A 57671-nucleotide genomic window follows, 5' to 3' on the forward strand; every position below is an offset into this window, starting at 1 on the left:
AATGAGGCAAAAAATATTTTAAGTTCTGCCGGTTATCCTTGTTATGATTTTCCCGAGCCGGCTATGCGTTCGGCAAAGGCTTTGTTTGATTATAAAAAACGCAAAGAAGCCCTTCCTCCCGTTGAAGTTACTTATCGCAGAGATAAAAACAAAGCTGAAAGTGTAATTAAAAAAGCGTTAAGAGAAGGAAGTTGCGAGCTTGCGGAATTTCAGGCTCAGGGTTTACTCGAAGCTTATGAATTGCCTACTCCTACCACAAAGCTTTGTCGGACAAGCCAAGAGGCGATGGATATTGCACATAAAATAGGCTTTCCCGTCGTTATGAAAATTGCTTCACCGCATATTTTGCATAAAAGCGATGTTGGTGGTGTTGTTTTAAATATAAAAAATAAAGAAGAGGCAAAAGAAGCCTTTTTGACAATTACGTCTAAAACTCAACGTTTGAGACCTGATGCTCATATAAGTGGTTGTTTGGTTCAAGCTATGGCTCCAAGCGGTTCAAGGGAAGTTATTGTCGGGGTTAAACGAGACCCTCAATTTGGACCCTTAGTTTTGTTTGGACTGGGTGGAATTCATGTTGAAACTTTAAAAGACTTTAGTACACGTTTGGCACCGCTTACACTCAGTGATGCCCACGATATGATTAGAGAAATTAAGGCGTATCCTATTTTAGCCGGTATGCGAGGGGAAAAACCAATTAATTTTAACGCCTTGGAAGATATTCTTTTGATTATGTCTCAACTAGCGTTAGACTTTCCTCTTATTGAAGAAGCGGAGTTTAACCCTGTTTTGGTGAATGAAAAAGGGGCGTTAGTGGCTGATATAAGAATTATTTTAGCTCATAAAGAAAGTTAATTGGCAATAAAGTTAATTAGTTGATAAGAGTTAATAAAAAATAGCGTTATATTTTGTTTGTTTTGTAATAAAATAAAAATAACTTTTTTAATATTTCAGGAGAAAATATATGGTACCCGGTTTGTTTATTGGTGCTACAAGTGGTTATGCCGGTAAAAATACTATGCTGATGGGTATAGGTTTAAGGTTAATGCGTGAAAATATTAATCTTGGCTATATGAAGCCGGTTGGGCTTAATTTGGTTAAACATAACGGACAACAAGGTGATGAAGACGCTGTTTTTGTTCAAGAGGTTTTGGGCTTAAGTGAAAACCCCGAAGACGTTACGCCGATTGTTGTTACTCAAGATTTTAAAGTGCAAGCGTTTCAAAGCGGAGTTGAAGACCAACTTCCAAAGATTAAAAAATCCTATGAAAAACTGGCACAAAACAAAGAATTAATGCTCTTAGGCGGTTCCGGAAATATGTTTACCGCTCGTTATTGCAATCTTGATGCTATGCGTTTAGTAAAAGAAATGGGTTGGAAGGTGCTTGTTGTCGAACGTTTTTCCAATGCGTTAAAATATGATTTGTTGACTGTTTATAAAGATATGCTTAAAGACCAAATGTTGGGTGTAATTCTTAACGATATTCCCAATATCTTTATGTCTGAGGTAGAAGGCTTAATTAAACCTTACCTTGAACGTAGTGGTATTCCGGTTTTGGGAATAGTTCCGAAAGATCAACTGATGAGTTCTATTTCTGTAAGCGATTTAACCGAAAGTCTTTCGGCTCGTGTTATTTCCGCCCAAGAACGTTGCAGTACCATGATTGAAAACTTTTTAATCGGTTCTATGCAGGTTGAAAACTTTATGGCATATTTACGTCGTCATAAAAAAGCGGCGGTTATTGTTGGCGGAGATAGAGCAGATATTCAATTGGTCGCTCTTGAATCAGGCTGTCCTTGTTTGGTTTTAACGGGAAATATTTATCCTAACGATATTATTTTATCTAGAGCCGATGCTCTGGGTATTCCGATTTTATTGGTGCGAGAAGATACTTATTCCGTTGCGAATAAAATGGAACAGGTTTTATTTAGACATAAGCTTAGAGATCCTATAAAAGTGCGTCAAGGGGCACAGTTAGTTGCCGGCTCTCTTAACTTTATTGCAATTAAAGAGGCTCTTGGTTTAAGATAAATTATTCTATAGTGAGCCTATTACACAATGGTCTCGTAGTTTCCCAAAAACACGAATAAGGATACTAGACTATGTGCATGCAGAGCATAAAGCGATGATAAAAGCAGGTAAAACAAGTTTTGCAATGGTCTTATAGTGTTATTATTACTCAAAGTGATTGTTAAATTTGAGTTTGAGCAACTATTTAAGGAATGATGAGGTAGCTTTGTGCATGAAACTTCAATGGTTATGAGTATTTTAGACATAGTTAAAGATACCCTTAAAACCCATAATGCCTCTAGAGTTACCCAAATTACTCTTGTTCTTGGTGAATTTGTGTGTGTTGAACCAAAGGCTTTAAGCTCTTGTTTTGAAATTTTTGCTCAAGGTACTCCGGCAGAAGGGGCAAACTTAGTTTTTGAACGTATATCAACGACAAGGTCTTGCGTTAACTGTGAAAAAATATATGAAAAGTCAGATGAATACAATATTTGCCAGACCTGTGGCGGGAAAATTGCTTTTTCCGGCGGGCGAGAATTTTATCTTAAAAGTTTGGAGTTGGAATCAGAAGATTCTGAAACATAACGTTATAATTTACATGGGTTTATAATTTAATAAGATCAATATGAATAAAACAAATAATAAACAAAAGTCGCCTACTGTTACTGATTCCGATTTAAACAATTCTGTTGCTAATGATAATTTAGCAGAGAACCATATTGAGAGTGCTTTTTCTCCTGTTGACGGCGATTTTTTTGAGCCTTTTTTTCCCGCACCGGAAGATTATGGCCATACCCAAAACAGTGAAACGGCAAATCAACAGAATAGTGGCTTGGCTGATGATTATATAACATACACCAATGCACAGCCGGGCAATAGCTATGGTAATGTCGATGCTCTTTCCAAAGAAATGTTGAGCAAGATGCCACCCCATAGTTTAGAGGCGGAACAGGCGGTTTTGGGCGGAATTTTTTTACGTCCCGAGTCTTTGTTGAATATTATGGATATTTTAAACGACGATGATTTTTATATTCCGGCTCATAAATTTATTTTTAGTGCAATTGTCGCTTTGTTTGTCCAAAATGTGCCGATTGATGTTGTTACAGTCGGTGAACAGCTAAGAAAACAAGGACAACTTGAGCTTGTGGGAAACTCTGCTTATCTTGCTGAGTTGGCACACGGTGTTATTAGTGCGGCAAACGCTGAATATCTTGCTACTACTGTGCGAGATAAGGCGATGTTAAGAAATATGATTAGCTCTTGTGCTGATATTATTGGACAGTGTTATGACCCTTCTCAAGAAGTTCAAAGTATTTTAGACCAATCAGAACAATCAATTTTTTCTATTGCTCAACGTAGTAACAAAAAGAGCATGGTTCATGTTAAAGACTTAACAAAAAAGATTTTTGCCGACCTTGAAAAGCGTTTTGCCCAAAAGGAAATGGTAACCGGAGTAACAACCGGGTATGCAAGTTTAGATAACCTAACAGCGGGTTTTCAACCGTCTGATTTAATTATTTTAGCCGCACGTCCTTCTATGGGAAAAACAGCTTTGGCGATGAATATGCTAATGCGGGCGGCGGTTACACGTAGTAAAAGCGTAGCGGTTTTTTCTTTGGAAATGTCTATGGATCAGTTGATGATGCGTATGCTTTGCTCTTGGGGCAAGGTTGATTTGTCTAAGTTAAGACGTAGTTATCTTGAACCGGAAGATTGGCAAAGATTACAAACAGCGGCCGATGTTTTTTCTAAATCATCTATCTTTATTGATGATACCCCCGCTTTATCTACTTTAGAGTTGCGTACACGTGTAAGGCGGCTTAAGGCGGATAAGGGCGTTGATTTGGTGATGATTGATTACCTTCAATTGATGAGAGCGGGGCGGAGAACTGATTCTCGTGAATTGGAAATTTCTGAAATATCTCGAAGTTTAAAGGCATTGGCAAAAGAACTGAATATTCCTGTGATTGCCTTGGCACAGCTTAACCGCAAACTTGAAGATCGCCAAGATAAACGCCCAATTTTGTCAGATTTGCGAGAATCAGGAGCGATAGAACAAGATGCCGATGTCATTATGTTTATTTATCGTGATGCTGTTTATAATAAGGGAGCGAATAAGGCAGAACCCGGCCCTGCTGAAATTATTATCGGCAAACAAAGAAACGGCCCGACCGGAACCGCACACTTAACTTATTTACCTTCATTTACGGCTTTTGAAGAAGAAGAAAGACGTTACGGTGATGTTTAATAACTATTGGATTTTGCAATGCTTTTTATTTCGTTTTGATCGATAATAAACAGTGTATTTAATAATTTTATAACCTTATTTGGTTGCTTTAACCTTTGAGAACAATATGTCTAAATTTAATGATAAATATGGTAATAAATCTGCTTTTCATCAAGCCGATTCTCAATATAAACCGCTTAAAAAACGCAGTATAAAAGCTGTTGCCAGCCCACAAAACATAGAACAAGAAAAAAGTCATGGTGTTGAGGGCGAGTTTAAGAAAAAAGAAAACTTTTTTAATGTTAAATCAAAAAATATGCATGATTTAACAAAACAAAGAAAATTTTATAGCAACTCTTTATTAGAAGTTCCGAGTTCTAACTTTACCGCAGACTTAGCTCAACTTATTAATATAATTAATGAACTTTTTCCGATTAAAAGCCAACATCGTCGCTCTCTTCCTAATGATGTTCATGAATTATCTTTGATTTTAACGGAAGAAAGAGCCAGATTAAAAACGCCTTATTGGGCAGCCCCTCGTTTTTTATCAGCATATTTACGTTATTTTTTGCCTTGGAATTTAGTCCGCCTAGCTTGGCTTTTCCCTAAGCTCGACTTGAGTTTAAAAAATGGTAGTACAATTTTAGATTGTGGTAGTGGACCGTTAACCTTGCCGATTGCTCTTTGGTTGCATCGTCCTGATTTGCGTTCGCTGAAACTTAATTTTGTGTGTACAGATACGGGTAGCAGTGCCCTTGAGGCGGGTAAGCAATTATTTACCGAATATACCGGTGGAAAGAGTAGCTGGAGCTTTAAAACAATACGTTCTAATTTGGGGCAAAGCTTAGCACATTTTAGAAAACCAGAACATAAAGCTGATTTAATTATGCTTGGGAATATGTTGAATGAGCTTAGTACGGGAAACCGTGAACCTTTAGACCAACTTCTCGGTCAGCTTAGTGTAAATCTGCAAAAAGCCTTAAACCCTAAAGGGCAAGTGTTGGTGGTTGAACCGGGTACAAGGCTTGGCTCAAAACTTACAACAAACTTGCGTTTTCATGCTTTACGCACGGGTTATGAAGTGCTTAGTCCTTGTACTCATCAAGAACCTTGTCCGCTACTAGACCCTGCGGCACGTTCTTGGTGTCATTTTAGTTTCCCTGTTTTGGAAGTGCCTCGGGCGTTAAGTTCTCTTTCTGTTGCCGCGAAACTTGAAAAGCAAAGAGCCAGTTTGGCATTTTTATTTTTACAAAATAAACACATACAAGATGTTGATAGCTTAGATGATGATTATTTTGATGAAGATTGTGATCTTGAAGAGTATTCTGAAAATCTTGATTGCGAAGCCGGACAGCGTGCGAGTGCAAATCATGCTACTTTTAATCAAAAAAATACCGAAAGTTTAAAAAATAAAACTTGTGAGGCAAGAATTGTTTCAGGTAAGATTTTAATACCGGGTAATAAAGATATGGCGTTTACTCAAAACCCTAAGATGATAGATGGTCGTTATGCCTGTACTAGCCATGGTTTAGCGTTGATTTGTCCGTTTAATAAACCAGAAGGCAGTAAAGTAACAATTCGCTTTATTGGCGAGCGAGATAAAAAAAGCGGGGCTTTATTGGCTACTGAAATTATAGCTAAGGGTTAACATATTAGTTTTTTCTGAAAAAATAAAACTATTGCAACAAGTTGTGTGTGATTTTGTTGTTTTTTTCTGATAGAATAAACACCAAAGGATTTATTTATGAAAAATATTTATCTAATGGTTTTGTTATGTTTTTTTAGTTTCGGTCTAGTTGCTTGTCAAAGCGAAGAAGAGAAAAGAGCAGAAGCAGAAAAAGTTCAAAATGCAAGAGGCAATGAAGCTGCCAATGCGTTGTTTAATCAGGCATCAAAGAACGCTGATGAGGCTGCAAGAAACAGTATATCACGCTAAATGTCAATACTACCACAAGCGTGATTGAACAATCTTTATCAAAGCTCACAGGCACTAAGATAGTGTCGGTGAGAATAAACTATACGATGATCTTAATAGATGGAACGGTTGATACTGGAACATCTATGGTTGGAGGGGAATCAGTTTCAGATATTTCCGGCATTTGAACAACTTCTTCTGGGTTCTCAGATGGCACTTCTTTGCTTGACTGTCTGGTTCCTTCGTTAGGCAATATTGCTTCTCGTGCTTGTTCTTCAAGCTTTTCTTTTGATTCTTTTAGATGTGTTTTTTCTGCTGATTTACGAATTTCATCACTTTGATATAAAGCCATTCTTTTTTCCGCTCTTTTAATGGCCTTATATCTTTCTCCTGCAGTTTTAGCAGATTCATATTCTAATTTTGCGGTATTTAGAATAGACGTCAATGTACTTTGTTGTGCATCATTCGTTTTCTGATTTGCTTTCATTCCTGTTAAGGTAGCTTCAATATATTTTGACTGTTCCCGTTCAACTGAAACAAAATTATTAGACATTAAATTTGGATTGGTATGAGAAGAGTCGATTTGGTTTTCATTTATTATTGGATCCATTACAGTATTTTCGCTTAGTTGCTCTTGTTCTTTTTTTAAAGAACGGAGCATATTGTGTAAACTGTCTGCGGGATTATTAGAAATACTATTAATCATAATAAACTCTTTAATTTTATTTGAAGTTAAGTGTGTCTATTTATATTTATCGACAAAAATTTATTTATCTTTAAAAAATATATTTATGAAAAATATTTCTCTAATAGTTTTGTTATGTTTTTTTAGTTTCGGTCTAGTTGCTTGTCAAAGCGAAGAAGAGAAAAGAGCAGAAGCAGAAAAAGTTCAAAATGCAAGAGGCAATGAAGCTGCCAATGCGTTGTTTAATCAGGCATCAAAGAACGCTGATGAGGCTGCAAGAAACAGTATATCACGTTAATAGTCTTATACTTTCTTTCATGCTAAAAATGGTATTGTTTTTCTTATTAAATTTATTTTCCTAAAAATATTTCTTGATAAAATTCATAGAAGAAGTAGCCCCTGTATATAGATAAGAGTAAAAACACAAAACCATGTAAGCCTTGAAATTACAAGGAGTTACATGGTTTTTCTTGTGCTGATTATGACTGTGCTAGCAACTGAATTTGAAGGTTTTTTGTACTGATGAGAGTCGTATACAACACCGATTGAGGAGCGTTAGAAGCACCCAAAACACCTGAAAAGAATAGGGGGTTGGGCTTGTAATAACAAAATAGACTTTTGTATTGCTTGGTATTATATTGTGGTCTAGATAATTTGCCACAACTAAAAAATCTATTAAGTTATTGTTATGGAAGTAAAAAATAACTTTCAGTAAATTTTTATTGCATTTAAAAGAAACGGAGTATAGATTTAGCTCTAAAGTGTGGGGTTTATCCACCTTATTATTTAAACTTTCAACGAGGAGATACCCTCTTATTAAATGTACAACATTATTATTTAATTACCTTTTATTAGCCTAAACAGGAGTCGAATGATGAAAGCTTTAGCAGCGGTTCTTTACGAACAAGGTGGTAAATTTGTTTTTGACGAAGTCGATTTGGCTGATCCAAAAGAAAATGAGGTATTGGTTAAAATCATTGCTGTTGGTGTTTGTCATACCGATGAGGGTGGCCGACAGTGGATGATAGAACCACCTGTAGTACTTGGACACGAAGGTTCTGGAATAGTGGAAAAAGTTGGATCTGGGGTGAAAGATTTTAAACCTGGTGACCATGTTGTAATTACGGTTGCATCTTGTGGTAGCTGTGAGTTTTGTTTGAAAGGCATGCCTTTTGCCTGTCCACACATGGGAGAGCTGAACATCGGGGGCAAAATGCTCGACGGTAGTAGCCGTATTTCAAAAAATGGAAAAGAGATCAAAAACTTTTTTGGGCAATCTTCTTTTGCCCAGTATTCAGTCGTAAACGCACATAGTTTGGTCAAAGTTGATAAAAGCGTTGACCTTGCCCTCCTAGGACCCCTGGGTTGTGGCTTTCAAACAGGTGCCGGAACAGTATTAGGCTGTCTTAATGCAAAAGCAAGTGATTCTATAGTCATTTTCGGCTGTGGATCACTGGGTTTGAGTGGTGTTATGGGTGCAAAAATTGCAAAATGTAAAAATATAATTGCGGTTGGTGGAACTCCTGACAAACTAAAATTAGCCATGGAACTTGGAGCAACACATACTATTAATCGAAAAGAAATTAAAGATGTGGCTGCTGAAATTATTAAAATTACCAATGGCGGAGCTAATCTTGCGTTTGAAACCACTGGTGCACCAGCCATTTTTGACATTGCACTAGCTTCTCTTGCTACACTTGGCAAACTTGCTCTTTGTGGTGTGGGCAATAAATTTACTTTTGACCCTATGAATTTGATTATTGGCAGTAAAACCATTGTTGGTAGTAATGAAGGCAACCTATCATATCATAAGTTTATTCCTCAAATGATTGAATATTATAAAAAAGGCGAGTTTCCTTTTGATAAATTGATTACTTTCTATGATTTTAAAGAGATAGAGAAATCCTTTGAAGATTCTCACAAAGGTATAGTAGTAAAACCAGTTCTGCGTATTTCACACTAAACACTGGTGGCGATTATTGAATTTTCTTGAGATATATTCTAATTAGTCAGGCAGTAGATTCAAGGCCCTCACACTGTCAAGTTAATAAGCAAGAATGGAAACTACTGCTCTGTTAATGTATTAAATTAAAGTATTTCAACGCAGCAGATAATCATACTTTGTATTCAAAACTAAGGGCTAGAATTGTTTTTTATTGCTAAATTTTAATTAGTACCAGTTATAATTTTATTTTAATCTTTTATTAATATCAGAGGAGAAAAATTATGTTTGCAGGTGGATACTGGGGAAAGATTTTACGTGTTAATCTTACAACAAAGACTTTTACAATAGAAGATTTACCAGAGCAAGTTGCGTTGGATTTTCTTGGCGGAATGGGCTTTGCCGTTAATATCCTATATAATGAGTTAAAGCCAAAAATAGATCCACTCTCTCCTGAGAATAAACTAGTGGTTTTTCCTGGGCCTTTTACTGGCACCAATATTCCATGTTCTAGCAGGATTGCGTTTGGTGCTAAATCTCCTCAAACAGGCACACTCGGCGTTGCGTTATCTGGTGGGCATTTTCCAGCGGAGTTTAAATTTACGGGTTTTGACGGTCTGATTGTTGAGGGGAAATCAGAAAAACCCTGCTATATTTTGATTCGCGACGGCAAAGTCACTTTCCGTTCAGCCAAGCGAATGTGGGGTAGCACAACTTCTGATTGTCAGATTATGATTAAAAATGATCTTAATGATCATAACGTGCGTATTGCTTGTATTGGACCTGCCGGTGAAAATATGAGTCGCATGGCTGCCATCATTAATGAACGTCGTGCTGCGGGGCGTAAAGGTCTTGGTGCTGTAATGGGTTCTAAAAACCTTAAAGCCATTGTAGTGCGAGGCAACCAAGAAGTGCCAGTTGCTAATAAAGATAGTTTGAAAACAGCACGTTTATCAATGGCAAAGTCCATGAAAGATAGTCCAGTGTTGTATCCTCAGTTTTCCAAACTTGGCACAGCCATGGTTGTTGATCACCTAAGTGCCATGGGCATGTTTCCTAGCAATAACTGGAAAGATACTGGTACAAATTCTTTTGAAGATTACATCGGTGTCGCCAAACAAGAAGAACTTAACGTGGGCAAGGAGCATTGTTATGGCTGCCCAGTGGGTTGTACTCAACAGATTAGAGTAAACAAAGGTCCTCGTACTGGCGTGATCGGAGAACCAGAATATGAATCTTTTTATTCTTTGGGTAGCACTACTGGTATAAAAGATGTTGGTGAAATTGCTGCATCAGATAGACTTTGTGATGAACTTGGCTTAGACACCATCAGTGCTGGTGTCTGTGTTGGTTTTGCTATGGAGCTTGCAGAAAAAGGTTTGCTCGATCCAAAACTGATAGAAGGGCTAGACCTGCGTTTTGGTAATGCTGATGCCCAATATGAATTAATCCGCCGTATGGCCTTTCGTGAAGGCATTGGCGACCTGTTTGCTGATGGTACAAAAGAAGCTGCTCGCCGTCTAGGTGGAGATGCTTGGAAATATGCCATTCATGTTAAAGGGCTAGAACTACCTGCTTACGATGGACGTGGTGCCATGGCTCATGCCTTGAACTACGCCACAGCCTTTACTGGTGCTGACCATAACCGTGGGTATGCTATTCAGGAAATATTTGGTGTGCCAGTCCCTTATCCTGTGGATAGAGACACGATAGAAGGAAAAGGCAAACTCACTAAATGGAACCAAGATATTGGTACAGGGGCTTGTGATTGTCCAACTACTTGTGCATTTATGTTGACCATTGCCATGCCTGGTACAATAACAGAAAGTACGGCGGCCTTGGCTTCTGCCCTAACTGGTTTAAAATTCACGAGCAATGACATCTGGACCATTGGAGAAAGAGTTAATAACCTAGCTAAGGCGTTTAATTCTCGTGAAGGTTTTGGGCGTGAAGATGATACCTTACCATGGCGTTTGATGAATGAAGCGCTACAGGCTGGTCTTTCTAAGGGTGGAATTATCACTCAAAAAATGCTTGATGCCATGTTAGATGAATATTATACAGAACGAGGCTGGGATTTGAAAACTTCACGTCCTACTAAAGAAAAATTACAAGCTTTAGGTCTAGATAAGGCGGCGAAAGAACTTTGGTCTTAGTTTGTGAGGCTTCTGGTTTGTAAAAATATAAGGTTAAATAATTTGATGCAGTAACAGGACTAACTGGGTTAAAACATGGTAACTATTACTTTTCAAACAACACTGCGTCGAACTTTAGGGCTTTCCAAAGTACAGGTGGAGATTGAACACCCCTGTACTTTGGATAAGCTGTTTTCTATATGTGAATCACAGATTGGACAAAAATTTTATTCACAGCTCTTAGATAAAGATGGGCGACTTTCTCACGGCATGGTACTTTTAAACGGTCGTAATGTTTTGATGTTGCAAAATATAGAGACTATAATCAACTCAGGTGATGAGTTAATCATCTTTCCTCTGGCGGGTGGTGGGTGATTGCTAAACAGACTATAACTCAAAGACAGGCTCTGGTTTGGGGCGAAGAAAAACTAGAAGTACTAGCTAACGCTCATGTTGTAATAGCAGGTTTAGGCGGTTTGGGCTGTGTTGTGGCTGAACAGCTGGCACGCTCTGGTATTGGTACTCTTACGCTCATTGATTACGGGATTGTAGATCTACCAGATTTGGGCAGACAAGTGTTGTATTCTCTCGATGATATCGGAGAAACAAAAGTATTGGTCGCAAGCAAACGTTTAGGCAGGCTTACTCCAGACCTTAAAATTAACACAATTCATAAGAAAATACATGACATTGATGTTTTTTTATCTGAATATCCAACGTTGGCATTCGCTGATTGTCTAGACAACTATGCGTCTCGTTTTGCCTTGGAAGCACAGTTACCAAATGGTGCCTTCTTGGTGCATGGCGGGGTAGAAGGAGAAATAGGACAAATCACCACTTTCATTGTAGATGGTAAACACAGATTGCAACAGATTTTTTACGGTTTGGCACAACCAACTTCCCCGATTCCTATTATTCCACAATGCTGTGCCATTGTCGGAGCATATCAAGCTTTAACAGTCTTGAACAATGTATGGTGGGAAGCAGGACTTTTATCACAAGATGACTTTGATTCCACTTTACGCGGAGATATGCTTCTTTTTGACCTTGTTAGTGCTAGCTCTGAACGCATCAAGTTCAAACATTTGGAATAGACACAATGAGTGGTATCGCCAATAACCTATGATCTTGATATAGCTTCTGATATTAATGAGTCTTTTTCAGATCCTGATAATGACGATGAAATAATAATAGAAATGGACGAAACTGTTGCAAATATTTCTACAAATAAGTTTTTTGTTTATGCTGATATGCTACAAAACAGACTTATGACGCTCGTATGTGGCAAACTATCGAATATAAAGTGGCTGCAATTGAGCAATTTCGTAAAGGCGATTTGCTTCAAAGAGTTATTGATGATTTAAATTCAGGGGCTGCTAATGCGGCTGAAATGAAAGCGGCTGCATCTGGTAATCCTTTAATTTTAATGCAAGTTCAACTGGTGAGTGAATTGCGAAAATTAGAGGGTTTGTTTGCCTGGCATCAAAAAACGCAACATAGATTACGAGATCGCTTAAAGTACCTTAACGGAACGGAGGAGCGTTTTGTCAAAACCAAAGCGACACATCAAGGAAATATCAAGCATAGAGATGAAAACACCCATTATTTATTACAGACAAAATTATAAAATATTGAAAAAATTATGAAATTTCTGATTGAACCCTCTTTACATAAAAAATAATATTTTTAATTTATGTTCAACTAGTCAAGATTTGTATTATTCATATCATATTTACAATAAGATATATAAAGATTTACCTAAACTTAAGACTGTTGTTTTGTTTTACTCTGTTTTTTCAAAAGGTTTTTGCGTACGAAAAAGCCCATCGTTACAAGGATTATGTTTGGGGTTTAAATATTGCTATGATATTGATTGGGGAGAAGATAGTTGTAATATTTCTAAAACCATGTTTGATAATCACAAAAGACAATATGCAAAGAGACAAATTCGCCCGAGCGATACTTTTGGTTATTTATCTCCTGAGATTTTTTTTGGACAAGAGCTGTCTGTTGGTGATAGAGTTAAACAACACTTGTTGGCATACAACAGACCGAAAAATGAATTAGAGTATTTATATAAAATAATAGAACTTTCTCAACAAATTAAGCATGAGTTAATAATAGTTATTCCACCCGCGAGAGAAGACTATAAGAAATTTATCCCTGACAACATTTTTTGTGATTTGTTTTTAGCAGTAAAAAATAAAAATATAAAAATTGTTGATTTATTTTCTCCAAACAACCTTGAATCAGAAGACTTTGGAGATACAGACCATTTGACTCCGAAAGGAGCCATAAAGGCGAGTAAGTGGCTTAATTCTTTGATTTAAAATACTTTCAATATGTTTTAAAATACTTTTTGTTTTAATATGATAACATACTGGTAAAGATTTATATATTGGCGAGTGTTTCTAACTATAAAGCGGAATGCCGATTGCACCGTCAAGTTCTAGCCAACTTAGGCATAACAATTTACGCAGTCTTACGCTAAAGTGTTTGGCTCCGTGTTTTAACTCGAGGCGTGGGTTACAATATACAGTAATTTCGTCTATGATGGATACATTATATTTTTCAGGGTTTTTGGGTTGCCCTATGCTGACATATGGTACATAGCTCCCGGCGATGTTTTTATCGGAACAAGCTCAACCGCCGATAGCGGGTTCAAGTTTTAACCCAATAGTTAAAACGCCTGAGCGTTTTTTTATATATGAGATTGCCTGAGCGTCTATTTCTATCATAGTTTCTATCATATTAAATACCATAAGCGAGCCGAAATTTTCCGACTCGCTTTCTTGTTTTAAGAAAAGTTAAAGACCAATGTTTAACGATAAACATTTATCTCAATAATAGCATTATAAAACACGTTTGTAAATTGCTTCTGCATCTTCAACACGTAATACGCGTGGGTTATTTGCCAAAAGACGAGTTACTTTCATAACTCCTTTGGCAAGTTCGGGTATGTCGGATGCTTTTACTCCAAAAGAACTAAGCTTGTTAGGCACATTTAGGTCTATAGTCAGAGTACGCAAGGTTTCTACGGCACGCAAGGCGGAATCTCTAAGCGAGAGTCCTTGAGTTTTTTCACCGAGAATTTCAGCTAAACGTGCAAACTTTTCAAGGTTTCCAAGCATGTTAAATTCCATAACAGGGACAAGCATAATGCTGTTTGCTACCCCGTGAGGAATATGGAACTCTGCACCTATAGGGTAAGCAAAAGCGTGAACTGCGGTAACTCCGGCGTTGGCAAAAGCCATTCCGGCAAGCATACTGCCTTCAAGCATGCCCTCACGAGCTTCGAGGTTTTCTCCGTTGGCGTAAGCTGTACGAATGTTTTTGTTTATGAGTTTAATCGCTTGAATTGCAAGCATATCTGTCATATCAGTAGCGTTTTTGGAAGTGAATGCTTCAATAGCGTGGATCAGTGCGTCCATACCTGTTGCGGCAGTAACATGAGGAGGTAGCCCAACAGTAAGTAATGGATCAAGTAGAGCGGTAGAAGGGAAAAGGTGCATGCTCACGATACCTTTTTTCAACTTTTCTTTGTGATCTGAAAGAATAGCGATAGGGGTAACCTCGCTACCTGTTCCCGCAGTTGTTGGAATAAGAATAAGTTTCATTCCAGGGTTAGGAACTAAGTCAATTCCAAAATATTCGGAAATTGGACCTTTGTTGGTAACAAGAATTGATGAAACCTTGGCTATATCTTGAGCAGAACCGCCACCAATTCCGATTATAATATCCGCACCGTCTTTTTTAACTTGTTCGGCGGCTGTGATTGCGGTTTCATAAGATGGGTCTGCTTCTACCGAGTCAAAGCGTGAAAATCCGATATTACCTTTATTGAGCAAAGATTCAAGCTCATTAACAATTCCTGTTTTTACCAACCCGGGGTCGGTAATGATCATTGCTTTTGTTCCGCCAAGTCTTTTAGCTTCGGCAACTATATTTTTTATTGCTCCCGGACCCATAATTGTGCGGGTTGTAGTTTGAAACGTGTTAATCTTATTCATGAGTTACTCCTGTTGTTAATATGTGTATACTGCTAGTTGAAGTTGATATTGAAAATACAACATTTTTTGAGTTTTATTCTTCGCCAATTTTTGAGTTAAAAACAGGGTCTTTTTGTTTATCATAAGTTTGCCAGTTGCGGAAAAAGTCTTTTCCGTAAATCAATAAACATAAGACTATTCCAACTCCAAAGGCAGCGGCGGCTTCTCTGGTTATAAGAACTGCTGCAATGATACCGGCTATACCAAGATCATTAAAGGTTCTGGCTTTAAGAATACCAACTCGCACAGCAACATAACCTTGAACCAACATGGTAAGGGCGAGAGCTATCGGTAAAATTGGCTTAACTAAGGTAACTATCGGTAGGAAGAAATAACCGGCAAAAGTACCCCAACGGAAAGAACCCACACCACCGTATAAGCTGTCCATAGCTTCCGGTCCGTGCTTGTAGCGTTCACATTCTACGACCTGCATGGCTGCCCACATCGGACCACACATGGAAATATCAGGACCGAGCATGGACATACCGATATTTCTGATACCAACAATTTTATTGTTAAGGTTTGCGTTAAAGTGAATGTCTTCATCTCCACCACGGGCGGCACGAGATTCATCAATAAGTGCTTCTGCTTGAATTAACTCACCAAAGAGTACAATGTAAACAGCAAAAACCAAAGGAGCGGCGTGAAGATAAACGCTTAACGGAGGCCAACCAATACGCGCGGCGAAAGGAGTCCATTCCGTAAATAAAGTGGTGAATTGTGGAACTGTGAAACCCCATTGAATATCGGGGAAGGGTAGTTCTTTTACTAATGGTGCGACAATAATTGCAAGAATTAATGCCGGCATAAGTCCAAGGTCGGAAAGGTGTTTAAGTAAAGTGCTTTTTGAGCGTAATGATTTAAAGTGGTTAGAAAAGAGTACATAAAACGCAAAACCGATAGAGATAGTAATCGTCCAAGGGTAAAGGTCAAAACGTCCACCTGGCTGAAAAACAAGACGTACAGCCGCAATACCTGCACCAAGCAAGATCCCTGCTTTTATTGCATCAGGAACCATATCGACAAAACGCTTGGCAAGCCCTGTAAATCCCAAGATAAAAGCAAAAAGTCCAAGCTCAAATTCAAAGGCGATTAACGCTTGAACCCGTTCCGGTCCTTCGGGAAATTCTTTAAGCCATAAAAGTAAAAGAGGAATAGCCGGCGTAATCCAACCGGGAACTACCGGGTCGCCAAGATGTGCATGCCACAAATAAAAAAATCCGTTGATAATAACGATGGTGATTGCTACTTCAAAAGGCATTCCCAAATATTCTTGTAATAGAGGAATAACCCCAAGACATACGGCACACATGAGCAAGCCTTGAATAAAATCAGGCAACTCGAAACGATAATGAATGAATGGAAGACGAAGTTGAAACGGACCTAAAGGAATATAAGGCTGAACCTTCCCGTGTTCACGTTTAAACATTGGACCTAAAAAACTCATAAAGCCTCCTTTTGCTTAAGAAAAAATATCAAAATTGCTAAAAGTTAATTGCTAAAAGTTATAAAGGTAGCGTAGTTTTGTTTATACCTCCTTATAAATTGAAATTATTGAGAATCTGATTTCGCTGTTGCTTATTGTTATTTGTTATGCATCAGGGTTGCCGTTATTTTCACTCCAATGACGTGTTTGATAATATTCGCTAACCATGATTTTCACATCTTCTGCACTAATGGCTTGACCTGTTTCAGGTAAAGGATTTTTCGTCAGAGCAACGGGGAGAGTATCGTCATTAGGTTGTAGCCCTGCTCGTAAGTTAAATCTGCGTGTGTTATCAGTAACTTTTGATGCCATATTAATCATATCATCATTACTGAGGTGTAAACCTGTTAGAGCTTCGGTGATAATCCTGAGTTCTTCCCATTGATACATATCACGATAAAAACGGCATAAAATCAGCATATCAAAATAAGTCAAGCGATCTTCCCAAGTTTTAAATATCGCCGCTTTGCCTTCGATGCTGTTTTTATCAACCATGCCCGCAAGTTCAGGCTTGTAAAAGGTTGCTCTAAGGTGGCAAGCTCCACGGTCAGAAGTAGCGTAAGCAAGCCCCATGCCTTTTAATATCCGTGGGTCATAGCCGGCTGGCTCCAAGCCTTTAACATGAACAGCCATATGTTCCATTTTCCACTCTTTACTTGCATATTTGATCCCCTTGCTGAGGATTTCGCCGAGATTGCGACGATAGGCTATATCACGCAACAAGTTTGCCACTCCATCAGTGTCGCCATAGTCAAGTTTGAGTTCAATACGCCCGAGGCGAGAAGCTTCAATTGTTAATGCGGCAAGGTTACCCGCACTTATAGTATCCATGCCGAGGCGATCGCAAAGATCGTTAAGATAGAGTATGTCTTCAATATCTGCGATTTCACATAAACCACCAAAAGCATAAATCGTTTCATATTCAGGTCCTTCAACCGTTAAACCTGCATATTTTCCGTTTTTTATGGTTGAAAGTCTTCCGCACGACATCAGACACTTGGCGCAAGATTTTGGTACTACTTCACAGCGTTCATGCAAGGCTGTGCTGTTAATTCCGTTTCTGTGTTCTACTCGTCCTTTTTGCCAACAACGAGACGGAAACCCGCCTATTTCGTTCATTAAATCTACAAGACCGGTGGTTCCTACTTTTTTGTAAACTTGAACACCTTTGTCTTCTTTGGCACGATTTGAAATTTCTTTTACAAATTCTTTTAAGAGAGCTTGATTTGCGATTGTGCGACGTGCTTTTCCATAAAAGGCTATACCTTTGACTTGTTTTGAGCCAAGAACTGTTCCGACCCCCGTACGCCCGGCACTTCTCCAGTAATCATTTTCGATAACAGCAAAGCAAACTTTATTTTCGGCGGCCGGTCCAATAACTATCGGACCGCATTTTTCTCCGCATAATTCCATAACTTTTTGGCGTAGAGCATCTTCGGTGGCATAAGTTTCCATTCCCCAGATGTCTTTAGCCGAGTGTATTTTTACTTTAGTATCGCTGATTTCAAGCCATACAGGTTTGTCTGAGATACCTTTAACGATTATTATATCATAGCCTGCGGCGTCCATATATTCCGGAGCTTTTCCGCCACTGTATGATTCGGAATAAAATCCTGTTTGCGGAGACTTGGTAAAGACACCATAGCGAGAAGAACCCCAAACGCTTGAGGCGGTTATTGGACCGGTGGTAAAGATTATGGCGTTATCTTTCCCAAGCGGATCAACTTCGGCGATATTTTCTTGTAATAAAAAATGAGTTGCAAGTCCTTTACCACCTAGAGTGATAGACAAAAGAGCGTCAGGTATGTTAAAAACCTCATGCTGACCTGAACCAAGGTCGATGCGTAAGCCTCTGTTGTAAAAACCGTGCATGTTTTTTTCTCCTGTATAAAACTAAAAGAGAGTATTCAACGCTTTTATTTTAAGCACTGAAACAAATAGTAAGGGTTCATATACAAAAGTAGTGCCAACTTAATCTTTTTTAAAAGAATAAAATTGGCACTAAAAAAATTATATATTACAGTGTGTTAGTTTTATTTGTGTAAATTTGGAAAATTTGGAATTTTACTTGTTTGATGCTAAAATGCATCAATGGTTGTGAGTGAAAGTATTTGTTTTTAATTTGTTGTTTTGTATAGAAAAATGTTTTATCTTGCATTTATCAACGAATAAAACCTGTGAATTTGAAATGTGTAGTAGATAAAGCTGTGATGCTTTATTGCATCAATAAGATGCGTGAATGCATCAGGGCTTGAGCTTGCATTGTTTGGGCTTAACTGTTTGTGTTTAATGGAATTCCGTAATATTTAGCTTTGCGTACTACTGTTGATTGATTGATACCTAGGGCTTTTGCTGTTGCTCTTGTGTTTTTATGCGCTTGAAGTGCGTTGATAAGGGCTGTTTTTTCTGCTGTTTCTACAATTTCTTGAAGTGTTTTTGGAGTTGTAAAAGAAGCAAGTTCTTCTTTGCTTTGAGAATCGTGCATAATTTTAAGTATATCTTCTTGAGTAATAATATTGTTATTGGTCATAACAACGGCTCGTTCAATCGTATTACTTAACTGGCGAACGTTCCCCGGCCACTTGGCAGAGATTAGGGGCGATAAAGCATCAGGGTCGATGTGTTTGTTAAATCCATATTTTTTGTTATAGCGGTTTAAAAAATAATAGATAAAATCAAAAATATCTTCACGTCGTTCTCTTAAAGGCGGAATCACCAATGGTACAACATTAAGCCTATAAAAAAGATCGGTTCTGAATAATTTTGTTTTTATCATTTCTTCCAAATTTTGGTTGGTCGCCGCAATAATGCGAACATCAACAGGGACGCTGCGAACTCCGCCAAGAGGCGTAACAACTCTTTCTTGAAGCACTCTTAAAAGTTTAACTTGTAGCGTGGTGGGGAGTTCTCCAACTTCATCAAGCAATAAAGTTCCGTTGTTGGCAAGTTCAAACAACCCTTGTTTCCCGTTGCGTAACGCACCGGTAAAAGCACCAGGCATATATCCAAAAAGTTCTGATTCTAAAAGTTGTTCAGGTATGGTGGCACAACTTATTTTTATAAAAGGGGCGTTACGTCTGTGGCTGTTTTGATGAATTATGCCTGAGACAACTTCTTTTCCCACGCCTGATTCGCCCGTAATCAAAACAGAAGAGTCAACTTGAGCGAGTTGTATTGCCTGATTATATACTTCACGCATTTTAGCTGAACTTATAATTATATCAGGGGTGGCGTTCATGCTATATCTTAGTGTGTTAATTTCTTTTTGATATTGGCGTTGTACTGCCGCCATACGTTCAAGTTCTTTTTGAAGGCTACGAAGCTCGGTTACGTCTCTGACGTTGGTTAAGACTCGCCAAATATTGCCGTTATCGTCAAAAATTGGGTTTCCTGTAACAACAATAGACTTACTTCCTCGAATTTTTTGCAGTATTGTTTCTCTTTTTTTGCTTTTAAGAACTTTCATAGTTACAGATTCATCATAAGTATTGTCGCTTACGAGTTCTGACATTTTTTTTCCAAGTACGTCTGCGGCGGTTATTCCGGTAATGCGTTCATAGGCACTGTTAAGACGTAGAACACGCCCTTGGTCGTCGGTAATAAAGAGTCCGTCAAATGATGAATCGATTATGGCATCACGTTCTTTTGAGAGTATACGCCATTTATTGACTTCTTGGGTGTTAAGAATATCATATTGAACATTTCGCATAAAAATTATGTGATCTGTTTTTTGTCCGTTATTTACGGGAAGAGTAATTATTATAAAGCGTGTATCATCTCGAGAGGCAATAATGATTGCTTTTTTGTCATTTTTTTCTGTTTCAAGCGTAAAACCAGATTCTTCAAATAAAGTATATAGTGATTTTCCGATAATAAAGTCTGAGTTTCCAAAACACAAGATACCTGCCATTGCGTTAAACCATTTGATATTCCAACTATCATCAACAATAAAAGTAGCATCAGGCAAATTTTGTAAGATATGAGAAGAAATATTCTCGGGCGGTTGTTCATATGGTGTAAGTTCTTTTGTGATTGCTTTAATCGACATTAAGTCGATACCGCCGAGTATTTGTCCGTTTTCGATAACGGTTAAAAACGAACTGCCATATTTTTTTAAACTATCTATACTTGTATCCGGGTGAACGGAACAAATCATATAGCGGATATTACAGGTTATATCGTTATCTATTTCTACTCTTCCCGACGCAAGAGCGGCATATACATCATCACGAGAGAGTATTCCTAAAAAAACACCTTGTTTGTTAACAACTTGCACCCCACATACGTTTTCTTTTCTAAAAAAGGCAACGGCTTCTCGCATTGTTGTTTTTTCATTTAAGGTTTTAAGCGGTGCTTGCATAATATCACGAGCATTCATGTATACAATCCTGATTATGGTGGGAATGTTTGTTGAGCTTTTTTGCAAGTTTAGACTGTAAGGCTCAAGCGGAAGATGCTGTGATTATGGAATATGAGAACAGCCAATATTTATAATATGGGAGCGGAAGTCAAAACAAGCCTTTCCTGTTATTATCTTGAAATTTTTATTCTTTCAAGCTTTAAATAATTTGTGTTTTGGCTTATCTTATTAAAGATCATGTTATTTCATTAAAATAAAACCGCTTGTCAGACCTGTTTTTCTTTTTTAGAATGCAAGCAAGTTGGTTTTGCAATAAACTGATATAATTTTGAAATTTCATCGATTTTTAATTTAACACCAAAACAAAGAGAGTAAAAATGAAAATTTTATTGCATGTTAACAATCAGGATAATTGGGCTGCTGTTTTAGAAAATACAAGAAATACAATTAATTATAAAAAAGAATATGATTCAAATATTGAAATAGAAATAGTTGCAAATGGAAATGCCGTTTTGAAACTAAAAAATGCCGCTGATGATGATTTGTCAAAATCGTTAAACGAAATTAGAGATGATGTTAATATTGCTGCTTGTAATAATGCCTTGAAAAAGTTTAATATTTTTCCAAACGAGTTATATGACTTTGTTATCGTTGTGCCGGCGGGGATTATTGAGCTTGCCAAAAGACAAAGTGAGGGTTTTGCTTATATTAAACCGTAAATATTTTAAAATATCGGCCTGATATTTTTTGTTTGTAAAAATAAGAGCGAGTTTTATCTTTAAAAGTTAAAACTTTGTTGTGATTCCGTAATTACGCCATTGGAGTAATGAGCTTTCCGATATTTTCTCGTATCTTTTGAGAAAGAGGGCGTTTAATCCACTGTTCAAAAACAAGTTCTTTGGCGGTAGATATATCTTTAAGAAAAATCTTTTCCCCTTCTTTGGCGAGTTCGGCATCATAAATAAAAGCTTGTGATTCAAAGTTAATACTAAAACTGCGAGTATCAATATTTGCTGTTCCGACAGAAAAAACAGCCGAATCACAAACGGTTGTTTTAGCGTGAATAAATCTGTCCGGTTTATATTGATATATTCTTACACCGGCACGCAATAGTTCTTCACAAGAGTGAAGACTCGCCCAAAAGACCATTGGGTGATCGGGTTCTCCCGGAATAAGAATGCGTACATCAACACCGCTTAGAGCCGCGACACAAAGAGCGTCTTGTAAACCTGAACCCGGAATTAGATAAGGCGTTGTTATCCAAAGATTTTTTTTGGCAGTAGTAAAAAGAGAAAGGTAAGCTTTTTTTATAGTATCCCAGTCAGAGTCAGGTCCGCTGGTTGCGATTTGTAGCGTTGTTGAGCCTTGAGCAGTGTGTTGAGTCTTAATATCTTGTTTGATGTATTGGATTAAAGTTTCTGATGCTCCACAAATTTCGAGATCATGGAGTAAGGTTTGTAACAGGCTTTTTATGACAGGGCCTTGTAGCATGCAATGCGTATCACGCCAAGGGAGTTGACCGTTGGTGTTTTTAAGGTAATATTCTCGAATGTTTACACCACCCATAAAACCCCAAGTATTGTCTATGATAAGAGTTTTTCTGTGGTTTCTGTAATTAGCCCCACGCAACATCGGTAGAGAGGTTGGTAAAAATGAATAAACATAAACGCCGGCTTTTTTGAGTTCAGCAAGGGAACTTCTGCTTAATTTCCAGCTTCCGACAGCGTCATAAAGTAAACAAACGCTTAAACCTTCTCGTGCTTTTTGGGCGAGTTCTTTTTTAAATGTTTCGCCTATTTCATCATTGGCTATAATAAAACTTTGAAAGAAAACACTTTTTTTTGCCATGCGTATTTTTTCAAGCATGGCGGAATAGGTTTGTTCTCCGTCCAGTAGTATTTTAACGCTACAATTGGTATGCAACTCTTCCAATGAGCTAGAATAAATTAATGCTGCTGTTTTATTAATAAAGGGGTTAGCACTTTCTGTATGTTTTTGATGTTGAATTTTTTGTTGTTTAGGGAGTTTAAGTCTTTTTCGGCGACTATGATAACGCAAGTCAGGACCTAATATCCAATAAGCAATAATGCCCACTATTGGGAATAAAATAAGTATAAACAACCAATTAAGAGTGCTATTTGAGTTTTGATTTTCTAAAAAAATTATAGCACCGATAAAACAGACATAAACAAATACAAAAATTTGGTAATAATCTGTTGTAAATTCAATTGTTTTTTTACTGATATAAGCGAGTTCGGTTTTTATAACTTCATTGGGGAACAGAATAAAATGTACGGATACAGTGATGATCAGCCCTAAAAAAAGACCGATGCCAATAATTCGTAAAAAATAATCTATGCGTGAACGGTTATAACTTCCCATCTGGTCAACATATCAATATAAAATTATTTGGACAAGTGTTTAATTGATTTTGCTTGAGTTGGATGTGTTTATGTCTTTAGTTTAACACAAAAAATTTAAAGTTTTTTTTGGGGGGTTAGAAGAAAAACTTTCCGACTTTAAAATCAACTCTATAGTCTTCTACGGGTTTACGTTGTCTGTTATCATTGACAACTCCGGCGAATACTCCGGCTCCGACCCACATATCAACAACAGGAATAGACACGTTAACAGAAGGCCCAACGTAACAGCTAAAAGAATCATCTTTTTGGTTTCTTCCTTTTACTTCGCTACTGAATGTTTTTTCGATAATATTTTCTATTCCTATATCAAAATTATGTTGAGTCATATAGCGATATTGTGAGTTTAGCATAAGTACATCGCCTTTTTTTGTGTCTAAATTACCCTCGTTCATATATAAGGTATAAGACAATTCGGTTTCAAGGCGGTGAGTTTGGTTAAAGTCTTTTCTTATCCCTGTTTTCGCTATCCCCGACCAAGAGGCGTTACCCGGGATAACACTCGTACTTTTTCCCTTTTCGGCAGTGGGCAGACCAACACCGAGAGTGGCGATTGTTGTTACAGGGTCGCCAAATTTTTGAGCAGTGATTTGATATGCTCCCATTATATTAATATCGCCGAATCCGTCTCTATTATAAACCGGTCCATTTTTTGGTGCATGACTGGTAAAAGTTGTATAAGGCACGTTAATTCTTAGTTCCACTCTGTCGGCTAAGCCGTAGCGTATTTTCGTAATAAAAATGCTTGAATCAACGTTAGGAGTTTGTTTGTTGCCGGGTCCTGATGAGCTGTATTTTTCTCTTATACTGTAGTTAGGAGAGATAAGCAAAACGCCTTTGGGGATAACAACGTTACTGCTTGCACCAACGTTAACGGGAGCACCTAATAAGTGATTTGTTTTTTGTTGTTTGGTATTTTTTGGAGTTTCGCCTGCTTCTTGTGAAAGGGCAGGGCTATATAAAAAGCAAAGCGTGGAGAATATCAACAGAGTTTTTTTCATATGTTTTTGGTAATTCATAAAGTTAATCCTGCTTTTTTAGGTATTAGTTTATGTTTAATATAACTTTTGATAAAATACAAATATTTTTTATGGTGTGTTGTTAGGTTTTTATTTTTTATTTATTAGTTGGTTATATTTTTTTTGAGCTTCTTTTTGTTGTTTTAATAATTCTTCTTTTTTGTTTTCGTCTGTTTCTAGTTTGGCTAAGTCGCTAAGGCAAAGAGATAGGTTACAGAACGCCCCGTAAAATGTTTGATCAATTTTTGTGGCTTTTTTATAGTTTTTTATTGCTTCTTTCAGTAATGCTTTCTTTTGGCTTTTGTATTTTTTAGAATTATCTTCAAGTTCGCCTAGCGTAAAAAAACAATTGCCTAGATTATTAAACGCCAGGGCATTATTTGGCGTAAGTCTTATTACTTTTTCATATTTTACTTTTGCTTCTTCCAATAATGCTTTCTTTTGGTTTTCTTCTGTTTCAAGCATTGCTAAGAGACTAAGAGAATTTCCCAGATTATAAAACGCATGAGTATATTGGGGATTAAGCCTTATGGCTTCTTCATACTTTTCTTTTGCTTCTTCTTCTAGCACTTTTTGGTTCGTTCCGCCTATTTCAAATTCAAGGAATGCTAACTCGCTAAGACAACAACCTAAATTATAAAACGCACTAGCATCATTTGGATTAAGCTTTATGGCGTTTTCATATTTTATCTTTTTTTCTCGTAATAATAATGCCTGCTTTTGACTTGAATTTGTTACTTTTTTATTGGAATCAGCCTCTTTTGACTGGCAAAGCTCAACGCTGATTCCGATTTGTAACAACACAAAGACTAAAAAGATTCGCAAAAACATAAACTCTCCGTATAAAGTTTGTGATTGAATCTAGATAAGTGTTTATACGAACTTAACGAAATTTAATTAAAGTTTGATTATATTTTCTTTAAAGTTACCCTAAATAATTGGCGTGGCAGTGTCCCTTCTTGAAACGCTGTTAAGTCCACTAATTCAAAGCCTGTTGAGAGTTGGTTAATCATTTCTTGATTAAAAAAATGGACAATAAAACCACCAACCTCATACATATTTTCGCCTCTATGAATGCCTGTTTTATAGTGCGGGTCGTCTGTGGTGCGTGCGGTATAAACACAAAGCCCTTTAGGTTTTAGCACTCGCTTTATTTCGCCCATGAGAAAAATAAGTTCCGTGGTTGTTAGTGCCATACAAAAGAGCATGTGTGCATAACAAACGTCAAAAGTCGCATCTTTAAACGGCAACGCTTTTCTAATGTCATGGCGGAAGAGAGAAATATTAGAGAGGTTTTGAGCTTGAGCCTTGTTTTTGATCGTCGTTAAGCCGATTTGTGAATAATCAAGGGCTGAGATTTTAAACCCTTTGTTGCCAAAAAACAGCGTATCACGACCTTGTCCCGCTCCTAATTCTAAAAGATTTGTTTTTTGTTGTTCTTTAAATAAATTAGCGACAAAAACAGCGGGTTCACTGGGAGTTTCGCCAAACATTTCGTTGTTTTTTGTGTAACTTGTGTTCCAATGTTGGTTTTGGGCGTTGATTATGTCTTTATTTTGCATTGTTTTGTTCTTTTATTCTATTAAGTTCTTTGTCTCGATTAAGTACTTTTATTCGATAGCTTTCTTGCATTTCTTTTCTCTGTTTTAATAATGCTTTCTTTTTGTTTTCGTCTGTTTCTAATTCGGCCAAGTCGCGAAGGCAATCGTCAAGGGCACCTGAATAGTGGTCAGGAACATCTTTTATTGATTTTTCAAACTTTTCCCTTGCTTGCTCTAATAATTCCTTCTTTTTACTTTTTTCTGTTTCAAGGGTTGATAAGCGACCAAAACAAAGCCCTAAAACATTCCACATAAATGGCTCATCCGGCTCAATATCTAATGCTTTTTTAATGTTTTTTATTGCATATTCTAATCTTTTTTTCTTTTTCTCTGTGTCGCTTTCTATGTCGGTGGAGGTATAAAGAAAGATCCCTAACTCTCGATATAAAAAAGCATTTTCTTTATTAAGCTCTATTGCCTTTTCGTAGTTTGTTTTTGTTTCTTCAAGTAAGGCTTTTTTTTGAGTTTCATCTGTTTCTAGTTTAAATAAGTGGCTAATACAAGTGCTGAGAGAGGTTATCCCCTTACGCCTGAAAGGGTCAAGGTTTATTACTTGTTCATATTTTGATTTGGCTTCTTTTAATAAGGCTTTTTTTTGAGTTATATCTTTTTCATATTCAGCTAACCGCTCTATACATTTGCCCAGTTTTTGAAATGCCTCGGCATTATTGGGGTTAAGCTTTATGGCGTTTTCATATTCTAACATTTTCTCAAGGTTTGATAAATGACCAAAATAACGCCCTAAAAGATCATATGTCAATGGGTCTTTCGGATTAATATCACATGCTTTTTTAATGTTTTCTATTGCGTATTCTAATCTTTTTTTCTTTTTCTCTGTGTCGCTTTCTATGTTTATGGAGGCAGAAAGAAAGGTGCCTAACTCTCGATATAAAGTGGGGTTTTTCTTATTAAGCTTTATTGCCTTTTCGTAGTTTGTTTTTATTTCTTCAAGTAAGGCTTTTTTTTGAGTTTCATCTGTTTCAAGTTTAGCGAACTTGTAATAAATACAAGCATTAAGACGGCGCACTACCTCAATATTATTAGGGTCAAGCTTTATTGCTTGTTCATATTTTGATTTGGCTTCTTTTAATAAGGCTTTTTTTTGAGTTATATCTTTTTCATATTCAGCTAACCGCTCTATACAGTTGCCCAGTTCTTGAAATGCCTCGGCATTATTGGGATTAAGCTTTATGGCGTTTTCATATTTTATCTTTTTTTCTCGTAATAATAATGCCTGCTTTTCTAATAATTCCTGTTTTTTACTTGAATTTGTTACTCTTTTATTGAAATGAGCCTCTTTGGTCTGACAAAGCCCAACGTTGACTCCGAGTTGTAATAAAGCACAGATTAAAAATATTCGTAAAAACATAAATTGTCCTTTAATTTGGTATTGAGCTTGGAATATCAATGTTGATAAATCATATTTTTATTTGGTTTTGTCAAATTTTTATCTAGTGGTTGACAATACAATAAAAATATACAAAGATGAAATGTTATAAATTAATATTTTATCTTTATCAGTATCATTGACAATAAATTTAAAATATGTGTATAATAAAATCAAATAGATAAAGCTATTAATTATAATGATTGTGAATATAGCGTTAGGTATTAACGTGAAATATACTGTTTATAAATTATGATATTTTTTTAGGTTGGTATGAAATAAGTATGGAAAAAATGTTACTTTTTGCCTCGGGCTTATCAGTTGCGATAAGCTTTTTTGTTTGTGTGGTTTCAATTTATAAAAAAGATACGCAAAAATCCGCTTATTTTAACCTTCTTGCTGTAGCCACTACTTTTTATTTACTGGGTAACTTTTTAGAAATAGCTAGCCACTCAGTAGAAGCCGCAATAGTCGGCGTTAAAGTCGCTTATATTGGGCGTCCCTTTATTCCCGCATTATGGTTTTTGTGTGTTAGAGAATATTGCGGAAAGGCAATTAATGATATATTTTCCATTGCTGTTATTATGTTTGTTCCTATTGTTATTACGATCCTTGCTTATACTTGGGAAAGTAACCAACTTTTATTTGAAAGCTTTCAATATCAATCAGATAAAACAATTAGCCAACTGAGTTATGTTCAGGGGCCTGTATATTTATTAAAACAACTTTATTTGTATACGTTTAATGCCCTTGGGTTTCTTACTATTTTTTTTAGTTATCTAAATGGAACAAAACGCTTTAGGCAACAGGCGATCTTTTTCTTTATTTCTATGTTGATTCCTGTTTTTACGACTGCAAGCTATGTTATAACGATAGGAACTTATTATCTTGATATTACTGCTTATGGTTTATCTTTTACAATGGTTTTATTTTTTTGGGCAATGAGACATTATGGTATAGAAAATTTTTCTTCTATAATTAAAGACAGCGTAATAGACTCTATGCACGAAGGGGTTATTGTTTTTGACAAAGATGGCATCTATATGGAGTCAAACAAAACTATTAAAGAGATTTTTCCTGAAGTTAAAGATGTGCGTATAGGTACAAGTATTTCTGAAATGGAGTATCTCCCTTTTGATGCAACCATTTTAGACTCGAAAGACGGTCATTTAAAAGAGTTTTCCAGAAAATCTAATGATTGCATCAGAACATATAGTCTTTCTGTCGCACACGTTAAACAAGGCTCTTATTTAATTGGACATAGTGTTATTATTTACAATATTACAGCGTTTAAATCAATGCTGACAGAACTTGAAGTAAAAGCTCATACTGATAACTTAACCAATATATATAACAGAGGCTTTTTCTTTGAAAAAAGTCGTTATGAAATACAACAAGCGAAACGTGCGAATAACCCGTTAAGCTTGATTATGTTTGATTTAGACCATTTTAAAAAAATAAACGACAATTACGGACACCCTTATGGGGATTATGTTTTGAGAACCATAGCATTAATTGGTGGTCAAAACTTAAGAAAAACAGATGTTTTCGGACGTTACGGTGGAGAAGAATTTGCGGTTGTCTTGCCTAACACCAACATCGAAGGTGCTGTTTTAAAAGCAGAAACAGTCAGAAAAAAAATAGAAACCTACATTTTTGAGTTTGAAGGTGTTCACACGAAGGTAACAGCCAGCTTTGGAGTTTCCGAACTGAATAAATTTATGGGTGAAGAAGCCTTGGAATTAATGATTAAACAGGCAGACGAAAACTTATATAAAGCAAAAGAACAAGGCAGAAACAGGGTCGTTTCTTAGGTTCTTTTTAAATTATGGCTATACTTTAATCTTATTATTATAAATAAGTTTAAAGTATATGCAATATGTTAACTCGTTTAGCGTTTTTTTGTTGTTGTTTGTAAATCTTTGTGATAAATCGATAAATATATCAAGTAAAATATAATTATCAATTTATCATTTTTTTTATATAGCGAGTCTAAGATAACGAGGCATGTAAGTATAATGTTAAATTTAAAGTACTTAAATAAAATAATTTTATGTTGTTTGGGCGTAGGCTTAATAATTTTTGCTTCTTTGTTAAGCGTTAAGCCTCTAAAAGCTACAACAATAGACTATGATGGTAACAGTGCCTTGTTACAAACAGCTCCAGCGTGGGTAGGATCAGGAAGGACCTTCTCTCTTTTTCCTGGGACAACGGCTAGCCCTCTTGGTGCAAATAATATAATCAACATTAATTTTGCTGCTGGCACAAACCCTAATTATGTGTTTGGTGGACTCAGCCAAGCAGGATCGGCTTATAATAACAGCGTAACTATGACTCTTGGTACTGTTGCTGTGGATATCTACGGTGGCTGGAGTAGTTCCGGTAATGCTTACTCTAATAGCGTAACTATGAGCGGTGGTACTGTTACAGGACACATCTATGGTGGCTATAGCATAACTGGTGCGGCTTATTCTAACAGCGTAACTATGAGTGGCGGTACTGCAAAGCAAAGTATTTTTGGTGGATATGTTAATTCCGGAAGCAAAGATGCTTATAATAATAACGTAACTATGATTGACGGTACTGTTACTTGGGATATTTACGGTGGATATGTTTATACTGGTACTGGCTCGGCTCATGATAACAGCGTAGAAATGCATAAAGGTACTGTTAGAGACCTGTATGGAGGTTATGCTGCTTTTGGCACAGATGGTGATGTTTATAATAACAGCGTAACTATGAGTGGTGATACTTCTACTGCAAGAAACGTTTACGGTGGTAATAGCTATGACGGTAACGCTTATTCTAACCGTGTAAATATAATTGATGGTACTGTTATTTCTGCTATCTACGGTGGTTATGTTGAGGACGGTGGTAGTGCCTATGATAACAGCATAAGCATGAGTGGTGGTGCGGAATATAATCTTTATGGTGGCTATGTTAATGATGGTACTGGCAACGCTTATAATAATAGTGTAACCATGAGTGGTGGTACTGATTGGAATATCTACGGTGGTTATGTTAACGATGGTACAGGAGAAGCTTATTCTAACACTGTATATATGAATAAAGGTATTGTTAATGAAAATATCTACGGTGGCTATATTGATAGAGGCGACGGTTCGGCCAAGGACAACAGCGTATATATGAATGGTGGTACTGTTACTAAAAATATCTATGGCGGTTTTGTTCATGACGGAGACGGAAACGCTAATAACAACAGCGTGATTGTGAATGATGGTATTGTTAATGGGTTGATCTACGGTGGCTATATTGAAAGCGGAACCGGAAACGCTAATAACAACAGCGTAAGTATTAGTGGTGGTACTGTTTTTCAAAACATCTACGGTGGCTATGTTGAATCCGGAAATGGTTCAGCAATAAATAATATTGTTAATATTTCAGGCTCGCCAACTTTCTCGCCAACTTTTGGGACTCTTCCTGCACTGTTTGGTGGTGGTACGAATTCTGGTTTTGGAGATTACAGAACTGGCAATACTTTAAATATTAGTAATAAAGGGCATAGAGTAGATTCAATACAAAACTTTGAAAATTATAACTTCTTATTACCGAGTGATATTCAAAATAATAATGTAATAATGAGGGCGGATGATATTGATCTCGGCATTGATGCTAATATTGGTTTAGGTCTTGGTAAAAATTCCTATGCTTTAAACAATCTAAAGCCGGGTGATAAAATTATTTTATTATCTAGCCAAAATGCACTAGTAGGGAATATTACCAACCAAGGTTCCACTACTTATAACGGAATTCTTACTTCTTATAACTTCAATTTTCCTATAAATCAAAGTGCTCATGAAATTTATATTACCTTAGACTCATTAGAAGTTTCCCCTAACGCTAAAACTTTTTCTGAGGGGAGAGCCGGGGAGTTTGCCTTTATTAACCAAGGCGGAGATTTAGTGAGCAAGCAGGGTTTACAGAGTGCTATTGATGTTACTCAGCGAAGTGGAATTTATCATTTTGGCACTATGTCTGTTGGTTCTTCTCGTTATGAAACCGGTTCGCATGTTGATATAGACGGTTTTTCTCTTGTCTCGGGGCTCAGTGCAGGCAGTCAGCTTTGTTTTGGCAGGCTTGTAGTTGGTGCTTTTCTTGAAGTAGGTCAAGGCAATTATGATTCTTATAATAGTTTTACTGCGACAGCGATTGAAGGTAATGGGAATACTACTTATTATGGTGGCGGTATTTTGGCTCATTATGAGTTGAAAGATGAGGGTCAGCCAAGCTTTGCTTATATTGACTTTTCCGCTCGCTTAGGTAGAGCCGATATAGATTTTAGCACAAATGATCTGGCTGATATAACTGTAAAATATGACAGTGCATCTCGCTATTATGGTTTACACACCGGGCTTGGTTATATTTGGCAAATTAATAAAGAGACTAGCTTAGATGTATCAACAAAATATCTTTGGACTCTTCAAGAGGGTGATAGTGTTGATATTTTAGGCGATGAACTAAAATTTCATGATACTTATTCTCAGCGGTGGCGTAACGGCGTAAGATTAAATTATAAACTAGAGAACAATGCCACTCCTTATATCGGGGCTTCCTATGAATATGAGTTTGACGGAGAAGTAAAAGCCTCAACAAAAATCGGCAATGTAAACACCCCAAGCTTAAAAGGCGGAACAGGGATAGGCGAACTTGGTATAATTATTAAGCCTATGATTAATCATGATTTTAGCGTTGACCTTGGTGTGCAGGGTTATACCGGAGTGCGTGAAGGTGTTAGTGGTAGCTTGCAAATGAAATATGAGTTTTAAATCGTCCCAAATAATATAAATAAATTTCGCTAATACTTTTTGGGTATGCAGTTCTTCCATGATCAAACAGGCAGATGAAAACTGATATAAAGCAAAAGACCAAGACAGAAACAGGGCATAAACAGAGCGGTTTCTTAATATTGTTTTGCTATTGATAAATAAGTTTAATCTTTTTGTTCTGAAAAATTGTAAACAGAAAGGGGCAGAGCGTTTAAAACCATACGTTTTTTCCCGCTTTGTACCAATGCTTCTGCTCCGTTTTGAGTCTGACGCAAGCCGATTATTTTAAGAGGCGTTTCCGAGAGCTTTTTATATTGAATATTTAAACAGCACCAAGTCGGAATCGTATCGCTCTCTTTTTGAATTTTATACCAGATAAGCGGATATTCATCGCCAACCAGAAGAAAGTCTTTTAATATGCACAATTCTCCTTTTTTTAGCTTGCCTGTTTGAGTTGTTCTGTCTCCGGGGGTTGAGTAAAGCGGAATATCTTCCCCGGCAACAAAGAAAAGAGTTTTTTCTCCCCAATAATCTTCAAGGGTATGACAACTTATGTCTGTAATTTTACCCTGTTGGTTAAAATGTACAAAACGGGCAAGTTAAAACATATTATACGCCTCGGCATAATAGGAAATTTTTATTTCTTTACATAAAAAATATTGAGAACCGTTAAAACACCACTGTTCAACATCAAAGAACGGTCCGTTCCATGCAGAAGCGGTTAATATTTTTTTCTCAGCATTAAAACCTGGTTGAAAAGTTATACCATTGTTAAACAAAAGGGAATATTCATATTCTTCGTGAAAAGGTGGAAAGTTTTTTGTATCAAAAGGCATAAATAGAGGTTTTCCGTCTTTATTTTTTCTATCCCAATCTATCAATTTGAATTTTGAGGTGCCTGAACCAATTGCCGCTTGTTCTACAACAAAAAAATCAGGTTTTTGGTCAAAATCAATATCATCTGTCCAAAGAAAAGTTTTAGGCCAATCTTCTGCTTCAATCGGAGTAATTTTTGTCAGATGTTTTTTTTTACCACCTGATAAAACGAATAAATTGTTATCTCGATATTCTATGCTAATGTTTGTCCATTTATACAGGCTATGTTGCTCTCCGTTTTTATCAAAATAAAGATCATCAAGAGAACCGACGAAAAAACCACGAGCAGGTTCGGGAACAGAAAAATATTTTTCTAAAATCATTTTAGCTGCTTGCTTTTCTTTAAGATCTTTTGCATCAATTTTAAGAAAAGGGTTGGTTTTTTCAGAAGATAACGCTTGAGAGCTGGGAACGCTTAAAAGTTGAGTGTTCGTTTTTGTTTCTGCGAGAACTGATAATGTGTTGTTTGAAAAAGAAATAAAGCACATAAAACAGATTGATATAATTATAGTTATTTTCTTTTTAAACATAATTTTAAATTCTACTCTAGCGTGTGTTTTATTGTTTGGGGAATAAATGCTTTGCCTGACAAATAAGAGGTGTTTTTTATCAAATTAAAACAATCAAATCTAAAATAGACTTTTATTTTGTTTAAGATTATAACGAGAACTTCGATAAATAAAAGCAAAATAAATGTGTAATTATATTTTAATAAAAAACAAATTTTGCAATCCCTTGTAACTTTTCAGTTCTTAATAAAAATGGTGTATATTATGAGTAAGTGTTTTATACCTCAAAAAGGATATGTTGAAATATTAACGCCTTATGAAACCCAAGTGGCTATTGGGCGTGTTAAAAGATTATTTGAAGATAGTTTAGCTTCTCGTCTAAACCTAAAAAGAGTTTCAGCACCGCTTTTTTTAAAGGCTAATACCGGTTTAAACGATGACTTAAATGGTGTTGAGCGTCCCGTTTCTTTTGATATTCTTGAAACAAAAAGTTATGCAGAAGTTGTGCATTCTCTTGCAAAATGGAAAAGAATTGCATTGCATCAATATGGTTTTTCTGTTGGCGAAGGGCTTTATACCGATATGAATGCGATTCGCCGAGACGAAGAAATGGACAATATTCACTCTATTTATGTTGATCAATGGGACTGGGAACGTATCATCGACGTGAATAATCGCAATATAGATTTTTTGAAAGGAATAGTTACTCAGATTGTTGATGCTATTTGTGATACCCATGATATAATTCAAAGTTTTTTTCCAAAACTTAAGGGAAGTCTGACGAGAAAAGTTAGCTTTATTACGACGCAAGAGCTTGAAGACCTGTACCCAAATCTTTCCTCTCAAGAGCGTGAACATGCTTATCTTAAAACTCATAAAACCGCTTTTATTATGCAAATCGGCGATGTGTTAAAATCGGGCGTAAAACATGATGGAAGAGCACCTGATTATGATGATTGGGCGTTAAACGGCGACCTTTTGTTTTGGGACGAACTCTTGGAGTGTGCACTTGAAATTTCTTCTATGGGACTTAGAGTTGATGCGAAATCTCTTGATGAACAGTTAAGCAAAGCCGGTTGTGATGATCGTAGAACACTTAATTTTCACAAAGCTTTACTTGAAGGAAGCTTGCCTCTTACAATAGGTGGAGGAATTGGGCAATCAAGGCTTTGTATGTTGTTATTGGAAAAAATTCATATTGGTGAAGTGCAAGTTTCAGTTTGGGATCAAGAAACTGAAGCAAGCTGTAAACAAGCAGGCATCAGGCTTTTATAGTACAAAAACAAAATAATAAATATTTAAAAGGGTTGTGTTTAACGCACAACTCTTTTTTATTGCAGTAGTGGTGAGTGTTAATATTTTTAATCCACAATATACAATTGATATATATTCTTGACAGTCTCACATATGAGCCTTATTTACTCCGAAGTTAATTAAATTTATGGAGACTTTATGTTATTTAAAAATGTTTTTCCTTGTATAGTTATAGGCGTTTTACTGCTTTCTGGTTGTGATAGTTCTAAAGATAACACAACCAGTAACAGTAATAGTGTGCCCCAAGCACCAAAACAACAAAACTCAGACCAAAAATATAGTTTGTTTGTTAAAGCATTTAATTTGTCAAATGGTAATTTTCCTCTGTTTGACAGCTTTAATAAATTTATGGCAAATGATTTTGAGAAGAAAGATCTCTACAATATTGATTATTTAAACAATCAATATATTATTGACGATTCTCTTAAGAAATTAAAAGAGGCAATAGCGATTAAAGACTCTTCGCCTGAATTAACAGAGTTAACAGAGGTGGCACAAAAATATATTGTTGCCTTAGAAGCTTTTAAACCTATTGATAACACAATGAAACAATATGTGGAAACAAAAGCTTATTTAAATGACTCTGTTGCGGATAGAAAAGCAAAAGCTAATCCGTATATTGCTGGATATAAAGAGGTCTTACAAGCGAATCATGATTTTTATAATGCAATTAATAAGGTAGACTTCGAGAAGAGCAAAGTTGCATATGAGTCAGCTCCAGATAAATCTATTGAAAAAGCTATCACTGGTCTGGTTTGGCATGGTAAACAATCGAATATTGCTTTTGAAAAGATTATCTCTTTGCCAAAAGTGGATCAAAATGATTATACAGAATTAACTTCAATTATCACTAATCTTGAGGGTGATATTGCTACCTTGAATGCGATTCCACATACTGGTTGTGAGAGCATACCGAGTGCCGCGAATCACTACATTGGTAATTTGAGAAGCTTTATGAAAAATGCTTCTGATAATCCAAATAAAGCACCAGCTGAATCTGGCTGGGTGAATGCTGTTGGAGATGGATATAATGCGATGATTGATTTTATTAATAACCAGCAATGCCAAGCTAAATAATGTTATTTAGGAGAGTTGTATGGTTTAGACTCTTAATTGAATTTAATAAGGGTTGTGTTTAACGCACAACTCTTTTTTTGTAATGAATTTTTAAGCGAATATTCGCAAGATATTTTTAAGGTAAAATTTCTATGGGAATACCAATTGGCGTGCGTGCATAAAGTTCATCAATCTCATCGTTGGTAACGGCAATACAACCGTAAGTCCAATCATATTCCCGATGGAGAGAACCAAGATAAGCAAATTCCGGAGCTAAACCGTGTATTTTAATATCACCACCGGGGCTTTTCCCTTTGTTTCGGGCAAATTTACGATCTTTGTCGTTGGGATAAGAAACTCCGAGGTTTTTATAAAAAGCACTGTTTGGGTTTTTCCCGTCAATAGTGTAAATTCCTTCCGGTGTTTTCATATCTCCTTGAAATTGTTTATGTCCAACAGGATTTGCACCCAAGGCAATAGAGTAAATACGCACGACTTTTCCCTTACTGTAAGCAGTTAAAAGGCGTTTTTTCTTTTCAACCACTAAACGGTCAAAGATCGTTTTTGCAGTTAACGCTCCGCTTGGATATTCTTTTTGATTATTATCCATAGAAACGGCAGGCGGAACAAAGGCAATAAGAGTATAAAAATAGTATATACCAAAGATTATACTCGCTAATATACAGAATATAAATAGCGAAGGAAATGAACGTTTCTTTTTGGGATAGTGTTGTAAGCCCATAATAATCTCAAAATACTCTCAATAAATAAAATTAGATAGAATGTATTAGTGATATATCTTTGTTTTAATACAGTCAGTTGCGATGAATCTATTTTTTTATAATTTTATATTTTTTTATACAGCGATAAAAAGTTTGGAGGCCCGGCACCAATTCCCGGCGTAAAAGAAGTTTTAAGACTCTGATATAAATATGCTTGTGCCTCTTGGACGGCTTCAATAAGCTCAAAGCCAAACGCGAGTTTTGTGGCGATTGCTGCTGATAAAGTACAGCCAGTACCATGATTATTTTTTGTTTCTACTTTGGGCATTGGCAAGGGAATTAATTCTTTTGTTTCGCCAAGATAAAGCCAATCAATATAATAATCATTCGTTGTGGTTAAAGCATTCTGTAAAAATTCAGGCATGGTTTTTAGCTGGTTGGCAACAGGCTTTGAGCTTGTTTCCATGTGTCCGCCTTTAATCAGAACATTTTTTGCCCCAAGCTTGTTTAATCTTTGTGCGGCTTTTAAAATATCTTCTTGAGTGTTAATTTTTATACCGGTCAAACATTCGGCTTCAGGACAATTGGGCGTTAAAAGGTCTGATAGTGGCAATAAATATTCTTTCAAAGTGGCGATTGCTTCATCTTCCAAGAGCTTATATCCGCTTTGGCTAACACAAACAGGGTCAACAACCAGAGGAAAAGTTTTATCTTTTAAATCACTTGATAAGGCTTTAATGATTTCAGAATTAAACAGCATTCCTGTTTTAGCCGCAGAGATATTAAAACCTTCTCTGATCGTGCTTAGCTGTAAGCTTGTAAACTTGGCAGGCGGGGCGAAAATTCCGTTGACTCCCGCTCCATGTTGAGCGGTTAAAGCGGTTATAACACTTACGCCAAAAGCCCCTAAACAGGTAATAGTTTTTAAATCTGCTTGAATGCCTGCTCCCCCACCAGAGTCAGAACCGGCAATAGTAAGAACGTTAGGGTGGTTATTCATTATTTTTTAGAACCTTGAAATATTGTCCGAATTTCTTTTATTTGAGCAGGAATATCTTGAGCGGAAACAATTTCTGAGACTAAAGCACAACACTTGGCACCGTGTTTTATCACTTCAGCCAAGTTATGTTTTTTTATTCCGCCAATAGCCACAAAAGGCACTGTGCAGTTTTGTACGACATATTCCAAGTATTCAAAACCAACAGCTTCACAAACATCAACTTTGGTCTTAGTCGGAAAAATAGGTCCAACTCCTATATAATTTAATAACCCGTCTTTATATAGTTTTTCCGCCTCAAGGGCTTGTTTGGGAGAGTGAGTCGACAAGCCTATAATTTTAGTTTCGCCCAATAATTGACGAATAGCGGATACAGGCAGGTCTTCCTGTCCTATATGCACACCGTCAGCTTTGGATAAAATTGCAATATCCACATGGTCATTAACGATAAAACAAGCCCCTGATTCTTTGCAAAGGCGACTTATTTCAAGGCATTCTTTGAGCATTTCGCCCATTTTTTTATATTTTTCACGATATTGTATTAATTTAACATCGGCTTTTAAAAGTTCTTTAACAACATCAATCGTGTTGCGGTTTAAAGAAAGTTTTGAATCTGTAATAGCATATATATCAGTATTTAAAACGTTTTTTATCATATTTGCCTTTAGTTATAATTGATAATTGGCGAGTATAGGGCGTCGCCAGCCTCTTGAAAAAGAATTGTTTGTAATACGCAACACAGGTGGAAGCTGATAACGTTTAAATTCGGCTTGTTTTAAAAGAGTGAAGACGCTTTGAACAATATCGGGTTTAAAACCTTTTTCGATAATACTGGCACTATCTAGTTTTTCTGCTAAATGTGCGGACAAAATAGAATCTAAAACAGGATAAGGCGGTAGGCTGTCAACATCTTGTTGCCCATAACTTAATTCAGCTGTTGGCGGTCTGTCAATAATAGTTTGCGGAATTGCTTTGTCCGGGTAAGTTTTGTTATACCAGTTAGCAATACGATAGACTTCTGTTTTCAAAACATCGCCCAAAGGAGATAACGCACCGACTGTGTCGCCATACAAAGTGCAATATCCCATAGCTATCTCCGACTTGTTGCTACAACATAAGACAAGCCCGTTAAACTGGTTGGAAAGAGTCATTAAAATACCGCCGCGAATTCTTGATTGCAGATTTTCTACCGTACGTTCTTGAAGCTCATTAGCCTCAGGGGCGTTAACCGGGTTTGGGGTATTCAACTCTGCTGTTAAGATTAGTTCTTTAAAGGAGTTTAAGGGGTCTTCTATTGGAATAGAAAGGAACTGAATTCCAAGGGTTTGAGCCAATAATTTAGCGTCGCTTTGGGTTTCGGCAGAGTTGATAGAAGATGGCATTGTAACGCCGAGTACGTCAAGCGGGTTAAAGGCATCTGCTGCCAGAGCCGCAATTACGGCAGAGTCAATTCCGCCTGAGATTCCGATAATAACTTTTGGAGAATGATGAGAGGGAATTATTCTGTTAATAAATTCTTTTAAGCCAAGACGCAACGCTCCCCAAATTTCAGGAATATCTTTTGTTGCTTCGTTCGATCTAAATACGACGTTATTTTTTACAGTTCCAACATTAGAATTAAATCCGAGAAGGTCAAGAGATTGATTTGGGGAAGCTCCAAAAAAGCTTGGAACCGGTTCTTCTCTTTTTCCTACATTAACAATTTTTATATCTTGTTCAAAGGCGGCGGCTTCTCTTATAACCTTACCTTTACTGCTTATAAAGGCACTGCGTCCTCCAAAGATAAGACTGTCGCAGGTACCAAAGCTGTTTACAAATAAAATCTGCGTTTTATAATAGTTAGCAAGCTCAGAAAGTTGGTTGCGATAAAATTCGCCTGATTGTTGAGTATAAGGAAGGGCGGCAATGTTTACAATAGCGTCTACCCCATATTCAAGGCTTCTTCCAACTACGTCTAAACAGCCAACTCCATCTTCTGTACATTGGTGGTCTAAGCTATTTAATAAATCAGACCCGACAACAACCATAAAGTTTATGCCGTTAATGCTGAAATGCCCGGGGGTTGTGCCGTGTTCAAAGTAACGTTGGTCTTCAAATATATCATCTAGAGGTAAATGAATTTTACTTGTTAAAACGCTGATTTTTCCTTCGCTTAAGTATAAAGCCGCATTAAAGGCCGGCTTTCCTATTGGTAGGGTGTTAGCGAGCGGTGCTCCGATAACTAATGGTGGAGCAGAGGCAAGCTTGTTTGCAAGTTGATATAGTCTTTTTCTTGCTCTTTCTAAGAAAATAGGCATAGTCAAAAGATTTAAAGGGGAATATCCCGAAAGAAAAAGTTCAGGTGCGATACATAATTCGGCACCTTGTTCTTCTGCCTGTTTAACTGCTGTAAAAATTCTTTTCGTATTTGTGTCAATATCACCGACTATAGATGACATTTGAAGCAGAGCTATTTTCATAGTAGTTACCAAGTAAGTTAAATTAAAGGGAAAGAAAATTTATCTTAAACACTTATACTATTCTATATAAAAATATGTTTTTAGTAAAGTGAGACTATTGAAAAATAGCTTCAAAGTTACTTTTGTTAGGATTGCATTCTTAAAAACTGAAAATACCAATTTAAGACCATTGCAAAAATCTGTTTTGCAATGGTCTTGTTGTAATCATCTTAAGTAATAAAAACAAAACCGCAAAACTTTTATATCTCACAAGGGTAAATATAATGGTTTTACGGTTTTGTTGTTTATTTTGTCTGTGATTAAGTTTTGATTAATTTGTATTAAAATCCAAAACCGTCATTATCAGAACCGGAGGCACCGAAACCAAAAGTATCCGGAACTTCGTTAGCACTTTCTTCAGCTGCTTGCGGTTCGGCAACAGCGTCAGCTCCCGCAACCGCACCGGCCGCTCCGGCAACGGCTAAAGCGCCGAGAGAAGCTTTAACTGCTTTAGTTACAATATCTTTTATTCCGCTTTCAAGACCTGTTTCATCAATTGCGACTTTTCCTTTAAATTGATTTACATTGTCTTTAAGTTCAGCATTTTCTGTGGTTAATGTTTTTACTTTTGCTTCAAGTTGAGCCACTTTCTTTTCAAGCTCTTCCGCTTTTTTCTTAAACGGCTCTAAAGCTTTTAATTGTTTATTAAGCTCAAGTGTTGCTTCTTGTTCTGTTTCTGCGGTTTCTATTGCTTCTTCATATTGATTTAAAATAGCAACAAAAGATTCCATATATTTAGCCGGAATAGGCTCAACAGAAATATTATCACCTAAAGTTCCTTTTTTGCTTTCACAAGCAGAAGACGGAGCTTCGCCAGAGCAACAACAAAGTTTCATTAAGTCTGTATTTAAGCTAAAAAGCCATGCTTTTGCCAGAGGAGTTACAAAACATTCTGCATCTTTATCCAGACTACGCCCGGATAAAAAAGAGAGCATTTCTGATACACCTGCATTGCTTTTTCCGGATAAGAGGTCATGCACGATCTCCATCTTGAAAACTCTGCGTCCTTCGTCAGACATTTTTGCCTCCTTATTATCTGCGAAAACTTTATATTTCGTTTTAAAGTTCAAGTTAAAATATTAGGTGTTGTCTATTGGTTAATTTAATTTTTCTACTTAATTTATTTGATTTATTAAGTGGTTAAATTAACGCCTTCCGATAGAACGCACATAAGTTAAAGCCACTGTACGATAGACCAAATGCCCGAGTTTTGACCAAGGCAGATAGGCAATAAGCATGAATACGGCGATTAAATGTAAATAATAAACAGGGAAGGCAAGGTTTGGAATATTAGCCAAACGCAATATTTGAGATAATACTCCGGTTATGCCTACTGCCCAAATAACATATAAAAGATACCAGTCATACCAATGAGATTGGGTTTTCTTTGGCTCTAAGGCTAAACGACGTTTAGTTAAAAGAGTTAAACCAATCAGCAGAAGAATAGTTCCAACATTGGCGAGAATTTTTATAGGATTAAACCATTCTAAAGGGGTATGAATAGAGATAGCAGGGATAATATATCCACCCCAGTGCCCGACAGCAATAGTGCCGGTAACGATCATTAAAGCGATAAAACCATAAAACAGACTCATGTGTCCAAGTTTACGCTCGGATTTATCAGAGCCACAATCTTGGAATTTTTTATGAGTTGCTATTTCATCTTTGATAACGTCTATTAAATGATAAACCCAATGTTTTTGTTTTCCCAAAACCAAGGTTGTTCCTTCAGGTTTGAAAGATTTTATTAACTTTCGAGAACCGTTCCAAAAGGTAAAAGCAACAAAGAGGAAAACAGCACCAAAAATAGGATCTATGGTATAATTTCCATAAAAAATATTGCCATAAACAATTTTCCCGCTTGGGATCATTTGTCCACCGTGCCAAGCGTTAGCCATAATCTTCCAGACTATAAAGAACAAAATAGCAGGGATAGCAATTAAAATAGGCAGATATACAGGTGAACTCAGCCATTTTCCGATTATACTCGGAGCTGAGAGTTTTTTGTATACCATATTTCTTACAGCCGAGATTAAATCGCTAGGGCTTGCACCTCTAGGACAGAGGTCAGAGCAGTTTCCACAGTTATGACAAAGCCATATATCAGGGTCGGTCATGAGCTTGTCTTTAAGTCCCCATTGTGCCCAAACCATTTCCTTTCTTGGATAAGGTTGAGAGTGAGGAGAGATAGGACAAGCCACACTACAGGTAGCACACTGGTAACATTTTTTGAGAGATTCTCCGCCGACTTCTTGAAGTTCTTTGATAAACTCTAAATCGGGTTTTATTTTAACTGGTTGAGTCATATCAATCTCCTATTAATAGCCTTTGAACGGGTTCGGACCCTTTTCAATGACTTTGGCCATAAAGCTGTTGATCATATCAGGGAGCTGGTTATACTCATCTATCGCCACTTCAAATTGTTCTACTCGGTCGGCTTCTATGCCTAAACGCTCTAAGCTTTCGGCGATATTTTCTTTACGTTTGCTACAGATTTCAGAGCCTTTTACAAAGTGGCATTGATAGTCGTCTCCGAACTTACAACCAAGCAACATAACGCCGTCAATTCCTTTACTCATGGCGTCAGCAACCCAGATAGCGTTGACTGAACCAAGACAGCGAACAGGAATGATACGCACATAAGGACTCCAGCCATAACCGCGTAAAGCAGCCATATCAAGAGCAGGGTAGGCGTCGTTTTCACAAGCAAGAATTAATACTCTTGGTCCGTCTTTTGCCATGTTTTCAGGAACTCTGATTTCACGAATCATAGAACCGATTTGATCTATGTTGTAGTTTTCAAAAGAAATTACTCGTTCAGGGCAAGCACCCATACAAGTTCCGCAACGTCTGCAACGACTTGGATTGAATTTTGGTGTACCTTTTTCGTCATCATCAAGAGCCCCAAAAGGACATTCTTGAGTACAGCGTTTACACTGAGTACAGCGTACCATGTTGAAAATAGGGTAAGACAAGTCTCCTGAGCGAGGGTGAACCGCTACGCCTCGGTTACTTGATTCTATACACTGAATTGCTTTTAAAGAAGCACCGGCGGCGTCTTCTTCTGCGGCATCAAGAGTCATTGGTTGACGAACGCAACCTGCGGCATAAACGCCGGTACGTCTTGTTTCATAAGGGAAGCAGATATAGTTTGAGTCTGCAAAACCGTTAAACAAGTCAAGATCCGGGAAGGCAGGTCCTTGGCGATAGTCAAAATTCATAATTGCTGATTTAGCCGTAGTTGGAACGATACCTGTTGGTAAAACGATTAAATCAACGGCAAGGCTGATATGTGTTCCGATTAAGGTATCTTTTGCTTCTATGAGCAACTCTGAGTTGTCTTCATTTATGCTGACTATTTCTGCTTTAGTCATCATAATTCCGGGTTTGTTTTGTGCATTTTTATAAAAACGCTCATGTACACCTTGCACAACTATGCTGTCATATATAATATATGCTTGAGCATCGTTTGCACTGTCTGCAACATATCCGGCTTGTTTTAACGCAACCAAGCTTGAAACTCCGCGAGAATAAGCTAAGTGGCGTTTGCTTTCAAGGTCGACAAATTGATTGGCTTCTTCCCCGTCTTTACTTGATTCAGGATTTGTGCCTTGCTCATTATTTCCTTCACAATTACCAGAGGCACAGTCTTGGATCAGGTCGGTATTTAACAAGAAAGCAACGCGTTTGGCGTTTAACTTTCCGTCTTTTACCATTACTTCAAATTCTGAAGCTGTAACGACATTTGCGAATTTTCCGTAGCCCATTGGAGCAAGGGTTTCAGGATTTTGCGGAACCCAACCGGTAGCAAGAACAACAGAACCGATTTTTTCTTCTACCGTGCCATTTTCTGTTTTGATTGTAGCAAGGTATTCACCCGGTTCACCGCTTAATTTTTCTAAAGAAGCATTAGTTAATATTTGTACGTTTGATAAGCTACGCACGTTATTTACTTTTGCATTGAGGTCTATTTCGCTGACTTCAGCATAGGGTGGAGTAATTGGTATTGTTTTAACAAAGTTTCTTACTTTTCCACCAAGTTCCAAGTCTTTTTCGACAAGGATTACTTCATAGCCTGATTTAACCAAGTTTTCTACAGCACTAAGACCGGTCCAACCACCGCCTAAAACCATTACCTTGTGAATTGCTTCAATAGGAATTCCGCTTGGTTTATTGGTTTTTTGCAACTTTTGAACGCCCATGTTGATATAGTCTTCCAACATTTCGATCATAAGTTGGGGGGCTGAATCAGGTTGAGGCTCTGAACCATCGGGGTTTTGATAACACAAAACACCTTGTTCTCTAAGGTTTACTCTTTCTACAAGAATATTCCCATAGTTATGAATGTCCCAGTCAACACGCGGAGAAGAACCGCAAATTAACAAGCCGTCTAATTCATTTTCTTCAATATCACTTAAGATTTCTTTGTGAGCTTCCTCGTTTGCAAGGCTTGGCAATGCTTTAATAACAGGAGCAATGCTATTCCATTTTTTTGTTGTGATACTGACTAAGTTGTCAACGTCAACTCCGCCTGTGATGCAAGATTGGTCAAAATAAACTCCGAGTTTCGTCGCCATAGTTACCTCCCTCTCACAACTTGAATGGCTTTCATCGCTGCACTTGTGCCTGATTGTGCAGAACGCATTACGTCAAGAGGCTTAGAAGCACAGCCGGCGGCAAAAATACCTTTTGATTCGGCATCTAAGATAAAGCCGTCTTCATCAAGGTCTATATTAAATGGCAGTTTTTGACCAGCCAAGCTTGGTTGCATACCGGTTGCAAGGACGACCAAATCATGGCGTTTTTCCCATTTTTCGGCTTTTATTGCGTCTTCAACTTCAATAATAATATCTTTATTGGCACAATCTTCTTTTATTCCGGCGACTTTGCCTTTAATTAAAGTGATTTTTGGATCAGCCTTAATTCTTTTCAACATATTGTCGTAACGTCCGGGGGCACGTAAATCTATATAATAAATAGTAATTTCGGCTTTAGGATATTGTTCTCTGATGTATAAGGCTTGTTTTAAAGAAGCCATACAACAGATATAAGAACAATAATTTAAGTGGTTTTGATCACGCGAACCGGCACATTGTACAAACGCCACATTGCGTGGTGCTTCTGAGTCTGAGGGGCGTTGGATTTTCCCTAAAGTTGGTCCACAGGGAGAGGCTAAACGCTCAAGTTGCATATTGCTGATGCAATTTGTTAATTGACCGGCACCAAGATTGCTTAATCTTGTGGCATCGTATGGTTTCCAACCTGTAGCAAATACTATACTGCCTATATTAAGTTCTATTTCTTTTTCTGTGTCGTTAAGATTAATATCGCTACAAGAGGCAAGCTTAATTTGGTCAGATTTTGTAATAGCACTTTTATCTAAAACATAACGGTTTGGAAAAGCAAAAGGCGTATTTAAGTATAAAGCCTTACGGTTGGTAAGTTTAAACTCAAATTCGCTGATTTTTTCGCCGTTAAGAGATTCAGAAAGTTCTTTAAGGTTAGCACTATGGGCTGAGGTATATCTTGGAGCTATTTTTATTTTAGCAAGATAATTACCTTTTTCGCCTTTTAATTCTATTAATTCAGCCTGAGTAAAAAATTTAACCTTAGGATTTTTCTTGATACGTTGAAATTGAATCTCTAAACCGCAAGAAGGCGGACAAAGTTTAGGAAAATATTTATTCAATTGAGAAACACGACCGCCTAAAAACGGCTCTTTCTCAATAATATATACTTCGTAACCAAGTTCCGCAGCTTCCAGGGCGGCTGTTAATCCGCTGAACCCGCCCCCAACAACGAGAATGGCGCTGGACATGCGTGCTATCCTCCCTAATCATTTAGAAGTTGCAAATAATATAAAGCTATTATCATCTACTGATTAAACTTTATTTTAAAAATATAAAAAATATAAGAAGCAAAATTTTATAAAATATACAAACTTAATAATATACCACTTTATTATGAAAGAGGTATAATTAGCTCGTAAAAAATTGAATAAATGGGGCTATGGATAAAAATCCATAACCCCAATAAAACTGATTATTCAGGAATAATCTGATAGTATGGTTTTTTGAAGATAACGGTTTCGCCTTTAATTGGATCATATTTTGAGTTAACAAAACACTTCCATTTTGAATCATCAAGGGCCATAAAGTCTGCTCTATAGTAGAATCCTGGGTAACGTGATTCTTGACGGAAGTGGATGTGTTCCATGTGAAGACGTACAGTCCAGAGACGGTGGTAGTTTTCCCAACAACGAAGAAGTTCGTGAAGGTCTCTGGCTGCTAATTTTACAGAGTCTTCTTCGAGCATCTTGAGAAGGTTAAAACCTGTATCAAGAGCGGCTTGAGAAGTTGTATAGTAGGTAGATGTTCCACCACCATATTCATCGGTGCATTTTATTAAACGCATCATGAAGTTTTTAGGTGAGATGTAGTTAGGGTTAACTACAGGATCGGTAGAAGCACCTTTTCCTTCCATATAGTTATAGTAAGGTCTGTATATTAGTTTTGCTAAATCAGCCGCACTATCTTTCAAGGTAGGTTTAAAGTCTTTGTGGTCTACACACCAACGAACCATTTGTTTACCAACGATACGTCCTTCAGCGTGAGAACCGGAAGAGAATTTGTGTCCGGAAGCTCCAACACCGTCAGCACAGGTAAACAGACCGTTAACGGTAGTCATACGGTTGTATATTTTTCCGTTATCAGCTTTTACTTTGTAGTCTTCAGGAACCCAGTCTTCGTTTGGTCCGGAAACCCAAATACCACAACAACCTGAGTGAGAACCGAGCAAGTAAGGCTCAGTAGGCATAATTTCAGAACCGCGTTCTTCTGGGCGAGTGTTTGTTGCTGCCCAAAGGTTAGCCTGACCTACGCACATATCAAGGAAGTCTTCCCATGCTTCTGACTCAAGATGTTTTTGTTGGTTTGCATCAAGAGTTTTGAAGGTGGTTTGAAGTGCGGTGGCAGTATCCATATAAATAGGACCACGACCTTCACGCATTTCACGAAGCATCATGTGGTTACGTAAGCAAGTAGGAATAACGTGTCCTTTTGCATATCCGCGATCTTCGTAAGGTTTGATCATTGCACGGTTAGTTACGCAATAGTCTTCACCTTTAAAGTTGGTTGCTTTTGCTTTAAACAACAAGAACCATGCACCAACAGGTCCGTATCCGTCTTTAAAACGAGCAGGAACGAAGCGGTTTTCCATCATGGTCATTTCTGCACCAACTTGGGCACACATAGTATAGGTAGAACCGGCGTTCCATACTGGATACCATGCACGTCCCATACCTTCACCGGTAGAACGTGGTTTATAAACGTTTACGGCACCACCGCAAGCACAGTTGATTGCGTTAGCACGGAAGATATGAACTTCGTTGGCACGAAGGTTAAAACCTACAGCACCGGCGATGCGATTTGGTTGTTTAGCATCAAGAAGCATTTTAACGATAAAAATACGCTCCATGATACGGTCTTGACCAAGTGCATTTTTAGCTGCTTCAGCAACGATACATTTGTATGATTCACCGTTGATCATGATCTGCCAGCGACCGGAACGAACAGGTTCGTCGCCGTTACGCAAGCTTTTACCTTTTGATTTGGCAGCAGCACCGTCTAAGTTATGATCGCCGTCTTTAATCCAGCAAGGAAGACCCCAGTCTTCAAAGAGGTGAACAGAATCATCAACGTGGCGACCTAAGTCAAAGATAAGGTCTTCACGTACAAGACCCATAAGGTCAGTACGAACCATGCGAACGTAATCGTCAGCAGTGTTTTTACCAACATAAGTGTTAATAGCGGAAAGCCCTTGTGCAACAGCACCTGAGCGTTCGAGAGAGGCTTTATCAACTAAAAGAATTTTTAAATCAGGGGCAAACTTATTGGCCCAGCGAACTGCTTCAAATGCAACACCGCAAGAACCCATACCGCCACCGATAATGAGCAAATCAACATCATGTTCTTTTATAACTGGTTCAGCAATGGCTACACCACGAGGTGCTTCCTTCATTGGAATCATTGGCATAATTACTTCTCCTTGGTATATTGGGAAAAGGGTTGGATATAATACATAAGCCTTTAAAGTCTACGACTAGATGCTTGTGTCAGCCCAAGTAACGGAAAGGTCGGCTTCTGCCATCTCGAATTTTTTACCTAATGCAGTTTGAGGCTTGATTAAAGCACTAGCATTTTCTGTAAATAGGACTTCATCTTCGAGGTTGGTAGGTTCAGGGAACCCATCAAAAGGTTTGATTGAACCTTCTGCTGTGGTACGAATTGGGAACTTAAAGCGTTTTACTCCACCATCACGGAATTTAACAGTCCACATGATTGAGTCGGCTGAACGCATAGGGATACAAGTTCCGCCCATTGGGGCAAAATCTGCATAAGGACGAGCTGTGATAGCACCTTGTGGACATATTTTTACACAAGAATAACATTCCCAGCATGCTTCAGGCTCTTGGTTATAAGCCTTCATCTCTTCAGGATCAAGAATCATGAGATCATTTGGGCAGATGTACATACAGGCAGTTTTTTCACCACCTTTACAGCCATCACACTTTGACGGATCAACATAAGTCGGCATACCTTTCCTCCAGTTTTTTAATAGGGTTGACGTTGCTTTTATATGACAACGAATAACTATGTTAGCCTAAGAACAATGGAAAAATTCTTACTTTTTACTTTCAAAGAGCTGTTTTGTTAAGCTTTATACCGCTTGTTAAATAAATAACAATCTCTTGTCTTCATGTCAAGCTTATATAAACAATCACTAATAAAAAACAAAAAAATATTTTTATGAATAAAATAGCTGTAAAATATTTAGAAATAAATAATATAAAGATATAAAAACAGTGTTTTTGAAAGAAACAAAATTAGCGAAATATGCAATTGTTATTATAATGTAGTGCTTTTGTGTGTTGGTGGTTTTATAAAAAACGCACCTTGTTAAATTTACTTGAAAACATTATATGGATTGAGCCTGCTTAAGCTTGTTAAGAGTAGTTTACAACAAATACATTTAGAATGCAATAAGTTATATAATGTGTTTTAAGGAATATAAAAATAGGCTGTGCAAAGTAAGTAATATATTTTTTTACTTTGCACAACCTATATAATTGGGTTCTGATATATTTTTATTTTAGTTTACGTTAGAATCGGTTGGAGCTTGATTATACATAGGGCAATCGCCGTTGTACATACCACGTCCCATGCCCTGACCCATGCCATGGCCCATACCTGATCCCATTCCCATTCCACCTTTCATGCCTTTCCCGCCCATCATCATTTTTCCTCCCATCATTCCACGACCGAAGTTGCTTGAAATTCCAACTTCTTTTTCAAGTTTGGTGGCAATCAATTCACGTTCTGTACGCATTTGAATGCGTAACTCTTGAAGTTCTTGGACTAACTTGCTGATAGTTGCCGGTTCTGTTTTGGGGTTAGAGGCTAAAGCTTGAAGTTCTGTATGCTTTGCCCACATTTTGTCTTGGATAGGAGTGAGTTTATCTGAAGCTTCTTTCATAATTTTATTATAAGCTTCTTGTTTTTCAGGGCTTAAATCCCAACCACCATTTTTCATGTTGTGATGATAGCCGGAACCTCTTTGCATTTGATTGGTCTTGTTTTGTCCCATGCCATTGCCCATTCCTTTTCCCATGCCTTGTGCGAGAGCTGTTCCTGTTAAAGCAAAAGAAAGACAAAGAGCCATTGCGATAGTTTTAGTAAGGTTTTTCATGATAATCTCCGTTTTTTGTTTTGAGTTGTATATTGACTCGAGTTAAAGGGTTAATTTAGTTTCATTAATGATAATGTTTAAATTACTTGTGTTGATGTTATGGTATATAGCAAGTGGTGTGCCAAAAGCCGTTCAGTTTGTAACTAGCTGTAATAGTATATGTTTTTCTGATATTATACTAATGATTGTACTGTATAAAAAACAAACAGGCACAAAAAAAGTGTATAAATTTTATACACCGTATAAAAAATATACACTTTTTTATTGTTAAGAAAAAACTATTAGCCAAAATTTTAAGAACATTCGGCTCTTGTGTTTTCTGTTTTAAGCCAAAGAGGTTTAACGGCAAAGCTTGGTTTTAAATCAAGACATATTGCTAAGATCCCTCCAAAAGGAAGAAAAGAAGAAAAATTATTTAACCGAGTTAAAAAACCTGTTTTTCCCCAAAGTGAGTGAGGGGTAAAAAGAGTAGAGCGTATGCTTATTTTGCTGTAACCAACATCTTTTGATAAAAAACTGTATATTTTAAATGGGTTAAAGCTTTGGTGTGTATTTAGGTGATATAAATTTTCTTTTTGTTTTTTATGATAATATTGATATAAATAGTTCAAAGACCATTTGTTAAAAAAAGAAACCAATATTCCATCGGTCGAGACTCTAATAGCCTCTTGAATTGCCTTTTCCGAGTCATTTATATTTGCGGCTGTTAACATTAACGCAGTATAATCAAAACTGTTATTTTCAAACGGAAGATGGTCAAAAGCCCCGAGTCTTAGTTCGGCTTTGTTGCCTATGCGTTGTTGTGCTTTTTCCAATTTATCTGGATTCGAATCTATTCCAGTTACATCTAGGCCGGCTGCCCAAAATTTTTCCAAAAAGACTCCCGTTCCACAACCAATATTAAGAATAGAGTGGTTGCGTCTTTGCCAGTGTCTAATGAGTTCTTCTATTATTTTTTGTTCTTGAAGTATGGCAAATGTTTCTATAGCGTGAGTTTGATTGCACGGAGAATTTTTTTCAATGCTTGTTGGAGTCTGCGTCATAAAATATACTCACAAAAAACTGTTGAGTTGCAGGGCAATTAAAAATTAAGTGGAAATAAATTTTACATTGGGAAGTTGTAAGTTTAAGTTGTTATTCCGACTCTTTATTGAAAAAAGTTAACTTGTTTAAAGATAAAGAGTCGGAATAATAGTTATTGTTTTTTATTTTACGACAAATCTTGCACCGGTTGAAGCGGAGCTTACTTGAGCCGCATAGCGTTTTAAGAAATTAGAACGCAATGTTTTTTGCGGTGCTTTGGCTGTGCGTTTGGCGAGTTCAGCTTCACTAACTAAAAGGTCAAGTTTACGGTTGGGAATATCGATTAAGATTTTATCGCCATCTTGTACTTTTGCGATAATTCCGCCTTCTGCCGCTTCCGGTGAAACGTGTCCAATAGCCGCACCTCGGCTTCCGCCACTAAAGCGCCCGTCAGTAATAAGAGCAACGTCAGCCCCAAGACCCATTCCCATGATTGCACTGGTAGGAGTAAGCATTTCACGCATACCCGGTCCGCCTTTTGGTCCTTCGTAGCGAATAACTATTCCGTCTCCGGCTTTAATTTTATTACCCAAAATAGCTTTAACCGCATCTTCTTCAGAATCAAAAACTTTTGCTACAACTTCTCGTTTCATCATTTCAGGGGCAACGGCAGACTGTTTAACTACAGCTCCTTGAGGTGCGAGTGTTCCATATAATATTGCTATTCCGCCTTCTTTTGAATAAGCGGTTTCAATATTTCGGATAACATCATTGTCTACAATCCCTGCGTTTTCTGATTTTAAGTTTTCCGCAAGCGTTTTTCCTGTTACAGTTAAAACAGATCCGTTAATTAAGCCGGCTTTGTTGAGTTCGCTTATTACAGCAGGAATTCCCCCGGCTTCATGCAGGTCTTGAATGTGGTGTTCACCGGCAGGGGAGAGTTTGCAAAGCACAGGGGTCTTTTTGCTTTGTTCGTCAAATATTGTCAGCGGAAGCTCAAGACCGGCTTCGGCAAAAATAGCAGGCAGGTGTAAAACCGTATTGGTTGAGCAACCAAGAGCCATATCAACGGTAACGGCATTTTTTAAGGCATCAACGTTAGCAATATCTCTTGGGCAAATATTTTGTTTTAATAATTCAACAACTTGCATTCCGGCACGTTTTGCTAGTCGAATGCGAGCAGCACTACTCGCAGGGGTAGTTCCGTTACCCGGAAGGGCAAGACCAATCGCTTCGGAGAGGCAGTTCATAGAGTTTGCGGTAAACATTCCGGCACAAGAACCACAGCCGGGGCAAGCGCTTTCTGTTAAATCTTCTAAGGCTTCTTCGCTCATACTTCCTTGTTTTACTCTTCCCACGCCTTCAAAAACGCTGATTAAATCTGCTCTGTTGTCCGAACTTGTATTTTTTGCTTTTTTCCCTGCAAGCATGGGACCTCCGCTAATTAACACAGATGGAACATTCATGCGGAGCATAGCCATTAGCATTCCGGGAACGCTTTTATCACAATTTGGAATAAAAACTAAAGCGTCAAAAGGGTGAGCTGTTGCCATTATTTCAATAGAATCGGCGATAAGCTCACGACTTGGCAAAGAAAAACGCATACCTTCGTGGTTCATCGCCAAACCATCACAAACGGCAATAGCCGGAAACTCGATAGGAACCGCACCGGCAAGACGCACACCGGCTTTGACGGCTTCGGCTATTCTATCAAGGTGAATATGTCCGGGAACTATTTCGTTAGCTGAGTTTACTACACCGATTAAAGGGCGAGAAATTTCATCACGAGTTAAACCAAGGGCGTATAACAAGGAGCGGTGGGGGGCTTTTTCAAGACCGCCTGTCATTTTTTTGCTACGAGTATTGTGTGTCATAGTTTTATATCTTTTGGGTTAAAGGTTAGAATAAAAATATGTTAAGGTTTATGAAAGCTGTTTATTGCGTTATTTAATGATGTTAGAGAAAACGTTTATTTATTTTTCAAACCTTTTTCAGTCTTTCAAAATAAAACGCTAGAGTTAAGTATATATCTAATACCTAACTCTAGCAAATATTTATTTGTCTAATAGTTTAAAGCCGTTAAAACTATTTTTTATTTGAAAGCCAAGGCATCATTGCTCTTAAGCGTTTACCGACTGCTTCAATCGAGTGTTCTGCTTCTATGCGACGACGAGCTTTAAAGCTTGCCATATTGGCTTTATTTTCCAAGATAAAGTCTCTGGCGAAGATTCCTTCTTGGATTTCTGTAAGAACTTTTTTCATTTCTTTTTTGGTTTCATCATTGATGATACGTTTTCCTGTTACATAATCGCCATATTCAGCGGTGTCTGAAATAGAATTACGCATTTTTGCCAAGCCACCTTCATAGAGTAGGTCAACGATAAGTTTAGTTTCGTGTAAACATTCAAAATAAGCGATTTCTGGTTGGTATCCGGCTTCAACCAAGGTTTCGTAACCGGCTTTAATCAGAGCAGAAAGACCGCCACATAAAACAACCTGTTCACCGAAAAGGTCGGTTTCGGTTTCTTCTTTAAATGTTGTTTCTATAACACCGGAACGAGCACCACCAATACCCTTGGCATAAGCCAAAGCTTTTTTCATGGCTTCGCCACTGGCGTCTTGGTAGATAGCAACAAGACAAGGAACGCCGCCACCTTCGGTATAAGTACGACGTACTAAATGTCCTGGTCCTTTAGGAGCAACCATGAATACGTCAACGTCTTTAGGGGCAATAATTTGGCTGAAATGAACGCTAAAACCGTGTGCAAACAATAAGGATTTACCGGCTTTAAGGTGTGGTAAAATATCTTTGTTATAAACATCGGCTTGATGTTGATCCGGTAAAAGAATCATAATCATATCAGCTTTTTGAGCTGCTTCTGCAACAGACATAGGTGTAAAGCCGTGTTCTACTGCTAAATCGTGGTTAGCACTGCCGGGGCGTTGTGCAACGATTACGTTTAAACCTGAATCACGTAAGTTTTGAGCGTGGGCATGCCCTTGACTACCGTAACCAATAACTGCGATAGTTTTACCTTTTAAAACACCAAGATCAGCATCTTTGTCATAATAAGCTTTCATATTTTCTCCTAAATAAAAGGCGTACCTTTTAATATGTTTTATTCTTTTTTATAAGGCTTTTTTATAGCGACAATATTTGTATTATTGAATTGCTTTAACACCAAAGTCAATAGCTTTTAAATTTGTTTCTACAATTTTAGCAGGCAGATATTTTTCCACAACTTTTTTGAGGGTATCAGAGTTAAAAGGTAACGCACCTGTGGCAGTCGCCGCCGCCAAAAGAGCGAGGTTTCCGCTTTGAACCGCACCAAGCTTTAAACCGATAGAGCGGCAATCTAAGTACCACGCTTTTGAGGCAACTTCTTTTACTTTATTTTTTATTTCTTCAAGACTTGGGTTTTCTTCTTGTCCGAGAGCAACGCTAGGGGCAGGAATAAATTCAGTGCTTGAAAGAACTAAACCGTTTTTCTTTAAATATGGTAAGGCACGCAGGGTTTCGAGAGGTTCAAAACCTAAGATCAAATCAGCCTCGCCTAAGTCTATTTTAGGGCTTTTCCAGCCACCAATCAAAACAGTAGATTCAACAACACCGCCACGTTGAGCCATTCCGTGAATTTCGCCTGATACTACTTCCAAGTTTTCCAATAAGGCGGCTCTGGCGAGTAGGGTGGTTGCGGTTAAAGTGCCTTGTCCGCCGACTCCTGTGAGTAAAATACGTATTTTTGCAGACATTAAATTAACTCTCCTTTAACATCAGCTGCTTTAGCTTTAATGTCTTTAGAAATTTGCAGACAAACCATACAACCCGCACACTGATTGGTATCAATAGAAAAGCCGTTTTTATCTTTTCTAAATGAAGGACAGGCAAGAGTTGCAAAACAGTTTTTGACTGAATCGCTTTGTTCGACAACATAAGCCGCACTTTTGGGTTTTCTTTTCATTGTGCGTCTGGCAAAAAGTACACAGGGTTCTTCTACTAAAATTACTTTGACGCCTTGAACATTTTTAGTTTGTTCGAGGGCTTTATGAACTGCGTTTAAATTATAGCCTTTTACTTTCGCAAAATTGGTTACGCCACAACCTTTGACTATTGATTCAATATCAAGGTGAACGCAATCTGAAGATAAATATTCTTGATCAACGCCGGGGTTTGGTTGGTGTCCGGTCATTGCGGTTGTACCGTTGTCTAAAATGACCATAGTCAAGTTATGACGATTAAAAATAGCGTTGACCAAACCGGTTATTCCGGAGTGGAAAAAGGTTGAATCACCGATAAAGGCAACAACAGGTTTGTCGGAATAGCGAGCAAATCCGCTTCCGCTAGAAACTGATGACCCCATACAAACCAAAAAGTCGGCTGCGTTTAAAGGCGGTAATATTCCTAAAGTATAACAACCTATATCGCTTGAATAAATAGCTTCTGAGCCATAAATGTCTTGAACGGCTCTATAAACGGCTCTGTGCGAACAACCGGCACATAAGTTTGGTGGACGCATGGGCAATTTTTGAGCTACTATGTTTTGTTCTGTTGGAAGTGCTTTCCCTTTAAACTGTGCAATTGCTTTGGCAACAAGGGTTGTGGAATATTCTCCGTAAATAGTGAGAATATCGTTTTTTCCGTAAACTTTAATGTTCAAGTTGTTTTCTTGAATTAAAGCCTTGATTGCGTTTTCGAGTAAAGGTTCAAGCTCTTCTAATATTAAAACTTTATCTAACCCGTTTAAAAAGCTTAATAAAAGTTTTTTTGGAAGAGGGTATGAGAAGCCAAGTTCTAAAAGTTTAAACTCGTTTTCTTGGTTATGTTCGGCTAAAGCGTCAAGCATGTAAGTTCTTGAAATTCCACTGCTTAAAATACCTAGCTTACTAGAAGTCGAACCGTGTAAACGGTTATATTGTGAGTTTTCTGTTTTTTCTTGCGCCAATTCCATTTGTTTGCTTAAAGCTTTATGGCGGTTTCTGGCGACTACAGGCACGGGTACGAAACGTTGAGGGTTTCGTTTAAATGGAACGGTTTCGGCCGGTTTTGGCAGAGCTCCAAATTCCACAGCTCCGCGTAAGTGGTTTACTCTGGTTGTTGTACGCAGTAAAACCGGTTGCTCAAGTTCTCTTGAAAGCAAAAGGGCATCTCTTGCCATATCTTTTGCTTCTTGAGCGGTAGCAGGTTCAAAACAAGGCATACCTGCAAAGCGCGCAAAGGTGCGGTTATCTTGTTCGTTTTGGCTGGAATGAGAATAAGGATCGTCGGCCGAAACAAGAACAAGTCCGCCCGGCATACCGATATATGTTGAAGTCATTAAAGGATCAGCCGCCACGTTTACACCAACGTGTTTCATTGTAACCATGGTTAAAGCACCGGCGAGAGAAGCCCCCGCAGCGACTTCGTAAGCGACTTTTTCATTTACGGAATATTCAAGGGTAAAACGCGGGTTTGGAGAAAGCCTGCGGAAAGTATCGGGAATTTCGGAAGAAGGCGTTCCGGGATAACAGGTAATCATGTTAATTCCCGCTTCTAATGCTCCTCTTACGATTGCTTCATTTCCGAGCAAGAGCTCTTTGTGTCCGCTTTCTTCGGTTAGTAAAAGATTTTTCATTGTGCAACCTTTTTTAATTTTTTATTAAGTTAATAAAATTTATATTATTAGGTAGAAAGTATACGACGAGATTATTTCTTAGGTTATTTTTTTTGTAATAACTCTATTCTTCTTTTAAAATAGTAAGTGTCTTGTATTTTTCCGCTATCTAATAAACCTTGAAGCGTTTTAATTGCCAGTTCTTTATCGCCTGAGCGTTCTGCAATATCGGCAAGCAGGGCTTTAAGAGCTATTTGATAGGGGCTATCTTGGTTATTGAGTGTAGTTAAGCTTTTTTCAATAAGTTCAAGGGCTTTTTTATGTTCCCCAATAGCGGAAAGATCGCTTGCTTCTCCGATGATGGCTTGATATTTCATTGGTGCATCGGAAAGTTGACTTACTTTTTGCCAAGCATTTGTGGCTTTTTGGTAATCTTGCAAATTTTCATAAGCTTGAGCAAGAGCCAAGTTTGCGTGGAGCAAAACTCCGGCTGGGGCTGTATTTATAAAACTTTCCAGTTGTTTTGCTTTTTCTGTGTCATCAGCTTTTTGTAGAATAAGACGTAGTTCTTGTTGAGATTTTTCTAAAGCGTTTTTGGCGGTATATTCAAAAATTCCAACGCCTACCAAGATAATAATAAATACTGATAAAATACCGATTAAAAGCTTTGCGTTATTTACAAAAAACATAAAAAACGGAGTGGCTTCCGGAGCAGTTTCCGTGCGTATAGCATCAAGCAAGGTACGCTCGGTTGTATTGGTTTGTTCAATGGGAGCGGTCGCCGTTAATTCGCCGTTTTTTGACTTTTTATTGGGTTCAGACATCTTTTTTATCCTTATTGTGAATTTGCATAGCTTTATTATAATGTGCTAAAAAATTAAGTTTAATATTCTATCGTTAAGATTAAGATTTGTCAAAGTTATCTTGTTAATTTAACTTTTTGTGTATAAATAATGGTTTAACAAGACTATTAGCTTATCAAAATCAATCGGTTTTCCTATGTGGTCGTTCATTTCACACTCGCGAGCCTTGACAATATCTTCTTTCATGGCGTTTGCGGTCATTGCAATTATCGGAATAGTTTTCGCTTGTGGGTGGTCTAAAGCTCTAATTGCTTTGGTTGCCGTATATCCGTCAACATTAGGCATTTGAACGTCCATTAAAATTATATCATAATAATTTTCCGATGAATTTTTAAACATTTCAATTGCAACACTGCCGTCATCGGCGGTTTCAATTACAAGTTTTGTGTCTTCCAACAATTCTTCAACAATGATTCGGTTAAGTTCAATATCGTCTACCAACAAGGCTCTT

48 protein-coding genes (2 of these 48 only partly in view) are annotated in these 57671 nt (G+C 37.4%); 18 read left to right on the forward strand and 30 right to left on the reverse strand.

From position 1 onward, the window contains the following. The 6 genes from BT999_RS01675 to BT999_RS01700 form a co-directional block, all read left to right on the forward strand. Positions 1 to 855, forward strand: the 3' end of a protein-coding gene (locus tag BT999_RS01675) for an acetate--CoA ligase family protein (RefSeq protein WP_072695824.1). It extends 1272 nt beyond the left edge of the window; 855 of the gene's 2127 nt are visible here — the last part of the coding sequence; its start codon lies off the left edge, out of view; it ends in the stop codon at positions 853 to 855. A 109-nt stretch (positions 856 to 964) separates the two neighbouring features. Beyond that, a complete protein-coding gene (locus tag BT999_RS01680; RefSeq protein ID WP_072695826.1) occupies positions 965 to 2032 on the forward strand; it encodes a phosphotransacetylase family protein in 1068 nt (355 codons plus the stop codon). A gap of 207 nt (positions 2033 to 2239) precedes the next feature. Then, entirely contained in the window at positions 2240 to 2596 is a 357-nt protein-coding gene (gene hypA, locus BT999_RS01685; protein ID WP_072695828.1) for a hydrogenase maturation nickel metallochaperone HypA, read from the forward strand. A 325-nt stretch (positions 2597 to 2921) separates the two neighbouring features. After that, positions 2922 to 4259, forward strand: a complete 1338-nt coding sequence (gene dnaB, locus BT999_RS01690; protein WP_072696117.1) for a replicative DNA helicase — start codon at positions 2922 to 2924, stop codon at positions 4257 to 4259. Between the two features lie 106 nt (positions 4260 to 4365). Next, entirely contained in the window at positions 4366 to 5886 is a 1521-nt protein-coding gene (locus tag BT999_RS01695) for a small ribosomal subunit Rsm22 family protein (protein WP_072695830.1), read from the forward strand. Between the two features lie 96 nt (positions 5887 to 5982). Then, positions 5983 to 6174, forward strand: coding sequence for a hypothetical protein (locus BT999_RS01700; RefSeq protein ID WP_072695832.1), 192 nt, complete (start codon positions 5983 to 5985; stop codon positions 6172 to 6174). A gap of 79 nt (positions 6175 to 6253) precedes the next feature. Here the strand turns inward: BT999_RS01700 and BT999_RS01705 are convergent, their stop codons facing one another. Next, complete coding sequence (locus BT999_RS01705) at positions 6254 to 6859, reverse strand: hypothetical protein (RefSeq protein WP_143145472.1); 606 nt, start codon at positions 6857 to 6859, stop codon at positions 6254 to 6256. Positions 6860 to 6944: 85 nt separating this feature from the next. Here BT999_RS01705 and BT999_RS12365 point away from each other — a divergent pair, with 85 nt between their 5' ends. From BT999_RS12365 to BT999_RS01740, 7 genes are all read left to right on the forward strand, one after another. Then, positions 6945 to 7136: a hypothetical protein gene (locus BT999_RS12365; RefSeq protein WP_143145473.1), complete on the forward strand. Its 192-nt coding sequence runs from the start codon at positions 6945 to 6947 to the stop codon at positions 7134 to 7136. A gap of 573 nt (positions 7137 to 7709) precedes the next feature. Beyond that, a complete protein-coding gene (locus tag BT999_RS01715; RefSeq protein WP_218587504.1) occupies positions 7710 to 8801 on the forward strand; it encodes an NAD(P)-dependent alcohol dehydrogenase in 1092 nt (363 codons plus the stop codon). 263 nt (positions 8802 to 9064) lie between these two features. After that, positions 9065 to 10936, forward strand: coding sequence for an aldehyde ferredoxin oxidoreductase family protein (locus tag BT999_RS01720; RefSeq protein ID WP_072695840.1), 1872 nt, complete (start codon positions 9065 to 9067; stop codon positions 10934 to 10936). 75 nt (positions 10937 to 11011) lie between these two features. Next, positions 11012 to 11290 carry a MoaD/ThiS family protein gene (locus BT999_RS01725; protein ID WP_072695842.1) on the forward strand — a complete coding sequence of 93 codons (279 nt, stop codon included), beginning with the start codon at positions 11012 to 11014 and terminating at the stop codon, positions 11288 to 11290. Next, positions 11287 to 12009 (forward strand): HesA/MoeB/ThiF family protein, encoded by a 723-nt coding sequence (locus tag BT999_RS01730; RefSeq protein WP_072695844.1) that lies wholly within the window; start codon positions 11287 to 11289, stop codon positions 12007 to 12009. The genes BT999_RS01725 and BT999_RS01730 overlap by 4 nt, the downstream gene beginning before the upstream one ends. A gap of 185 nt (positions 12010 to 12194) precedes the next feature. After that, positions 12195 to 12542 (forward strand): hypothetical protein, encoded by a 348-nt coding sequence (locus BT999_RS01735; RefSeq protein WP_072695846.1) that lies wholly within the window; start codon positions 12195 to 12197, stop codon positions 12540 to 12542. A gap of 217 nt (positions 12543 to 12759) precedes the next feature. Then, positions 12760 to 13245, forward strand: coding sequence for a hypothetical protein (locus BT999_RS01740; protein ID WP_072695848.1), 486 nt, complete (start codon positions 12760 to 12762; stop codon positions 13243 to 13245). A gap of 522 nt (positions 13246 to 13767) precedes the next feature. Here BT999_RS01740 and BT999_RS01750 read toward each other — a convergent pair. From BT999_RS01750 to BT999_RS01765, 4 genes are all read right to left on the reverse strand, one after another. Continuing rightward, a complete protein-coding gene (locus BT999_RS01750) occupies positions 13768 to 14925 on the reverse strand; it encodes an iron-containing alcohol dehydrogenase (RefSeq protein ID WP_072695850.1) in 1158 nt (385 codons plus the stop codon). Positions 14926 to 14998: 73 nt separating this feature from the next. Then, a complete protein-coding gene (locus BT999_RS01755) occupies positions 14999 to 16411 on the reverse strand; it encodes a pectate lyase family protein (protein ID WP_072695852.1) in 1413 nt (470 codons plus the stop codon). 144 nt (positions 16412 to 16555) lie between these two features. Next, the gene (locus BT999_RS01760; RefSeq protein WP_072695854.1) at positions 16556 to 18322 is read right to left on the reverse strand and encodes an aldehyde ferredoxin oxidoreductase family protein; all 1767 of its coding nucleotides are present in this window, start codon (positions 18320 to 18322) and stop codon (positions 16556 to 16558) included. 400 nt (positions 18323 to 18722) lie between these two features. Continuing rightward, complete coding sequence (locus BT999_RS01765; RefSeq protein ID WP_072695856.1) at positions 18723 to 20828, reverse strand: sigma 54-interacting transcriptional regulator; 2106 nt, start codon at positions 20826 to 20828, stop codon at positions 18723 to 18725. A gap of 359 nt (positions 20829 to 21187) precedes the next feature. Here BT999_RS01765 and BT999_RS01770 point away from each other — a divergent pair, with 359 nt between their 5' ends. Next, on the forward strand, positions 21188 to 21529 hold the full coding sequence (locus BT999_RS01770) for a DsrE family protein (protein ID WP_072695858.1): 342 nt from the start codon (positions 21188 to 21190) through the stop codon (positions 21527 to 21529). Between the two features lie 91 nt (positions 21530 to 21620). On the opposite strand, the gene cls is transcribed toward BT999_RS01770, so the two are convergent. The 5 genes from cls to BT999_RS01795 all read right to left on the reverse strand — a co-directional run bounded on the left by cls (position 21621) and on the right by BT999_RS01795 (position 27219). Continuing rightward, positions 21621 to 23192 (reverse strand): cardiolipin synthase, encoded by a 1572-nt coding sequence (cls, locus tag BT999_RS01775; protein ID WP_072695860.1) that lies wholly within the window; start codon positions 23190 to 23192, stop codon positions 21621 to 21623. 115 nt (positions 23193 to 23307) lie between these two features. Further along, positions 23308 to 24249 (reverse strand): transporter, encoded by a 942-nt coding sequence (locus BT999_RS01780; RefSeq protein WP_072695862.1) that lies wholly within the window; start codon positions 24247 to 24249, stop codon positions 23308 to 23310. 90 nt (positions 24250 to 24339) lie between these two features. Then, positions 24340 to 25080 carry a tetratricopeptide repeat protein gene (locus BT999_RS01785; protein WP_072695864.1) on the reverse strand — a complete coding sequence of 247 codons (741 nt, stop codon included), beginning with the start codon at positions 25078 to 25080 and terminating at the stop codon, positions 24340 to 24342. Between the two features lie 77 nt (positions 25081 to 25157). Further along, complete coding sequence (locus BT999_RS01790; protein WP_072695867.1) at positions 25158 to 25811, reverse strand: class I SAM-dependent methyltransferase; 654 nt, start codon at positions 25809 to 25811, stop codon at positions 25158 to 25160. Continuing rightward, positions 25801 to 27219, reverse strand: coding sequence for a tetratricopeptide repeat protein (locus BT999_RS01795; protein ID WP_072695869.1), 1419 nt, complete (start codon positions 27217 to 27219; stop codon positions 25801 to 25803). The genes BT999_RS01790 and BT999_RS01795 overlap by 11 nt, the downstream gene beginning before the upstream one ends. 302 nt (positions 27220 to 27521) lie before the next feature. Between BT999_RS01795 and BT999_RS01800 the strand changes: the two genes are divergently transcribed. Both BT999_RS01800 and BT999_RS01805 read left to right on the forward strand, forming a co-directional pair. Beyond that, positions 27522 to 29051, forward strand: a complete 1530-nt coding sequence (locus tag BT999_RS01800; RefSeq protein ID WP_072695871.1) for a histidine kinase N-terminal 7TM domain-containing diguanylate cyclase — start codon at positions 27522 to 27524, stop codon at positions 29049 to 29051. Between the two features lie 204 nt (positions 29052 to 29255). Next, positions 29256 to 32024, forward strand: coding sequence for an autotransporter outer membrane beta-barrel domain-containing protein (locus BT999_RS01805; RefSeq protein ID WP_072695873.1), 2769 nt, complete (start codon positions 29256 to 29258; stop codon positions 32022 to 32024). A gap of 164 nt (positions 32025 to 32188) precedes the next feature. Here the strand turns inward: BT999_RS01805 and BT999_RS01810 are convergent, their stop codons facing one another. Together BT999_RS01810 and BT999_RS01815 are read right to left on the reverse strand one after the other, a co-directional pair. After that, positions 32189 to 32449: a hypothetical protein gene (locus tag BT999_RS01810; protein WP_072695875.1), complete on the reverse strand. Its 261-nt coding sequence runs from the start codon at positions 32447 to 32449 to the stop codon at positions 32189 to 32191. Between the two features lie 174 nt (positions 32450 to 32623). Further along, on the reverse strand, positions 32624 to 33388 hold the full coding sequence (locus BT999_RS01815; protein WP_072695877.1) for a hypothetical protein: 765 nt from the start codon (positions 33386 to 33388) through the stop codon (positions 32624 to 32626). Between the two features lie 285 nt (positions 33389 to 33673). On the opposite strand from BT999_RS01815, the gene asnA reads away from it, so the two are divergent. Both asnA and BT999_RS01825 read left to right on the forward strand, forming a co-directional pair. Then, on the forward strand, positions 33674 to 34684 hold the full coding sequence (gene asnA / locus BT999_RS01820) for an aspartate--ammonia ligase (RefSeq protein WP_072695879.1): 1011 nt from the start codon (positions 33674 to 33676) through the stop codon (positions 34682 to 34684). A gap of 177 nt (positions 34685 to 34861) precedes the next feature. Next, positions 34862 to 35800 carry a DUF3829 domain-containing protein gene (locus BT999_RS01825; RefSeq protein WP_072695882.1) on the forward strand — a complete coding sequence of 313 codons (939 nt, stop codon included), beginning with the start codon at positions 34862 to 34864 and terminating at the stop codon, positions 35798 to 35800. Between the two features lie 115 nt (positions 35801 to 35915). Here the strand turns inward: BT999_RS01825 and BT999_RS01830 are convergent, their stop codons facing one another. From BT999_RS01830 to BT999_RS01915, 18 genes are all read right to left on the reverse strand, one after another. Continuing rightward, complete coding sequence (locus tag BT999_RS01830) at positions 35916 to 36521, reverse strand: L,D-transpeptidase family protein (RefSeq protein WP_072695884.1); 606 nt, start codon at positions 36519 to 36521, stop codon at positions 35916 to 35918. 104 nt (positions 36522 to 36625) lie between these two features. Then, positions 36626 to 37501 carry a bifunctional hydroxymethylpyrimidine kinase/phosphomethylpyrimidine kinase gene (thiD, locus tag BT999_RS01835; protein ID WP_072695886.1) on the reverse strand — a complete coding sequence of 292 codons (876 nt, stop codon included), beginning with the start codon at positions 37499 to 37501 and terminating at the stop codon, positions 36626 to 36628. After that, positions 37501 to 38154, reverse strand: a complete 654-nt coding sequence (gene thiE / locus BT999_RS01840) for a thiamine phosphate synthase (RefSeq protein ID WP_072695888.1) — start codon at positions 38152 to 38154, stop codon at positions 37501 to 37503. The genes thiD and thiE overlap by 1 nt, the downstream gene beginning before the upstream one ends. Before the next feature lie 12 nt (positions 38155 to 38166). After that, positions 38167 to 39957, reverse strand: coding sequence for an NAD(+) synthase (gene nadE, locus BT999_RS01845; RefSeq protein ID WP_072695890.1), 1791 nt, complete (start codon positions 39955 to 39957; stop codon positions 38167 to 38169). A gap of 320 nt (positions 39958 to 40277) precedes the next feature. Continuing rightward, positions 40278 to 41015 (reverse strand): hypothetical protein, encoded by a 738-nt coding sequence (locus tag BT999_RS01850; protein WP_072695892.1) that lies wholly within the window; start codon positions 41013 to 41015, stop codon positions 40278 to 40280. Between the two features lie 126 nt (positions 41016 to 41141). After that, positions 41142 to 42302 carry a quinone-interacting membrane-bound oxidoreductase complex subunit QmoC gene (qmoC, locus tag BT999_RS01855; RefSeq protein ID WP_072695894.1) on the reverse strand — a complete coding sequence of 387 codons (1161 nt, stop codon included), beginning with the start codon at positions 42300 to 42302 and terminating at the stop codon, positions 41142 to 41144. Positions 42303 to 42314: 12 nt separating this feature from the next. Next, on the reverse strand, positions 42315 to 44573 hold the full coding sequence (locus tag BT999_RS01860; RefSeq protein WP_072695896.1) for a hydrogenase iron-sulfur subunit: 2259 nt from the start codon (positions 44571 to 44573) through the stop codon (positions 42315 to 42317). A gap of 2 nt (positions 44574 to 44575) precedes the next feature. After that, positions 44576 to 45814 (reverse strand): CoB--CoM heterodisulfide reductase iron-sulfur subunit A family protein, encoded by a 1239-nt coding sequence (locus BT999_RS01865; RefSeq protein ID WP_072695898.1) that lies wholly within the window; start codon positions 45812 to 45814, stop codon positions 44576 to 44578. Positions 45815 to 46038: 224 nt separating this feature from the next. Then, the gene (gene aprA / locus BT999_RS01870) at positions 46039 to 48030 is read right to left on the reverse strand and encodes an adenylyl-sulfate reductase subunit alpha (protein WP_072695900.1); all 1992 of its coding nucleotides are present in this window, start codon (positions 48028 to 48030) and stop codon (positions 46039 to 46041) included. Positions 48031 to 48096: 66 nt separating this feature from the next. Then, positions 48097 to 48591, reverse strand: coding sequence for an adenylyl-sulfate reductase subunit beta (aprB, locus tag BT999_RS01875; protein ID WP_072695902.1), 495 nt, complete (start codon positions 48589 to 48591; stop codon positions 48097 to 48099). Positions 48592 to 49146: 555 nt separating this feature from the next. Beyond that, positions 49147 to 49743, reverse strand: coding sequence for a Spy/CpxP family protein refolding chaperone (locus BT999_RS01880; RefSeq protein WP_072695904.1), 597 nt, complete (start codon positions 49741 to 49743; stop codon positions 49147 to 49149). A gap of 293 nt (positions 49744 to 50036) precedes the next feature. Continuing rightward, positions 50037 to 50786, reverse strand: a complete 750-nt coding sequence (locus tag BT999_RS01885) for a class I SAM-dependent methyltransferase (RefSeq protein ID WP_072695906.1) — start codon at positions 50784 to 50786, stop codon at positions 50037 to 50039. Positions 50787 to 50948: 162 nt separating this feature from the next. Beyond that, positions 50949 to 52640: a dihydroxy-acid dehydratase gene (gene ilvD, locus BT999_RS01890; protein ID WP_072695908.1), complete on the reverse strand. Its 1692-nt coding sequence runs from the start codon at positions 52638 to 52640 to the stop codon at positions 50949 to 50951. A 211-nt stretch (positions 52641 to 52851) separates the two neighbouring features. After that, a complete protein-coding gene (ilvC, locus tag BT999_RS01895; protein ID WP_072695910.1) occupies positions 52852 to 53847 on the reverse strand; it encodes a ketol-acid reductoisomerase in 996 nt (331 codons plus the stop codon). An 81-nt stretch (positions 53848 to 53928) separates the two neighbouring features. Then, the gene (locus tag BT999_RS01900) at positions 53929 to 54519 is read right to left on the reverse strand and encodes an indolepyruvate oxidoreductase subunit beta (RefSeq protein ID WP_072695912.1); all 591 of its coding nucleotides are present in this window, start codon (positions 54517 to 54519) and stop codon (positions 53929 to 53931) included. Beyond that, positions 54519 to 56378 (reverse strand): indolepyruvate ferredoxin oxidoreductase subunit alpha, encoded by a 1860-nt coding sequence (gene iorA, locus BT999_RS01905; protein WP_072695914.1) that lies wholly within the window; start codon positions 56376 to 56378, stop codon positions 54519 to 54521. Before iorA ends, BT999_RS01900 begins: the two co-directional genes overlap by 1 nt. An 83-nt stretch (positions 56379 to 56461) precedes the next feature. Then, positions 56462 to 57181, reverse strand: a complete 720-nt coding sequence (locus tag BT999_RS01910) for a tetratricopeptide repeat protein (protein WP_072695916.1) — start codon at positions 57179 to 57181, stop codon at positions 56462 to 56464. Between the two features lie 108 nt (positions 57182 to 57289). Beyond that, positions 57290 to 57671: the final stretch of an ATP-binding protein gene (locus BT999_RS01915; RefSeq protein ID WP_143145474.1), read on the reverse strand. The gene runs 1142 nt beyond the window's last position; 382 of the gene's 1524 nt are visible here — the last part of the coding sequence; its start codon lies off the right edge, out of view; its stop codon occupies positions 57290 to 57292.

Origin of the sequence: Desulfovibrio litoralis DSM 11393 (genome assembly GCF_900143255.1) — a bacterium.
Taxonomy (GTDB): domain Bacteria; phylum Desulfobacterota; class Desulfovibrionia; order Desulfovibrionales; family Desulfovibrionaceae; genus Frigididesulfovibrio_A; species Frigididesulfovibrio_A litoralis.

Coding starts and splice junctions, on each gene's coding strand:
- BT999_RS01680 (WP_072695826.1), top strand. CDS start 965: ATGGTACCCGGTTTGTTTATTGGTGCTACAAGTGGTTATGCCGGTAAA.
- dnaB (WP_072696117.1), top strand. CDS start 2,922: ATGTTGAGCAAGATGCCACCCCATAGTTTAGAGGCGGAACAGGCGGTT.
- BT999_RS01695 (WP_072695830.1), top strand. CDS start 4,366: ATGTCTAAATTTAATGATAAATATGGTAATAAATCTGCTTTTCATCAA.
- BT999_RS01700 (WP_072695832.1), top strand. CDS start 5,983: ATGAAAAATATTTATCTAATGGTTTTGTTATGTTTTTTTAGTTTCGGT.
- BT999_RS01705 (WP_143145472.1), bottom strand. CDS start 6,859: ATGATTAATAGTATTTCTAATAATCCCGCAGACAGTTTACACAATATG.
- BT999_RS12365 (WP_143145473.1), top strand. CDS start 6,945: ATGAAAAATATTTCTCTAATAGTTTTGTTATGTTTTTTTAGTTTCGGT.
- BT999_RS01715 (WP_218587504.1), top strand. CDS start 7,710: ATGATGAAAGCTTTAGCAGCGGTTCTTTACGAACAAGGTGGTAAATTT.
- BT999_RS01720 (WP_072695840.1), top strand. CDS start 9,065: ATGTTTGCAGGTGGATACTGGGGAAAGATTTTACGTGTTAATCTTACA.
- BT999_RS01725 (WP_072695842.1), top strand. CDS start 11,012: ATGGTAACTATTACTTTTCAAACAACACTGCGTCGAACTTTAGGGCTT.
- BT999_RS01735 (WP_072695846.1), top strand. CDS start 12,195: ATGTGGCAAACTATCGAATATAAAGTGGCTGCAATTGAGCAATTTCGT.
- BT999_RS01750 (WP_072695850.1), bottom strand. CDS start 14,925: ATGAATAAGATTAACACGTTTCAAACTACAACCCGCACAATTATGGGT.
- BT999_RS01755 (WP_072695852.1), bottom strand. CDS start 16,411: ATGAGTTTTTTAGGTCCAATGTTTAAACGTGAACACGGGAAGGTTCAG.
- BT999_RS01760 (WP_072695854.1), bottom strand. CDS start 18,322: ATGCACGGTTTTTACAACAGAGGCTTACGCATCGACCTTGGTTCAGGT.
- BT999_RS01765 (WP_072695856.1), bottom strand. CDS start 20,828: ATGAATGCTCGTGATATTATGCAAGCACCGCTTAAAACCTTAAATGAA.
- BT999_RS01770 (WP_072695858.1), top strand. CDS start 21,188: ATGAAAATTTTATTGCATGTTAACAATCAGGATAATTGGGCTGCTGTT.
- cls (WP_072695860.1), bottom strand. CDS start 23,192: ATGGGAAGTTATAACCGTTCACGCATAGATTATTTTTTACGAATTATT.
- BT999_RS01780 (WP_072695862.1), bottom strand. CDS start 24,249: ATGAATTACCAAAAACATATGAAAAAAACTCTGTTGATATTCTCCACG.
- BT999_RS01785 (WP_072695864.1), bottom strand. CDS start 25,080: ATGTTTTTGCGAATCTTTTTAGTCTTTGTGTTGTTACAAATCGGAATC.
- BT999_RS01790 (WP_072695867.1), bottom strand. CDS start 25,811: ATGCAAAATAAAGACATAATCAACGCCCAAAACCAACATTGGAACACA.
- BT999_RS01795 (WP_072695869.1), bottom strand. CDS start 27,219: ATGTTTTTACGAATATTTTTAATCTGTGCTTTATTACAACTCGGAGTC.
- BT999_RS01800 (WP_072695871.1), top strand. CDS start 27,522: ATGGAAAAAATGTTACTTTTTGCCTCGGGCTTATCAGTTGCGATAAGC.
- BT999_RS01805 (WP_072695873.1), top strand. CDS start 29,256: ATGTTAAATTTAAAGTACTTAAATAAAATAATTTTATGTTGTTTGGGC.
- BT999_RS01815 (WP_072695877.1), bottom strand. CDS start 33,388: ATGTGCTTTATTTCTTTTTCAAACAACACATTATCAGTTCTCGCAGAA.
- asnA (WP_072695879.1), top strand. CDS start 33,674: ATGAGTAAGTGTTTTATACCTCAAAAAGGATATGTTGAAATATTAACG.
- BT999_RS01825 (WP_072695882.1), top strand. CDS start 34,862: ATGTTATTTAAAAATGTTTTTCCTTGTATAGTTATAGGCGTTTTACTG.
- BT999_RS01830 (WP_072695884.1), bottom strand. CDS start 36,521: ATGGGCTTACAACACTATCCCAAAAAGAAACGTTCATTTCCTTCGCTA.
- thiD (WP_072695886.1), bottom strand. CDS start 37,501: ATGAATAACCACCCTAACGTTCTTACTATTGCCGGTTCTGACTCTGGT.
- thiE (WP_072695888.1), bottom strand. CDS start 38,154: ATGATAAAAAACGTTTTAAATACTGATATATATGCTATTACAGATTCA.
- nadE (WP_072695890.1), bottom strand. CDS start 39,957: ATGAAAATAGCTCTGCTTCAAATGTCATCTATAGTCGGTGATATTGAC.
- BT999_RS01850 (WP_072695892.1), bottom strand. CDS start 41,015: ATGTCTGACGAAGGACGCAGAGTTTTCAAGATGGAGATCGTGCATGAC.
- qmoC (WP_072695894.1), bottom strand. CDS start 42,302: ATGACTCAACCAGTTAAAATAAAACCCGATTTAGAGTTTATCAAAGAA.
- BT999_RS01860 (WP_072695896.1), bottom strand. CDS start 44,573: ATGGCGACGAAACTCGGAGTTTATTTTGACCAATCTTGCATCACAGGC.
- BT999_RS01865 (WP_072695898.1), bottom strand. CDS start 45,814: ATGTCCAGCGCCATTCTCGTTGTTGGGGGCGGGTTCAGCGGATTAACA.
- aprA (WP_072695900.1), bottom strand. CDS start 48,030: ATGCCAATGATTCCAATGAAGGAAGCACCTCGTGGTGTAGCCATTGCT.
- aprB (WP_072695902.1), bottom strand. CDS start 48,591: ATGCCGACTTATGTTGATCCGTCAAAGTGTGATGGCTGTAAAGGTGGT.
- BT999_RS01880 (WP_072695904.1), bottom strand. CDS start 49,743: ATGAAAAACCTTACTAAAACTATCGCAATGGCTCTTTGTCTTTCTTTT.
- BT999_RS01885 (WP_072695906.1), bottom strand. CDS start 50,786: ATGACGCAGACTCCAACAAGCATTGAAAAAAATTCTCCGTGCAATCAA.
- ilvD (WP_072695908.1), bottom strand. CDS start 52,640: ATGACACACAATACTCGTAGCAAAAAAATGACAGGCGGTCTTGAAAAA.
- ilvC (WP_072695910.1), bottom strand. CDS start 53,847: ATGAAAGCTTATTATGACAAAGATGCTGATCTTGGTGTTTTAAAAGGT.
- BT999_RS01900 (WP_072695912.1), bottom strand. CDS start 54,519: ATGTCTGCAAAAATACGTATTTTACTCACAGGAGTCGGCGGACAAGGC.
- iorA (WP_072695914.1), bottom strand. CDS start 56,378: ATGAAAAATCTTTTACTAACCGAAGAAAGCGGACACAAAGAGCTCTTG.
- BT999_RS01910 (WP_072695916.1), bottom strand. CDS start 57,181: ATGTCTGAACCCAATAAAAAGTCAAAAAACGGCGAATTAACGGCGACC.